This window comes from Bacillus sp. 17RED48 (assembly GCF_019837545.1).
Lineage (GTDB): Bacteria > Bacillota > Bacilli > Bacillales > Bacillaceae_G > Bacillus_A > Bacillus_A wiedmannii.
The window spans coordinates 57,672-113,008 of record NZ_JADAXG010000001.1; the positions used below are offsets into that span (position 1 = coordinate 57,672).

A 55,337-nucleotide genomic window follows, 5' to 3' on the forward strand; every position below is an offset into this window, starting at 1 on the left:
CAAAGGCTTGTTGAAAGTATAACCGAGGAAGGTAAGGAAATTAATATACAAGAATTGCTTGATCAATTGAATCACCAAAATCAACTGAAGATTTTAATAATAGATGAGAATGGGAAAGTCGTTTATAAAACAAAGGGAGCGCCGGAAGAACAAATCAATCTTCATGAGACGATGCGTAATGTGATGGATTTTAAAATGGATCAAGTACGATATGTAGAGGCGCAAAATTTAATTCAAGATGGAACTGAACAAAAGCGTAAGGAGTTTACAACTTTTTATCCGGTTACTGTTAATACGGAAAATATGTATATCATTGCAAGTGGTATACCACAAGGAAATGTGAAGTATATAGTGAATGATAGCAGCCCATTTCCATCTTTATTAGGTTTTATCACTTTTATACTATCTTTCTTTTATATAACGAAAAGGAAGATGAATCAGATTGAAGCGATGGCAGAAGGAGTAAGGGAGTTTTCGAAAGGTAATTTACAATATAAAATCAAACAGGCAGGTCAAGATGAAATAGGTTTATTAACTTCTAATATTAATCAAATGGCAGAAAAGCTTTTGGCTAATATAGAAAAGGAAAAACAAATAGAGAAGCAAAAAAGTGAATTGATTACAAATGTATCACATGATTTAAGAACCCCACTTACTTCTATTATGGGGTATTTACGTTTACTAGGTGATGCGAAATATGAAAATAAAGAACAGCATGATGAGTATATAAAAATTGCCTTTTCAAAATCAGAGCAGTTGAAGATGTTAATAGAAGATTTGTTTGAGTATACAAAACTAACAGATGAAAATATGGCGTTAGATTCGCAAGAAGTGTGTATAAATGAACTACTTGATCAATTAATAGAAGAGTTAGTACCACAAGCGGAGGAGCATAATATTTCTTTTGTAAAAGAATTTCAAGAAGATCGTATATATGCTGTTGTGGACTCAGAAAAAATGGTACGTGTGTTTGAAAATCTTTTAATAAATGCAATTAAATACAGTATAGATAAAGCAGAAATTCGGGTTTTACTTCAAAGAGAAGAACAGCATATCAAAATTTCTATAGCGAATCATAGTGAAGAATTTACAAAAATAGAATTAGAGAATTTGTTTGAGCGTTTTTATAAAAAAGATCAATCGAGAAGTAGAGCTGTAGAAGGTTCAGGTTTGGGGCTTGCAATTGCAAAAAGCATTGTTGAATTGCACAAAGGAGAAATTCGAGCAGAATATGAAAATGGGGTTATTCAATTTATTATCTTATTGCCAATTTAATTAGAAGAGCACTAGGAAGTTTGGTTACATTTTAATACGTAATAGCGCCGCGATGGATTTAGAGGAAGTCCTTTAAGTGGAAATATCTGAGAAGAGGAGAATAGAAAGTTTCATGAAAAAAATAAGTGCGTTTATCGTATTAATTATAGTTGGAGTTACATTACTTATAGGAAAGGGGGGACCGATTGTAGATCAACTCAATCCATTTATTAAAGAAGATATTTATTATGCTGTTGTTGATAATGATGGTAAATATGGAGCTGAAAACAAAGGTTTTGCTAGATGGGAATATAAATTCAAAGGATATAATGAATCTGGTCAAGAGCAAAAGATTGCGATGACTGCTTCAAAACATTTAAGAATAGGAGCATATTTAAAGATTAGATCTAAAGGAAGTTATGGTATGGAATGGGAAGAAGTACAAATAGATGAAATACCTAAGAAAGTAAAAGAGAAAGTACAAATACAACATAATTAGTTATAGAAATTATAAGTGGCATTCCATGGATAAGATAACGAGCAAGCTTCGAAGATTGTAGCAGTATATGATAAGTTCTAAATTTTTTATAAAGAAGATAAAGTTTATCTTAACTTTATTTAAACTGCATTTCTTCTGTGTACAATGACTAGTATTCTATAGTATGTAGATAAAAAATAGTAGGGAGTAGCAGGATAATTATGCAGGTTTCTAAGAAGAAAATATTATTATTTCTTTCAATTATTCTTTTGGCTTTATTGATGGTGTATGTATGTGCAAATAATAAGCATGTCCAAAATATTGTTCATAATATAGAAGACATCTATAAAGTATATAGAGAGAATCAGGTATTGAAAGGGAAAATTGAACATCAAGAATCGTTAAAGAGTAAAGTACAAATATTAAGTGAGGAGAAAGAAAACCTTACTAAACTTATCAACAAAACGAAAGAATTAAAGGAACAAGGAAAATACAATTTAATTCAAGCTACAGTAGTAACTCGTGTAGCAGAAGAGTGGTATGGAGAAGTCACTATTGATAGAGGTGCACAACATGGTGTAAAGGTTGATATGGCTGTTATTACAGTGGAAGGTTTTATCGGAAAGGTAGAGAGTGTAGATCAATATACATCTGTTGTGAAATTAATTACGAATGATGAACGAACGAATCGTTTAGCAATCACCCTTCAAAATAATTCATCCATTTTAGGATTTGTTACAGGGTATGATAAGAAAAAACAGGCTCTTCGAATTGATAATATTCCATCAGATAAAGCGAAAGAAATAAAAATAGGTGATAGTATTATTACCTCTGAACTGAGTCAGAAAATACCACCTGGCCTTGAAGTAGCAGAGGTGATAGAGCAAGAACCGGATCAATATGGTCTTGCTTATATTATTTATGCAAAACCAAAGGCGAATTTATATGATTTAGAAGATGTAATTTTAATAGAACCTAAATAATAGTTTTATGTAGTGCCTTTGAGAGGTGAATTAGAAACGAAGAGAATGAACGTAAAATAAAGAGTAAGAGGGATAAGGAAAAGTAAAACGGTACTAAATTTAATAATATATGGTTATATATTTATAATGTTTTTATTTTATCTTTATCTTATCTTTATCTCGGACAATTATAATGAAGAGGTAAACTGATGATAAGTGCAAAGTTATTAAGTATTACAGTGGGGCTTTTTTTTGTACATTTTTAATATTAATTATTTATATAACCTCTTAAATAGGCTAGAAAACCTATATAATATCCTTCGACTTTATATGTGTAAATATATTATTTGAGCGTGAGAATATTGATGTCAAAAGGTATATGAATCGGATTATAAAATGTTTGATTTGCATATTGTAATGTTTTTTTCGGGAGTGTACATTACAAAAATGTAAGAGGAATCAATATTGCTGTTTGTAGGGAAAAGATAAAATGATAGTTAGTGGCTATGAAAATAGCATGATCGCAGCACTAGCCAAATGACAGGAGGCAATATGAAAACTTTAATATTTGAAGAGAACGTTGTACAAAGAGGGTATAGTAAAAAGATGAATGTAGTACACCACACTGTAGAGAAGCGTGGGTGTAGAGTGTGTTATTAAAACTTTCTATTTCTAGTATGAAAAAAATGATAAAGGATTACATCGTTTTACTAATAGGCCTTGTCATCTCAATTTCTATTTTTTATATGTTTCAAACGCTTGCGCTAAATAAAGAGTTTACAATGAATAACAGTATTATTGGTTCAATTGTATTTGTATTTCAAATAGGCTCTGTTTTGGTAGCATTTATTACATTCTTTTATATTTTTTATGCAAACTCTTTTCTACTTTCACTCCGGCGGAAAGAACTTGGCATGTATCTTGTTTTAGGGGCCAAAAAGAGTAAAATCAGCCAACTTTTATTCTTTGAGACATTGTCTATGGGAATGATTTCACTAGCATTAGGTAGTGTATTCGGAGCTATTCTTTCTAATTTTGTTAGCAAATTTTTAACGAAACAATTGGAAATTTCAACGGAAGGTTATCAAGCATTTTATGTTCCTGCATTCAAAATAACATTTATATTCTTTAGTGCGTTATTTCTGCTTACATCCGTTGTAAATGCCATTCGTATAGCACTTAAAACAGAACTAGATTTAATTCGTACAGAGCAGCAAACGGAGCGCATAGGAATGAAAGGACCAGCCACGATATTGTTACTTTTATGTAGTTTGCTAGGACTAGGTGTAGGATATTATTTCGTAATCTTCGTAGGAATAAAAGGTGCTGGCGCCATTATGCTTCCATTATTCACGATTACAATTGGGACATATCTTATATTTATTTCGTTCTTACCTATGATTGTTAATAGGCTAAAGAAAACGCGCTATTTAAATGAGAAGAAATTAAATGCATTTACATTTGCACAATTGCAGTTCCGTGTAAGTAGTTTGGCGAAAATATTAGGAACGGTAACGATGTTAATTGGTCTTGGTGTGGGGGCAATGGCTGGTGGCATGTCTTTACAGAAAAACGTAATCCTTACAGCAGAAAGAATGTCAGGGTATGATATTACAATTCATGATCCAGAAGCAGCGGATTATAAAGCTATGGAAAAAATGAAAATTGTAGATAAAAAACAATATAAATATAAAGTTAATAATGAGGCTGTTTACTATTTAAAAGAAGAATTATTAGAGAATCCGCCACTGTTGTTTGGAAAGAAAGAGACAATACATATTACTGAACAACTTCCATCTTCGAGCTATAGGATGTTTAAGGGAGAGGAAGTTGATCCATCTAGTTCTACGTTACCACTGAATTGGGATAAGAGTATGGATAGTGATTTTAGATCGAATATTACTGTATATAATCGTAAACCTGTCTATATCGTCGACGAAAACCGGTATAAAGCAATTCAAGGTAATGAGCATACGTTTTTTATTGCTAAAATCGATAATATTTTACGGTATAAGACAGAGCTAAAAGAGATGGATAATCGTCAAATCGAAAAAATAGCCGCCGCTATTAATAAGCCTAAGGAAGACGTATATTTACCAACAAACTATAATGATTATGAATCTATGCTTGCCTTTTCAAAAGGAACTTCCTTTATGGGATTCTTTTTAGGTCTTGCTTTTTTAGCTATGATGGCAAGTTGTTTAATGTTTAAGATCCTTTCTGGAGCTACGAAAGATATAGGGCGGTATGAGATGCTTCGGAAAATTGGGGTACGTAAAGAATTACTTATACAATCTATGTATAAAGAATTAGGCATTGTATTTTTATTTCCAGCCATATTGGGTCTTATACACGTTTTAGTAGGAATGAATATATTTACATTTGTTAAGTTTTTTGTAAATCCATATGTGAATATTGGACTTCCGATTTGTATATTTTTAATCATTTACGGTGTCTACTATTTGATCACTGTTCAATTATATAAGAGGATTGTGCTTCCAAAGGAAAAATAGAATGGATGCCGGGGGAAGGGGTAAAAAACTAGAGTAATATTTTTAGTATAAGTAAGTAATGGACGTAGAAAGGAATTAATAAAATGGGGAAACTGTTAAAGGTAAAGAATATAGTTGTAATGATGGTAGCTATAGTTGTAGTGGGAGGGGCTTTTTTTGTATTTCAAGCGATAACTTCACCTGCAAAAGCGATAGCAAATCAAGAGAATCCAGTTCAAAATGCAAATGAACAAATAAAAGTGGAGATGAATAAGGTTGCACCAACGCAATTTAATGGTCAAACTAGGAAAATTGCCTATCTTACTTTTGATGACGGACCAGGAAAATATACGGCACAGTTACTAGACATATTAAAGGAAAATGATGCAAAAGCAACATTTTTTCTAATCGGTCAAAATGTAAAATCATACCCTGATTTAGTAAAACGAGAAGAAGCGGAAGGACACTATGTTGGTATGCATAGTATGACGCACAATAATAGAAAATTATATGCCCAAGGTGGCTACGTAGATGAAATGAAAGAGGATCAAGGCTTAATTGCTAGTATTCTCGGACATGCCCCAAAACTAACACGCCCACCATATGGTTCAAAGCCAGGATTACACGAAGAACTTCGTAATAAAGTTGTAGAAAATGGTCTTAGAGTATGGGATTGGACAATTGATTCATTAGATTGGGAATATAATAGTATACCAATTGATATTGCGAAAGCGAAAATTGTTCAAAATGTACTTGCTAGTGCGACAAATCCCAAAGAAGTTATTTTAATGCACGATATTCATCCGCAATCTATCGCTGCAGTACCGGCTATTATTAAAGGTTTAAAAGAAAAAGGGTATGAATTTGAAGCATATCATGAAGATGATCATTTCCCCTTGAACTTTATGCATGATAAACGAATGTAACATAGGAGGAATTGACATTGACTTATAAAGCGTTAACGATTACCGGAATTATATCTATAAGCTTATTGACAGGGTGTTTTGGCGCAAAGCCAGAAGCAGAATTGTACGTCGCATTTGAAAATGCAACGAAGCAAGAAAAGGCGGTTTCTGAAGATGTGAAAAAACTAGAGGGTTTAGAAAAACAAGGTCAAGAGTTATACAATCAAATTATAAATGATGGTAAAGATAGTAACCAAGCAATTATGCCGAAGATAGAGCAAGCTACAAAAAGCATGGACGAACGTGAAAAAGTATGGAACAAAGAAAAAGAAGCTTTTGAAAAAGCACAGGAAGAAATAAAATCAGTTCATAAAACTATAGATAAAATGGAAGATGCTGCTCTTCAAAAACAAGCAAAAAACATACAGGATATTTATAAAAAGCGTTATTCATCTTTTAATAAGATAAATGATTCGTATCAAAAATTAATGGGATTTGAAAGAGAAGTATATAAAAGCTTAGGCGAAAAAGAAACGAACTTAAAAAAGATTAGTGAAAAGATTAAAGGTGTAAATCAAATGAATGAGGACATTCAACGAGAAAAAGAGAAATTTAATGGATATACAAAAGAATATAACAAAGAGAAATTAGATTTTTATAAACAAGCGAAAATTAAAATTAAAGATGAGAAGTAAATACTTTATTCCTATATCATTTAATCTTATTTATTAAGTACAAAAGGAAAAAATCAAAAATAAAAGTTTGTTTCTTACTCAAAAATAGAATATAGAATTCAAGGGTCTCAAACTATTATAGTTTGGGGCTTTTTAATATTCTTAAGGGAAAAATCAAGAAATTCCTCTACTATTTTTCAAGGGAATACATCTATACATAGAGATTAATTACACTAATTGAATCTTTAAGTGAAATATATCGTATCTGCATCTTATATTTATATAGCTTGTTTATTCTATAAATACACCCAAGGTGGTGTTTAAAAAAGTATATAGGGAGAGAAAAAATGAAAAAGAAATTTTTACTAATTTGTGCAATAGCACTTTTATCAATAGGATACTCATCGGTAGCTAGTGCATCTACTGGAACAATGTCAAAGGAAGAAGTACAAGCGCAAGAACAGGCGTTAGAAAAAAAGGAAGCAGAATTTCAGGCTTGGCAAAAAGAGGCGTTAGAGAAGAAGAAAGCAGCAATGCAGGATCAAGAAAAAAAAGCATTAGAAAAAGCAGAAGTAGTGATTCAGGATCAACAAAAAGAAGCATTAGAAAAAAAGAAAGCAGCGATTCAAGCCCAACAAAAGAATGATGTAGAGAAAAAAGAAGTAGCGAAACAAGCTGTAAAAGGAGAAAAACTACCAAATACAGCATCAAATAGTGTAATAATGATGATACTAAGCGCGTGCCTTGTAGCATTAGGATCCGTATTTGGATTTACTCGTCGTAAGATTAAAGCATAAAATTTTGCATTAGCCTATAAAAAAATGGATGAATGAAAAGTGAGACTTGTAAATCGTATTGGATTTCCTTTTATATTGATTTGGTTATAGAGTATATATGTGAACAGCTATCATTAGATATAGAGAAAAAAATACATGTTTACAAACATGTATCTGCAATGCAAGTTGTTGCCAATCAAGATCTTATTGAAAAAGTAATTGTCAACTATATAACGAATGCAATCCGTTATACGCCAGCGAAAAAAGATGTTATTATTTCTACAATAAACAAACAAAAATTAAAGTGGAGAAATAAATACTTTATTTGTTACTCAAAAATAGAATATAGAATTCAAAAGCCCCAATCTACTATGATTTGGGGCTTTTAGATTCTTAAAGAAATGTTAAGAATATCCGCCGCTATTTATTAAGAAATTCTATCTATACTTAGAAATGGGTTAAGAAGTGTAGGAGGATATATATGAAAACATCAGTTGTAGAGGTAAAGAATGTACAAAAGGTATATGGTAAGAAAGAAGAGAGCCAATCACGTGTATTAAAGAATGTATCGTTCTCAATTCAAGAGGGTGAATTCGTTGGAATTATGGGACCATCAGGTTCAGGAAAAACAACATTATTGAATGTAATTTCTACATTAGATAAGGCAACAGGTGGAGTTGTTGAAATTGCTGGAATAGATATTACGAAAATGAAGCAAGAGGAATTATCTGATTTTCGCTCAGAGAAACTAGGATTTATCTTTCAAGATTTTAATTTACTTGAAAATTTATCAATATATGAAAACATTGCATTACCACTTTCTCTGCAAGGTGTTCACTCCAAAAGAATTGGATCAAAGGTGAAAAAGGTATCGGAAATGTTAGGGATATCAGAGATTCTTCAAAAATATCCGTCGGAAGTATCAGGTGGACAAAAACAACGTTCGGCAGCGGCTCGTGCACTTGTACATAAGCCAGCAATAATTTTAGGAGATGAGCCAACAGGAGCGCTTGATTCTAAAAATGCAAAAAGTTTATTAGAGGCGATGACCAAATTAAATGAAGAACAGGATGTTTCGATTATGATGGTTACACATGATCCATTTAGTGCGAGTTACTGCCGACGTATTTTATTCATTCAAGACGGAGAACTGTATAAAGAAATTTATCGCAGAGGTACGTGTGATGAATTCTATAAAGAAATTTTAGATGTGCTTGCCGATTTAGGCACACAAAAAGCATAGGAAAGCAGGTTCAACATGTTATTCAAACTTTCCATGTCAGGATTAAAAAGTAAACGAAAAGACTATATTGTCTTATTAGTGGGTCTTATTATGTCTATTTCAATTTTTTATATGTTTCAAACGTTAGCTTTAAATAAAACATTTATCGAAGGGAATTCCATGGATGGAATTTTTTCGGTTTTCCAAACAGGCTCATTTTTATTAGGATTTATTACATTATTTTATATTTTACACGCCAATTCATTTTTATTATCACTCCGGCAAAAAGAATTTGGTATGTATATGGTATTAGGGGCAAAAAAGCATAAAATTACATTGCTCATGTGTATTGAAACGATTGTATTAGGAATGGTGTCTCTTATAGTAGGTGTGGTATTCGGTATAATTTTGGCGCAAGGTGTTGGGTATTTACTGATGAAGGAGCTGGAGTTTACTGGAGTTGGTTATCATGCATTCTATGTACCATCAATCATTGTTACTTTCATCTTTTTCATTGCATTATTTATGTTGTCCGCAATTATGAATGGTATAAAACTAGTGCGTAATTCGCTATTACAGCTGGTTCACTCTAATGATAAAACAGCTGGTACTCCTACTAAAGGGAATTTAACGAATATAGTAGCACTTTTATCAATTGTTTTATTAGCAGTTGGTTATATTTCTATGATTTATATGAAAGAGTTAAAGGAATCAGGATTTATCATTGCTACAATTACAGTAACATTAGGAACTTACATGCTATTTACATCATTCCTTCCTATTATTATTAACAAACTAAAAGCGAATAAAAATTGTAGTGAAACAGGAATTAATGCGTTCACGCTTGCACAGTTAAGTTTTTCTATTAATAGTTTAACGAAAGTATTAGCGACAGTTGCTATGTTAGTGGCTCTCGGTGCGGGTGCTGTCTCTAGTGGTATGGCTTTAAAAAATAATGTTACAAACATTATTGAAACATTTGATTATTATGATGTGGAAATTAACAATCCGACAGTAGAAGAAAAGAAAATATTAAGTGGAATTACATTTAAAGAGAAAAACGAATATCGCTATAAAGTAGATGATCAGTTCATTTATTATTTGAAAGAAGATTTGGAAGCAAATCGTCTGTTAATACCGACTGGTGGAGAGGATGGAAAGCAATTTATATCTGTTTCTAAAGAGCTACCAGTTGGAGCTGTTTTAAGTCGTGGTCCAGAGAAAATCGAGAATGATATCCTCATTCCAGAAGAATGGAGATATGCGCTAAGAACTCTCCAAAAAACTTATGTATACCCTAATCAAAGTATAAAGATTGTAGATAAAAAGATGTACGATGAAATCCAAGGTGAAGAAAGAATTGTATTCTTTGGAAAAACAGAAGATTTCATGAAATATGAACAAAGATGGAAGCAAATTGACGAATTAGAAGTTATTAAATATAAAGAGGTAGAAAAAACAGAATTACGTAGTAAATATATGACATATAAATCATTGTACAGTACTTACAGTGGAACCGTATTTATGGGATTTTTCTTAGGGATAGCATTCTTAGCGATGTTGGCAAGCAGTTTAATGTTTAAGATTCTTTCTAGCACTTCAAAAGATATTATTCGCTATCAAATGCTTCGTAAAATTGGTGTACGTTATGAGTTATTAACTAAATCAATTTATAAAGAATTACTTTTCGTCTTCTTGTTCCCAGCGATAGTAGGTATAATGCACGTATTAGTTGGCATGAACATGTTTTCGTTCATAATCAATAATCCATATTTCCGTATTTGGCTTCCTATTATTATTTTCTTAGTCATTTACGTAGCTTATTATTTTATTACAGTTCAATTTTATAAAAAAATTGTTCTTCCGAAAGAAGTGTAGTATGTAAGCCTAGATATAAATCTAGTAAAAGGTTATATTAGATTGTTTTGAAAACAAAATGATTGTAGCAAATTGATTTAATGAATATAGGGGTATAAAATATGACATAAGATTTCCTAATATTTCACTTTTTTTGTAAGTGAGGATACACTATGTTATTGATTCTTAGCATCATTTTGATAGGAATTATGATCGGGATGAAAGTAGTAGTTTTTGGGATAGTAGAGAGACAAAGGTTTGTATATGTATTGTCCGAAGTGTAATGGGAGAATTGGAAAGGGGAATTCTGCTCCTTTTTATTCAAAATGTAATTTATTTTTTTAGTAAAGAATGATAGTTGGAATGAGTTTGAGATATTGCAAAAGCTTTGCGAGGATACGCAAAACTTTTGTATAGTTTATTTGCTTTCGATGCACATTGTAAATAAGGAGAAAGAGAATCCTCTATGTTTCAGTTTATAAAAGGTGAAGAAGAGAATTTATTATATCTTTTGTAATAAGCGTTCGCCGCTTTCCATATCGCTTTTGCATAACGGACATTTCGGTTCTGCGTCTAATGCAAAGTTTTTACGCATCCATCCACGGCAGTTTTCTTCTAGGCATTCCCATACAGCAATTGCTTCTGGTTCTACTACAGGTTTATCATTTTTTCTCCAATACATGTGATCGCTCCCTTAAATTGAAAAGTTTTTCAGAAAAACAAAAAAGGTTGTTAACGATTTTGTTAACAACCTTTTTTATATTAGTTCATTATACTTTATTTTTTGAAAAAATGCGAAGGTTAGTAATTGTTAAAGTATAGCAAAATAAGGATTATATAAGCTAAGGATTATAAATCATCGTTGAAAGCTTTAGTAATAATTCAATTTGATACAGTGTATACCGGCAACCTTCTCGGTGTTTTTCTACATCTTCTTCATGCCATTGTTTTGTTAACTTTGGAATTTCTATGTCATCACTTAGGCGTTTCTGCTGTTGTGTCTTCCATAGTATGCTCGTTGCATGGAAGCCTTTTTGTTTTGAAAACATTAGGAAGTTTAATAAATTTATCGGGCATAAACGGGTAATAGGGACCCCACTTCAAAATTTGGTTGAAGCGAAGTAGTTAGGTAGGAGTCGGACTATCTGTAAAAGCCCAATTAGTTGGACTTTATTGAGAGGTTTTTGCCATTTCCATAAAGCTTTGTTCAATTTCATCCAATTCGAATGAATGGCATATTCTACGATCCTCTTTATCTAAAATTCGATAATGTTGGGATAAAATATTTTGTTGAATGTGATAACCGTTTAATTCTTTTATTTGTCGCCACCACACTTTTCCACCTAAAGTCTTCGGAAAGTTCATATTGTAATGTGTAAAAGCGATTGTTTTTATAATTTCATTCACATCATCCCCGAATGTCATCTGGACTGTATTGCTCTGTTCGAAGAGTGTTACGACACAAACTGCACCTGACCATGTTAGCGTACGTCTCCCTTTTTCAATTTCTACTAATGTTTTCTTCGATAAACCAATAATTTCTGACATTTTATCTTGTGATAAATCATTTTCAACACGTATGAGTTTTAATTTCGAATTAACGAGTTCAATAAATTCTTGTTTATCCATAATGCATCTCCTTTTCTCTTATAGTGTAAAATTACACTGTGAGTGTAATTTTGTCAAAGGTAGTGCAAAAAAGTTATTTATTGCTGTTTTGATCTTTCTAATTACTATTTCAATTTTAGTTTAAGAAAATGTTAAGAAACCGTACTATTTTTTATTAAGAAATACGCTCTATACTTAGAAACATCTTAAAGAAAACATAATGAAAGGCCGAATATAGATGAAAAGATTTATTTTTGGATCATTACTTGTTATCGTCGCAGGAGCGGCATATTTATTAAATGGGAGTGCTGCGATTGATAGAATGAATCCATTTCTTGATATAGAGCACCATTATGCAATAATTGATAACGATGGTAAAGAATTAGATGGAAATAAAGGTCGTGAATATAAAGTGAAAGCTTATGATGAAAATGGTAAGGAAAAAGAAGTTACAATTGACGGAGTAGATGAATTACCGAAAGATTCATACTGGCATGTGCTTACGAGAGGTAAGTTCTTATATGATAAAGTGCAAGTAACGATAGATAAAATTCCTAATGGAGCGAAGATGAAGTTAGGATTATAAGTATAAAACCGATTCTCAATGTGGGAATCGGTTTTGTTGTTTTATGGTAAAGTTTAGTGAGGGGGGCGAGAGTGATGTTACTCATTGTTAGTCTTATTTTAATTGGATTTATGTGTAGTATGAGAATAGTATCTTTACATATGATAGAGCGAGAAAAGATAGAAGAGCGATATGTATATTGTCCAAAATGTGATGGGAAAATTAGGAGAGGCAATTCCGCTCCTTTTTGTTCGAAATGTAATTTAATATTTTAACTATAGGAAATCCGAAATCATTTTGTATGGTTTCGGATTTTTTATGTTGAAAATAGAAGAAATAAAGAGCGGAAAAAAGTTTGAACAAGGAATTGAGTATACGAATATTATTGAAGGATATCCCATTATTATGAAGTATTTCGTAGAGATAGATCGAGAAGTTTTGAGGGTGTTATTAGCTGATGAAAGAGGGATTCTTCCTACTATGCTAGAGTGTAATGAATGTTATAAGACTAAATTGGATGATATCGAGGAAAGTGGATAAAAAGAGCTTGAAACAACTCAAGCCCTTTTTTAAGCCCTCGTTTCATTCCTTGTTCCATTCCTCTTTTTATTCCTTCTGTCTCTGCGTGGGCGAATTTTGCTGCTTCATCCATTAAAACTTTCTCTCTTGCGTCATAGGATTGGCGGAAAGAGGAATCTTGACTCATACGTTCCCACTTGTTTATTGCTTTTTGTAAAATAGGGTCTTGGTTCATAGCAATATCCTCCAATGTTTTAGTTAAGTGTTCATCCTCATTTGCTGAAAGCAATAAAAGCCAACGAACAAATGGATCTTTCCACGGATTTACTTTTTCTTCATGCCATTGTTTTGTTAACTTTGGAATTTCTATAATGTGAATTTCTATGTCATCACTCAAGAGTTTCTGTTGTTGTGTATTCCATAATGTGCCCGTTGTATGAAATTCTTTGTGGTCTGAGAACATTATAAAGTTCAATAAATTAATGGTGATGGTTTTATGAAGCGAACTGTAAGGCATACCTTTTTGTAATTGAGATGTATATAATTTCCCCCACTGATTATTAGTTGAACCGATCGGACTTTTACGGGCAGTTGATTCCCTACCTAACTTCTTTGCTTCCGCTGAATTTTGAGGTGGGGGTCTTACTGCTCGTTAATGCGGGATAAACTACGTTTCATCATATCGTGATTATTATTGAGCTGTATTTCTACATTTACTTTTGTTCCTGTGTTTAATGTCGCTGAAATATCTAAAATAGATAACTTATCCTCTTCATATTCCCGATGTAAATGCGGATCTTCTAGTTGTAGAGAAGTAATGGGTGAATCTAAAGACTTTTGTAACATAGCGTTTAAAAATGCAATTAGAATATCTTCACTACCATTCGTACCAAACAATTGTTTAAATGCAAAATCAATGCGTAAATTAACTAATTGTTGGCTGAACACAGCTTTTCCTCTCCCTTGTGTCAGGTTCCTTCTTTCCTTCATTGTATCTAAAAAGAACTAGGGCATGCAAACAGGAAACTTTGCTATTTTTTTAGCAATATTATTAGAATGTCGCAAACAAATATGTCTATGTTATACTCTAGTGAAATTGAATTCTTCCAATCAGTAGCCGCTGCAATAGAGAAGAAAGATCCAAGTGTTATTGTGAATAAGGATTCTAATACGCACTGGAAAAATTGGGTGGAGTTTGATTACGAAAATTTATATTAAAAATTAAAGAGTAAATCAAAATGAATTGCTAATAAAAAGACGAGCCGAAGTGTTGGAACTTTAGCTCGTCTTTTTATATTATACAATCGCAGGATTATAAATCATCGTAAAGTGTCCTTGTAATAGTTCAATATGACAAGGTGTATGAAGCGAGCTTTCTCCATCTGTATCTACTTCTTTTTCTTCTTCGGTTTCAATATGAATGGATTTCGCTTTTACGTGGAAGATGTCATTTTCATTTGAGTCTTCAAATAGTTTCTTTCCGATATAATCTTTAAACGCTTGAATGCCTGTTGATTTTACAACGAAAATATCAAGTGTTCCGTCGTCGCACTTTACGTTCGGAATAAAGGACGGGATACCGCCAAGATATTCACCGTTTCCAACCATAACAAGGACGGCTTCGTCTTCATATACTTGTCCGTCGTACGTAATTTTTACGGGGAATGTTTCAGCATTTTTGACAGTTCGAATGGTGCTTAAATAGTAACCAATTTTCCCAAGCTTTGCTTTCTCTTCCGCATCGATATTGTTTGATACTTCAGAGACAAGTCCAATGCCCCAGAAGTTTAAGAAGTGTAGGTCATTTGCTTTTGCGACGTCAACTGGTTTTACATGTCCTTGTGTAATAAGTTTTGCTGCTTCTGCGATGTTTTGCGGAACGCCAAGTGTGCGAGAGAAGTCGTTGCAAGTTCCGCCTGGAATGATGGCAAGTGTAGGTCTAGTTTCAAGAGGTGCTAAGCCATTTGTGCATTCAAATACAGTGCCGTCACCACCAAAGACGATAATTAAATCTACTTTACTAGCAAACTCTTGGCAATATTTTGTTGCATCACCTTGCTTTTTCGTATGAAGGATATGTAAGTCAGGAAAAGCTGCCGCAAGAGGTGGTACAATTTTCGTTAAGTTCGTATGTAAATCGCCTTGCCCTGCTTTTGGATTTACGATGAGGAGTACTTTTTCAAATTTTGTCTTTGTCATTTTTATTCTCTCCCTTTGTCTTTTACGAATCGTGATAGAAAATAAACTTCCACCAGTAATTGATGGAAGTTTATTCTATTATATTATTCCGTTACAACTGAAGCGATAAATGGTAAGTTACGATATTTTTCTGCGCAGTCGATACCGTATCCAACGATAAATTCGTCTGGAATTTGGAAGCCAACATATTCAGCTTTTAAGTCCACTTTACGACGCTCAGGTTTATCAAGTAACGTACAGAATTTTAATGCTTTCGGTTTATGCATAAAGAAGTGATCTTTTAAGAAGTGAAGTGTTAAACCAGAATCGATAATGTCTTCTACGACAATTACGTTTTTTCCAGTAATGTTTACATCGATATCTTTTAATAGTTTTACTTTTCCAGTTGTTTCTGTTTGATTTCCGTAGCTAGATGCAGAAATAAAGTCAATTGTTACATCATTTTTAATGTGACGAATTAAATCGGCAGCGAATACGAAAGATCCTTTTAATACAGCGATTACTATGATTTCTTCTCCTTCAAAGTCACGTTCGATTTGAAGTGCTAGTTCTTTTACTTTTTCTTGTAATTTTTCTTCAGAAATTAAAGTGTCTTTTATTTCAATATTCATTGGAGTCCTCCTACAGTGTAAAACTTGTGAACATTTCGACTGTAAAGGAAAGAAAGGGAAAAGTCAAAGAAGATATAAGTTTTTTACAGAAATCTCCACAAAATAATCAGATGATATGATATACTAATCACATAAAGAAAACGCTTCCAAAAGGGTGATTATGATGAGAAAGAAAGAGTATACAAGTGCAACATTTATAAAAGCATTGTTTTTAACAATTGTTCTTGGCAGTTTGGCTTACATAATTGATGTACCAGCGATTCGGATTTCACTAATTGGAATGGCTTTAGTATTAGGCGCAATTTCCCACGGTATGATGTCACAGCTGCAAGAAGCTGGAGTCGATCATATGAAAGATCATATAGATGAGAAATGAGAAACCTTCACGTATAGAGAGTGAAGGTTTTTTGTTTCTTACAAAAATGTAAGGTAGTTGTAAGGCAAATCGATAGTTGCATAGTAGTGTTTTGGATAAACTATAGGTGTAAGGTAAAAGGCAAGCATATTTTAGGTAAATTAAGTTTTAGGCACTCTATATGTGAAAAAGGAGTAGGAGGGCATGGAGAAACGTTGGACGACCTTTTCTTTTTTAGCAACTAGCAACACCGTAATGCTAGCTGGCGAAATGGATTTTTTGCACTTGTTTGATCGAGAAGACGATCATTCTTCTTCTAAATTTACAATGAAATGGAATAAATGGAGCGAGAGTTGTAGGTTTGAAGAAGAGGCCCCTAATGAAGAGCAAAAGATTATTTTGACAAACCCTATTAAAGCGTGGGTTGTTCAACGTCGTAAGTGTAACGTCAAAAATCACTTAAAGAAAACTGAGCCGAGACAATTAGTTATCGCTCCGGCCCATTCTACTTCTAAATCACGCGAAAGTAACATGTAAATATTGAGACACACACCCGAAAAAACATCGTATATATTGCGATGTTTTTTTATTTTTCTACAATGAAATCTTTAAATGAAATATATTTCATCTGCATTTTATATTTATATCTCTTGCTTATGCTAGTGATACATCCGATGCGAAGTGATGTAAAACGTATAAAAGGAGAGAAATAAAATGAAAAAGAAACTATTACCAATTTGTGCAATGGCACTTTTAACAGTGGGATATTCTTCAGTAGCAAGCGCAGATACTGGAACAGTAACAAAGGAAGAAGCGGCGCAACTGCAGCAAGATAAAGCGAAAAAAGAAGCAGCGATTAAGGAACAGCAAAAGAGTGAAGAAGAGAAAAAGAGAATAGCGCAAGAACAGTTAAAAAATGATATGGCAAAAAAAGAAGCGGCACAAGTACAACAAAAAAATGGTGCGGTAAAAAAAGAAGTAGCGAAGCCAGCTGTACAAGGTGAAAAATTACCAAACACAGCATCCAATAATGTAGCAATGATGGCATTAAGCGCATGTCTTGTAGGGATAGGGACATTATTTGGTTTGAATCGTCGCAATAAAGTTAAGGCGTAAATAAAATATTGTCCTATAAAGAATGGAATAATTTCATATATTAAAAATGGTAGGTTATTCCTACCATTTTTGACATGGAGGGATGAACATGAAGTTACTCAATTATATCGGTATCATATTGATGGCCATAGGGCTATTCACGGGAGCATATTACGCTATGGAATGGTATAAAGGAAAAAGCTCTGCTCAACAATTGACGAAAGAAGAAATAAAGAGTCTTAACAATATACAACATAATAAACTTTCTCATGAAACAGCTGTGACTTCCCAAGTGCCTTCTTCTCAAACAGAACATAAAGAAGGAGAAAAGGTAGCACTGTTACATATACCGAAAATAAAGAAGAAGTTTTCTATATACTGGGGAGCGGATGATGCAACGTTGAAGAAAGGAGTTGGAATGTTCGTTAGTGATTTAACGACAACGCCATCTGGAGGGGGACATACTGTACTGAGTGGACACCGGGATACTGTATTTACAGATTTAGGAGAGTTAAAAGAAAAAGACACTCTTGTTTTAGAGTATGATAATAAAACTTACACATACGAAATTCAAAAGATATGGATTACCCATGCGGATGATCGTACTGTTATTATAAAAAAAGAAGAACCGATATTAACACTAACGACTTGCTATCCATTTGATTATATAGGTGATGCACCAGATAGATATATTATCGAGGCGAAGTTAACGGCTAGTTATTCAGAATGAAGTGATAGTTTCTGAAAACGGAAGGGGGATACATAAGTTATGTCAAAAAACATTTTAATTGTGGAAGATGAAGATATTTTGCGTGAAATATTAAAAGATTATTTTTTGAGCGAGCAATATGTAGTGTTTGAAGCAAGAGATGGGAAAGAAGCTTTAGTTGTATTTGAGGAAGAAGAGGTTGATTTAGTTATTTTAGATATTATGTTGCCAGAACTCGATGGATGGTCTGTTTGCCGAAGAATTAGGAAGACGTCTGAGGTGCCTATTATTATGCTGACGGCGCGCGTAGATGAAGACGATACGTTACTTGGTTTTGAACTTGGGGCAGATGACTATGTGACGAAGCCGTATAGTCCACCCATTCTATTAGCAAGAGCGAAACGATTATTAGAAAGTAGAAAAGCATCGAAGAAACCTTTAGAGAACGAAGATGATACTTTATCGATTCATGGCATCCACGTCCATTTTCCGTCACGTACTGTTACTGTTGATGAGGCAGATGTTAGTTTAACGCATACGGAGTTTGAAATATTAGTGTATTTCATGAAAAACCAAGGAATTGTACTAACAAGGGAACAATTAATTTCAAGAATTTGGGGATATGAATTTGCTGGTGATGATCGAACGGTTAATAGTCATATTCGTAATTTAAGAAATAAATTAGGAGAGAAAGCAAAGTGCATTACAACTGTAGTACGAACAGGTTATAAATTTGAGGGAAATGTATGAGAAAAGGGATTGTACTAAAATTATTTACCCTCACAACAGCATTATGCATGTTAATTTTAGTGACGATATTTATTGGACAAACGATATTTTTTAAACAATATTATGCGAATCGAAAAGTAGAAGATATTAAAGTGAATTTAAATACTTTTGAGAAGAATTATTTGAATTATGCAGGAAGTGCAGAAGGAATTCAGAAGCTGGAGCAAGATTTTTTAAGAGAAAATAATACGTGGATTACAACGTTAGATCAGAATGGGAATTTAAAACATGCGGATGATTTTTATTTTGAAGTAACAATAAATCGTATGCAACAAAAGAGCTTTGGACAACAAATATTCAAGATTCCCTTAGGTAATCTCGTCAATATAGAGGAGATTGATAATAAATCATCAGAGCAGTTTTTAGGACAAGAAATTTATTTTTCTGGAGTGAGAAAAGAAGATAGTTTTATTCCATTCTCTTTTTCTTTATCTAAGCAGAATTTAAGCGGATCTAATAAACCGTTAGAAAAAGCATTTAATGAGAAAATGAGTAAATTATATGAGGAGAAAAAGAAAGCAGTCGGGGAACAAGTTGTTAAGGAGAAGAGGCCGGCCGTTCAGGAGCAAGCTGCCCAAGAACCAGATTTTTACATAGGAGGACGTGTTACAAAAGTACAGTTACCAGATGTAAACGGTCCTGTGAATCCAATTTATAAAAATAGCATATTTTTAGATAATATTAAGGTTTTTCAAACTGATTTATTATTAAAAGAGAACAAACACATACAATATACAACACAAACAATGGACGATGAAAAGAATGATATAAAATATAAATTATTAATTAAGCCAATAAAAGAAAAAGACGGATCAGTAACATATATTTATGCAATGGCTTCTTTACAGCCTGTAGATGAAGCAGTACAAATGGTGCAAGATTACTACATTTACATCATTGCATTTGTAGTCGTTCTCATTTTTCTAGCTTCGTTTTATTATTCAAAACAAATTGCAAAGCCGTTATTAAAAATAAATGATACGACGAAGAAAATAGCACACTTAGATTTCACAGAACAAATACCGATTACTTCAAAAGATGAAATTGGTGATTTATCGAAAAATATTAATGTATTATCTAATAAGCTCCATTCGCATATTGGACAGCTAGAACAAGATATTGAAAAGGAAAGAAAGTTAGAAAATACGCGGAAAGAATTTATTTCTGGTGTGTCGCATGAATTGAAAACACCGCTGAGTATTATGAAAAGCTGTATTTCTATTTTAAAAGATGGAGTAGCTGAACATAAAAAAGAGTACTATTTTCAGGCGATGGAACGAGAAGTAGATAAAATGGATACTTTAATTTTGGATATGCTTGAGTTAGCTAAATTTGAGTCAGGTACATATAAAATGAAAAAGGGTTTATTTTATATTGATTCAGTAATTGAAGATATATGTGAATACCTTTCTGTGGACATAGAGAAAAAAAAACTTCGTGTGCATAAAAATATATGTTCAGTTGAAGTGATGGCAAATCAAAGTCGGATTGAACAAGTCATCGTAAACTTCATTACGAATGCCATACGTTATACACCAAATAAAGAGGATATTATGATTTCCACAATAGATGAGCAGGATCGTATAAAAGTGTGTATTGAAAATAAAGGTACTCACATTGAAGAAGAACAATTAGATAAAATTTGGGACCGTTTTTATCGCGTGGATGCAGCTCGTCAGCGTTCACAAGGTGGAACGGGTCTTGGGCTAGCTATTTCTAAAAATATTTTAGAACTACACGATGCTGAATATGGGGTAAAGAATACAGAAGACGGTGTATTATTTTACTTCTACTTACCAAAAAAAGCGTAGATGGTACATGCTACGCTTTTTTTAATTTATTTTCATATTATCTTTACCTAATCTTTATTTTTAAACAGTATACTTTGGATAGAAAATGAGGTTATGTAAGGAGTCGATGAACCGTGCATAGCAAGTGGCTAAGTATAATGGTATTTATTTTCTTTTGTGCATTTATTGTATTTTTAATTGATATTACGATATGAAAAAAGAGCGCTCATTAAGCGCTCTTTTTGTTTGAATTTATTTGATAAGCATTGATGCTCTTGAATAAGCGTGGTGAAGTAAGAAATAAAAAGATAAGTAAAACGGTACATAAAATATAGGAACCAATCATTGTGCTACCATTTACGATTAATGAATATAGAACAGCTGATTGACCTTTCGGTGCATATTGTCCCCAAAAAATAATACCGGCGATAAAGTGACAGAAGTAGCGAGCAAAGCTACCAACAAATGTAGCAAGAATAATGTAACCAATAACTTTCTTTCCTGCGTTTTGTTTTGAAGAAGGTTTTTCTTTACGGCTACCTAAACTGGATTGTTCTGCGTTATTTTCATTAGAAGTTAAAAGTGCCTTTTGAATTGGACGATAGAATAAACCAGCAAATCCAATGAATGCGAAAGCAACGAAGTATTCAATTAGTACTTGAATTGGTGTGACAATAATGGCATCGCCTACGACAATTTGTAATAATCCCCAAATTAAGCCTCCTAAGAAAGCCATTTTGAAGCCCCAGCGGTATGCGATAATAAAAATAGGAATCATAGCGAATGAAATGGAACCACCTGTTGAAAGTTTGATTGATAATAATGGAAAAATGTCGATGACCAAGGCGAAGGCTGCAAGAATAGCAGATTCGATCATCGCTTGTAAATTGGTGTTACGCATGTTGTCTCCCCCTAAATCCAAGTTGTACAAAAAAGAATAGATATCATAGGAGGATACGAAATACGTAAATAAAAAAGAGGTATGTATTTCGGACGTTTGCACAATCCCTGCGTTAGCATTAACTAACAGGTTCGAAGGGTCGGAACGAAGTGTTCCCTCTCAGCGGCATGGCTCCCCCAGTGATAACGAGATTCTTTATTTGCTATTGTTTATTGTAAGCGAAATGGATGAGAATGGCAAATGAATGTAGTATGACAATTATTGAAATAGAATTGTAGTGAAATGTTAATAAATATGAAGCAAAAGGGTATAGTACAAGAGAAATAGAGTGTGCTATAATTTTTCTGAAAATAATTATCATTCTCTTTTGAGGGGGAAGGTTATGAGCTTAGTAGATATTAAAATCGGTGAGAAAGTGCTAGTAAAAAGTGTTCAGTCTTTAAATCATTTACTAAAGAGAAGATTGGCTGCTTTCGGTCTTTCTGAAGGAAGTGAACTTCGCATGAAGCAAAAGACGATGTTCAAAGGTCCTTGTACATTGGAGTGTCGTGGACAGTTAATTAGTATTCGTCATTGTGACGCGAAAATGATAAAGGTGGAATTAGCGTGAATAAGGTAGCTTTGCTAGGGAATCCAAATACAGGGAAGACATCATTATTTAATGCACTTACTGGTTCTTATGAGTATGTAGGAAACTGGAGCGGTGTAACAGTAGAAAAGAAGGTTGGTAAATTAAAAGATAAGCAAGGAACATTAATTGATTTACCGGGTGTTTATGATTTGAATCCAGTTTCGCGTGATGAAGGTGTCGTTACGAATTTTCTACTAACAGACGAATTTCATCATATGTTAAATATAGTGGATTCTTCGCAATTCGAGAGAAATATGCATTTAACGTTGCAATTACTTGAATTTGGAAAGCCGGTTTCGATTGGATTAAATATGGTCGATGTGGCAAAGCAACGAGGCATTGTAATTGATGTAAAACGATTATCAGAACTATTAGGTGTAACAGTCGTTCCTGTCGTTGCAAGAAGTGGAAAAGGCTGTGAAGAACTACTTGCGACTCTTAAAGAAAATGACAAAAACGAGAAAAAACCATTCATTATTTCATATGGTGTACAAATGGATGAAGGTATTGGAGAGGTAATAGCTCTTTTAGAGACAGCGAATTATAAGCACCCAAGGTGGTTAGCTCTTCAATTTTTAAGCAATAACGAAGTAGTAGAAAAAGAAATGAAAGCATTACCAATTTATAAGGAACTTGTAGCCATTCGATCTCGCTTAGAAGGAAAACTTGATTGTACGTTGGAAGAGCACATTTACAAAACTCGTGAAGCGTATATTGAAAAGTTAAAAACAAATGTTATGAAGCATGAGAAAGAAGGAAAAATTCCTTTTTCGGAAAAAATTGATAGACTAATTACGCATAAAATTTTAGGACTTCCAATCTTTTTAGCAGTTATGTTTTTTATTTTTCAGGTTACGTTTACGTGGATTGGTACACCTTTATCCGATATGTTAGATGGCTTTTTTGGTGGACAGCTTACGGATTGGGTGACGGCTGGGCTCACAAGTGTTGGGGCTTCTGATTTTATTCAAGCACTCGTTACAGAAGGTATTATTGCTGGTGTTGGTGCGGTATTAGTATTCGTTCCACAAATCTTTGCACTATTCTTTTTCATTTCATTATTAGAAGACTCAGGATATATGGCGCGAATTGCAGTTGTTATGGATCGAATTATGGAGTTCTTCGGTTTAAACGGAAAAGCATTCATTCCGATGATTATCGGTTTTGGATGTAATGTTCCAGGTATTATGGCAGCGAGAACGATTGAACAAGAAAAAGAACGTTTACTTACAGTTCTTGTAACACCATTTATGTCTTGTTCAGCGCGTTTACCTGTATATGCATTATTTGCGGGAGTATTCTTCCCTCATAGTCAGGCAACTGTTGTGTTTTCTTTATATGTTGCAGGTATTGTTCTTGCATTACTCGTTACAAAAATCATGTCACTTACTATTTTAAAAGCAGAAAAATCTATTTTCGTCATCGAACTCCCTCCTTACCGCGTGCCACAAGCGAAAACGTTATGGTTAAGCACGTGGGAGAAAGGGAAAGGATTTGTTCGTAAAGCAGGTACATTCATCTTCGGTGGTTCTGTTGTCATTTGGTTATTAAACTATGCAGGTCCATCAGGATTTGGTGTTGATATGGGAGACAGTTACTTAGCGATGATTGGTGGGTTTATCGCACCACTATTTGCACCGCTCGGCTTTGGAACATGGCAAGCGGCAGCATCTCTTTTAACAGGATTTTTAGCGAAAGAAGTTGTCGTTTCTACAATGGCAATTATTTATGCGGTGAAAGAAGATGTGCTAGGAAATGTTATGGGAGCACATTATACTGCGTTATCAGCATATGCATTTATGTTCTTTATTTTATTATATGTTCCATGTTTAGCGACAGTAGCCGTTATTAAACGTGAAACAGGGTCAACGAAGTGGACGATTTTCTCTGTCGTGTATCCGCTCGTCGTTGCTTATGTATTAACGCTCATTATATACCAAGTTGGATCCTTACTCGGATTCTAGAAGGAGATGTATTAGAGTGATGGTCAATATTATAATTGGAGCTATCATTTTTGGTTATGCAGCATACACGTTAGTTAATTTTGTAAAGAGAAGTAAAAAGGGAAAATGCGCAGCATGTTCTTTAAATAAGTCATGTCAGTCGCAAACTTGTAGTCCGGATATGGAGCAAATTGCTCACAAATAACAAAAAAAGCTTTGCGAATTTCGCAAAGCTTTTTTTTGTTATTTTTTAATTTTTACAAGTTGAGAAGCTTCTACTCCATTTGCTCCAGGTAGCTCTTTGCTTGGGTCTTTATCAAATTTCAAAATACCTACAGATTTTTCTTCACCTTTTACATTTACATATGTTGCATCATCAACGATAGCAAACATATCTGCATAAGAACGGCCATCACCGATAATTGTGTTGCCTTCATATTTTAATTTTGCTCCATCAAGCGTAGCATTTTCTACTTTCTCTTTTGCAAACAGCACGCCTTCTTCTTCTGTTACAGCTGGTAATTTATCGATTGCCTTTGTATCATCATTTTTATCAACTTTTTTAAGTAGTTCTTTCTTAACAAGTTCATCACCAGTTTTCTTATCCATTACAAGTACTTTTTTACCCTCTAATGTTGCCATTTTCATTTTATAAAAGTCTTTTTCTTTTACTTCTTTCTTATTTTGATCTGTAATTTTTTGAACTTGCTCTTCTGATCCGTATAATACTAATCCGTTCGCTTTTTCTCCTAATAAAGAACAACCTGATAATGCTCCAAGTGAAATTGCTGCTGCTAATCCGATTCCTACTAATTTTTTCATGATGATTTCTCCTTTTATATGTTTTATAGTAAATACATTTTTGTATTAGTTCTGAAATGATGAGAAGCTTGTTCGTTGCTGCTGGTATTAGTGTATAAGAAATATTGCAACGTAACTATCGAGTTAGCTTACAGTAAAATTACAATAATGTAATTTAGTGAAAGTGTATAAAAATAAGTCAATTCTGAAGAGGGTTAATGAGAATATATTAGGAATACAATGTTTTATCTAGAATGTCATATTATATTGGCTGTATTTTGGAAATAACATGTAAGGACATATTAGTTTTGTTATAATAAACACATAGGCTGTAAAAATGAATATTCTTTACTGTTAAGGGAGATTTTTCAGTTTTCCAAGTAGTGAATTTGAAATATGAGGTAAGTCATAGGAGGAATTAGAATGTCTGTATTTAAACGATTACGAGATTTAACAATGTCGAATGTATATTCATTAATTGAAAAAGCGGAAGATCCAGTTAAGATGACGGATCAATATTTACGCGATATGCAAGCGGATGTACAAGAAGCTGAGAAAAGTGTAGCAGCTCAAATTGCACTTGAGAAGAAATTCAAAATATTATTTGAAGAGCAAGAAGCACTTGTGAAAAAACGTGAAGAGCAAGCTCATATGGCTGTTCAAGCAAGCAATCTTGACCTTGCGCGTCGTGCTCTTGAAGAAAAACAAAATGCAGAGCAAAAGATGAATGAATATAAAGCAAGCTATGAGCAAAATAAAGCTGCTGCTGATAATCTTCGCCTGAAGCTAGAAGAAATGCGTAAGCAATTAACAGAGCTGAAAAATAAACGTGAAACACTTGTAGCACGTGTAAATGCGGCGAAAGCACAAAAGAATATTAATCAGGCGATGTCTGGATTTGATTCAAACTCAGCAAAAGCTGGTTTAAGCCGTATGGAAGAGAAAGCTCTTCAATTAGAGGCTGAAGCAGAAGCAAGTGGCGAAGTTTATAAAAAAGAAAAGTCACTAGATGATGAATTCGCAAGCTTAAATAAAAATTCTGCTGTTGACGATGAATTAGCTCGTATTATGAAGCAGTATGAGAAATAATATAGAATAGACAAAGAAACCGACATGTCTGAAGAGAATTCATGTCGGTTTTCTATTACTTTTTAGAGGAGGTTTTGCAATGACATGGACAAATGTGTTAGCCATGCTTGTATGGACTGGAGCAAGTGCAGTACTTTTATTTGCAATTATGTGGGTTGATTCAATTTTTACTAAATACAATGATTTAAAAGAAATAAAGAATGGGAATACAGCTGTAACAACTCGTTTCGTTATGAAATTATTCGCGCAAGGGTACATTTTATCTCAATCCATAACGAAAGCAAACGACTTATGGCAAGCACTACTTGCATCAGCAGTTTCTTTCGTTATTTTATTAGTAGTAGAAATGTTTATTGAATTTGTGTTAAAGAAAATGTCTGGTTTAGATTTAGAAGAAGGTACGAAAGAAGGCAGTGTTGCACATGCGATGTTGGCCGGATCATTACATATCGTTGGTGCACTTATTTTAGGTGCTTGTTTATAAAGAGAGAAGGAGGGGTAAATCATGAGTTTATTTAAACGAATTAAAAATATAATGAAGAGCCCAGAGCCGCCGAAACCAGAGAAAAGTTTGTTAACGTTAGCTCCTGGCGATATGATTGAAGTTTCATTAGTCATGTACGAATTAACTGGGAAAACGAGTATGCATTCTCGTAAAGAAATTGTTTTAACACTGCAAGATGGGAAAGATATTCGTTATTTAAAAATTGAAGATCGTGAAAATACGTATTACAAATTATATACACCAATCGATGGTCGTTTAGATTCAATTGATGAAGTTCCGACGACAATTGAAATGGATGATACAGAGTACCATATGGAAGAGCAATATAACGGACGTGTTGTTGTGATGGGGAAAACACCATTCTCTGCTTCAGAGGAACAGTACGTATGGGAATTCCAATCAGATAACCGAAAATTATTACGTATTGAATGGCAAAATGGTCGCACAATGATGTATGAGGGAGAAGCAATTATTCCTGCTGATGTACAAATTATAAGAGCAACGTAAGGGGGCGTAATCATGTCAAACCGATTGTTTACCATGATTAAATCGTTCGCGATCCCTATACTTGCTATCGTTCTATTACTTGTTGTTGCTGGATATGCCTTATCAGGTTGTCAAGGCGGACAGACAAAGTCGATTCAAGATCGTTATCCGCTAGAATCTGTCGCAAAAGAAGGTAAACAAGAATCTTACGTGTATAGGGCCGCCAATCGGTCAGTTCCTGAAGTCGCAAAGGAACTCATTAATGAAAGAGAACCGAAGCAAGCATCTAAAGAAGACGAAAATCAAATGTTCCTCGTTTATTCTGATAAGATTTATAACCTGCAAAAGGATAAAGAGAAACCTTCTGATACGTTAATTGAAATAAGTAATAAAGAATTTGTCCGTCAAAATTACCAACCATCCTTCCTGCAAGGATATATTATGGGGAGTATTTTAAACGATATATTCGGTTCACGAAAATCATCATACGGTGATTATCGCGGATATAATGACAGACAAAATCATAAACCGGTTATTCCAGAGAGACCGCCTACGAAAGAAGAAAAGAAAACCCCGCCTCCAATTACGAAGGAAGGGAAAGGATCTATCATTAAGCGAGGCGATAATGTAGATTCGAAACCTTCCGTAGGAGATACAGGAAGTATTACGAAAAAAGGAAGTAGTACACCTCCGCCTTCTACTGGAAGCAAAGGGAAAATTACAAAAACACCAGGTGGCTCGAGCGGATCAGATGTGAAGCCGAAATCATCTATTAAAACGCCGCCAAGGAATACATCTCCCCCGAAAACGAGGGTCGGTGGTTCAGGAAAGATTACGAAGCGAAGATAGTTAAAAAGATCGAAAAGTAGAATTTGCTTTTCGGTCTTTTTATTATGGAAATTAATTCCTTGTAGCTGATACAATTAAGTTATAAGGAGGAGATTATTATGACTATATATAAGGTTTAGTTTGATTATGTTCCTCGTCTTATTCCTCAGTTTATTTATTAGCACAACGATGAAATTTCACTTTGTAGTAGGTATTCTATGGATACTATGTACATGTACTCTCTTTCTATATGTTCCGCTTCGTTTTCAACAAGAAGTGCCCGCCTTTCAAAAATACGTAGCATGGATTAAGAGAGGAAGAAGATGGGGAGAGTAAAAATATATGAGCGATTATTAGAATATATCGACCGCAACTTAATAATAAGAAGAGGGTGTGCCAAATTGTTGGCACACCCTCTTTATTCATAATGATTAATGAATATCACGTTTCTTAAAGTTACCGCCTTTTACTTCTGCTACGTCATAAACTGTAATAAAGGCATTTGGATCGATTTCATTAATCAAATCCTTCATTTTACTTTCTTCTAAACGGTTAATTACACAAGAAATTTCTTTAAATTTCTCTCTTGAATAACCACCGTATACTTCGTTATACGTTGCGCTTCGGCCTAAACGATCACGAATTGTTTCTACCATTAATTCAGGTTCTTTCGTGATGATTTTAAATGTTTTCGAACCACTTAAACCAACTTCAACGATATGAATGACTTTCGAAGCGATAAAGTAAGCAATTGCCGAAAGGATAGCTCCTTGAAGACCGAATACTGTTGATACGAAAATAAATACGAACATGTTTAAGAATAAAATAAGGTCACTTGTTCCAAAAGGTAACTTACGAGAAAGTAATACAGCTAGCATATCGATTCCATCTAATGCGCCGCCGTTACGTAATGCTAGTCCCATACCGAAACCGATAATAATACCACCAACAACTGTAACGAGTAGTGTATCGCCTTCAATAATAGTAGGTATTCCATGCATAACAACGGTACCTATTGCTAATGAAGCAATCCCGATAATAGAATAAATTGCAAAGCTTTTACCTATTTGTTTATATCCTAACCAAACGAAAGGAATGTTAATAACTGCGATTAGAGCTCCTAATGGCAATCCAAATAATCTTGAACTAACGATACTTAAACCAGTCACACCACCGTCTGATACGTTATTTGGAATTAATACCGCTTCTAATCCGTATGCTGTGATAAATGCCCCAATAATAATCATCAAAGCTTTTGAAGCGATTTTTAGCTTATTGGGCTTGTTTTTGATAATTTTCTCCATGTAATTTCCTCGTTTCAAACTAGTTTCTTATTTGTTACGTAATTCACACCTAAATTTCATTTTAACATTTAATGTGAAAAATTTCTCCTTTAATGGATGTATGCAGGGAATATTATCACCATATTATCTTTAAAATATTTTTGAAATAAGTATAAGAAATCCCATCCTTATGAAAGGATGGGAGAATGTTAAGAAACAATAAAACTAAGGACTGTTAGGAATAAAGCGAAACCTAAAATAGTCCCGCACACTTTCATATGGCGCTTACGTCCTATTACAACAATTGCGACATATTCACGAATCATTGCGTTAGGCCAGTAATAAAATGCTGTTTTTGATCCAATTCCCTGGCTATTAAGACCAGCTTGTCTTGCATATATACCAGCGCGGAAAAGATGGAAGTTGTTCGTTGTAAAGATACTTCTATACTTACCTTCTGGTTTTAAAGAATCCATAATTTCTTTAGAGAACGACATGTTTTGATATGTGTTGACAGAGCGATTTTCCTGTACTGTATGTTCAAACGGAATTCCTTTTTCAACAGCATATTTTTGCATTGCTTCTGCTTCAGGAAGACCTTCATCTGGACCCTGTCCACCAGAGAAAATGATTGTTGGTGGTGTATTTACAGAGGCTTGTTTCCAATAAAAGTCGATTGCTTTATTAATACGACTTGCAAGTAAAGGTGGTACTTTATCATTAATTAAGCCACTACCAAGAACGATGATGAAATCTTGATTACGTCTTGGTCTATTGAATTGATATAAAAAATATGCGCTTAAGAAGTTAGACAAATGTACAAAGAAATACATAGTTATAAGCGAAATCGCAGTAAAAATAAATTGAAAATGCTCTGAGAATAAATTTGCTGGATTTATGATAGCGAGCATAATAAAGAATAAAATCCCTAAAGCAGCAATTAAAGTTAAAGAGTTTGTGAAGCGTCTTCCTTCACGTTGCATTAAAATTTTTGCATTAAGAAATAGTCCAAACATTAAAGCGACTATAGCAAAAGGTATCATTACAATTAGCGCTAACATGGGAATAATAACGATAAAATGTAAAGAGTTACTACCAGACTCATATGAGGCTATAGCGCAAAATAATAGAAATGAACAGAAAAAGGCATTAAATAAAAAGCCATTTATTATTTTTCGTGGATCTTTTAAATATGAGATAAGAAAAATAATAAACAATATAAGAGGAATGATTCCAAAATACATAAATATAGTACACCTCAATTTGTAAAAGAATTTGACATACCTTTTATATTACATGATTTTATAATTAAAAATGAAAGGAAAAATGATTTTGAATTTTCTCAATAAAATGTATGGATACATATGTTAAAATGTATGTAAGGCGATATATTAAAAGTAAAATGGTTGAAAAGGCACTCTATGGAGTGTCTTTTCTTTTTTTCATGTAATTATGCATATTATATTTATTTTCAAATGAAGAGGATTAAAATATAAGTGGTAGGCAGACTATATAAAGCAGAATTTCTTACAAACATTTCCCTCTACTTTTTGTATCTAACAATCGTATAACAATAAATAATTCTGTTTTATAGTGTCTGTTTATGAAAGGTGTCTTCTTTGAAGACGCCTTTTTGTTGTTTAGTATAGATAGTTTCTACTGTTTACATAGTGGAAACTATCTATACTAAACATTAGCAATCTTCCGTATAAACATTATCAATTTACTATATATTCCAGTGGTGTTAACCTACATATGAAAGGCTTTCTTTTTCAAAATATTACCCCTAATAAATTTTTGAAGAAGTCAACTGTCTCCAAAATTGCCATTCATGCTTAGCAAAAAAGAATCCTGCTGGATTCTTTTTTGTGTTCGACATAATGTGACAAAATATATTAGAATAATTTGTTATATTGTTAAATGATTATTATAGGAAAGAGAAGGAGACTCAAATATGGGATTTAAAAAATTAATTTTAACAGGTGCAATTGTTGCAACTACAGCATTTACTTCAATTGGAACAGCACAGGCAAGTGCAGATTTTAAAGATGTTCCAAACAATCATTGGTCTTATAAAGCAATTATGGATTTAGCAAATAAAAACGTTGTTGCTGGATACGGAAATGGGATTTTTGGATTTGGTGATGATGTAACACGTGAGCAAGTTGCAGCTCTTATGTTCCGTCATTTAAAACCGACAGTAAAAGAACAGTATAACAATCCGTATAAAGATGTTACGGATCGTTCAACTATGTTTAAAAAAGAGATTCTTGCTTTAACAGAGATGGGTGTATTCGTTGGAGATAACACAGGAAAATTTAGACCGAAAGATTCGTTAACTCGTGAAGAAATGGCACAAATTTTGACAAGGGGATTCCAATTGCAAATAAGAGGGGATCATAATTTCCCGGATGTAGATAGAAATGGATGGGCGAATCCTGCGATTACTGCAATAAAATCAAATTATATTACGGCTGGAACTGGTGATGGTAAATTCGCACCTAAAATGCATGTAAGTCGTGAGCAATACGTTCAGTTCTTATATAATGCAACGTTACCATTTGAAGAAAGACCAGGAGCAAAACAACCACAACCAGAAGTGAAGCCTGAAGTAAAACCGGATCCGAAACGCTTTGCTAATTGTAAAGAAGCAAACGATGCTGGATATTATGATATTACAAGAGAGAGTCCGTATTATGGTAAGCATTTAGATCGTGATGGCGATGGAATTGCTTGTGAAAGAAATAAAAAAGGGAAATAAGAAAAAGCACTCAGTCTGAGTGCTTTTTCTTATTTGTACATGCTATTTTTTTAGGCGATTCTCATAAAATAAAAGTAACGAAATGAAAGTAGGTGACAAAATGCCATCAGTTGTGGAAGGCGTTATTATTGAAAACTGTAACGGAACGATTAATTTAGGAGATAAATATAACGTGCAGCCGATTGAAAAAACGAAAGCTTATAATGGATCAGGATCATCGAATACAGGAAAAAAAGTACAAACATTTAGTGGTATTAGTACAGCAGATGTAAGGGATAGCGATGCGAACGATCAAGGAATACAGTTTACTTTATAGATAAATATGTAAAATTGCATAAAATGATGAACTTGCCCTGTGCTACAATCTAGCTGTGAGCTGTTCATGATTCTTCTGTATTATAGTTGTTAGATTGGAAATATAACATCTTATCAAAAATCATACGTACAAAAAAGGCACTTCAAACGAAGTGTCTTTTTTATTTTAGTGATACCCTTTAGCAGAGTCCTTATGAATTTTATTTTTAAAGATACTGTAGCTCCAAAGTTGATATCCAATAACAATTGGTACCATAACCATTGCAACGAAGAACATAATTTTTAAGTTTAATTGACTACCAGCTGCGTTATATAACGTTGTACTATAAGCGTCGTTAATACGAGATGGCAACATTCTTGGGAACATACCTGCAAATCCAGTTGTCATAAACATTGCGATTGTTAAGCAAACGAATGTGAATGCAAGACCGATTTTATGTTTGTACACCATAATAAGTGCGAGTACACTCATTAACATTGCAAGTACTGGCAGAATGAATAGTACAGGATATTCTGTGAAGTTTTGGAATAAATTTGTACGATTTGCAGTTGCTACATAGAAAATAGCTAAAATAATAGCAGCTGCCATTGAAAATGGTCTTGCGATTTTATAAGCACGATCAGATACTTCACCAGTCGTTTTAATTATAACCCAAAGGGCACCAGATACGACGAATATAGCTGTGAAGAACAGACCTCCTAAAATACCGTAATGATTTAATAAGCTAAGTAAATTTCCTTCATAGCCATTTTTTCCGATTTGTAGTCCGTAATAAAGGTTAGCGAACGTAACTCCGAATAAGAAGGCGATTAGGAAACTACCAATTGTAAATGCCCATTTACAAGTTTTTTGCCAAATTGGTGAATCGTCTTTATGCATAAATTCAAGTCCAGCAGCACGAGCAAACAGTGCGAGTAATACTAAAAATAGTGGTGTATATAAATAACTAAACATATTTGCATACGTGACTGGGAAGGCAGCAAATGTTGCGCCACCAGCTGTAATTAACCATACTTCATTACCACCCCAGAATGGGCCAATTGCTTCTTGTAATTGATTTCGTTCTTGTCGGTCTTTCGCAACGAAAGGAAAAATCATTCCGTTACCAAGTGCATACCCATCAAGAATGAAGTAAACTGTCCAAATCACGCCCCATAAACCAAACCAGATGATTGCAAGCATATCATGAGACATGAGCTGCACCTCCTTCAGTAGCAGGTTCTTCTAATGCTGCTGGTCCTTTTTTCGCGAACTTTAGCATTAAGTATACGTCTGCGATTAAAAGTAAAGTATAGAACAAGATTAAACTAATTAATGAGAACCAAATTTGTGGAACAGATATAGGTGATACAGATTCTGCTGTACGCATTAGTTTATAAACTGTCCATGGTTGACGACCTACTTCGGCAACAATCCAACCAGCGTTAATTGCGATATATGGTAGTAAGACCGACCATATTGTGATTTTTAAATAACGTTTTGAGTTTTCTAGTTTTCCTTTTCGGTTTAAGTAGAAACCGTACCAAGTTAATGCCATAAAGAACATACCAAGTGCAACCATTAAGCGGAAGCTATAGTACACGAGGTTAACATTTGGACGTTCATCTTTCGGGATATCCTTTAAACCAACAATTTCGCCATCAAATGAGTTTGTATAGAAGAAACTCCCTAGTTTCGGAATCGTAAGGAATTCAAAGTTCTTTTCGTTTTTCACATCAGGAATTTGAACAATCGAGAAGCCTTGTCCTTTTCCAGTTTCCCAAACCGCTTCCATCGCAGCTCCTTTTGCTGGTTGATATTTAGCTGCTGATACACCAGACTGATGACCCATAAACGGTGTAACAGTTGCAGCGAATAAACCTAACATTAAACCAAACTTAAATGATTTTTTGAAGAATTCAACTTCATTTTTGCGTAATAAATGATAGGCACTAATTGCCATAACGAAGAAAGCACCAACGATATAACAACCAATTACAGTATGGAAGAACATGTTCCAAGCATATGGATTTGTCACAAGTGCCCAGAAATCATTTAATTCAGCGCGGCCGTTACGTACGACGTAGCCAACAGGGTTTTGCATAAAGCCGTTTGCTGTAATAATCCAAAGGGCGGAAATATTTGTTCCAAGTGCAACCATCCACATACAGAAGGCACGGAACTTTGGTGAAATTTTGTCTTTACCGAATAACCATATTCCCATGAAAGTAGATTCTAAGAAGAAGGCAACGAGTGCTTCGATTGCGAGAGGTGATCCGAAAATATCTCCCATATATTTGGAGTACTCAGACCAGTTTGTTCCAAATTGGAATTCCATCGTAATCCCAGTTATAATCCCCATTACGAAGTTAATTGTAAATAATTTACCCCAGAAATTTGCCATTTTGCGGTATGTTGGATTCAATGTGCGGGCGTATTGAGTTTCCATACATGCTACTAAAATAACAAGTCCGATTGTCAAAGGTACAAATAAAAAGTGATAAAAAATAGTAATTGCAAATTGAAAACGACTCAGTAACAGAACGTCGGACATAATAAATATTCACTCCTTTTTTACATTATCTACAATCAGTTTATAGTGAAAAAACGTTTTAAATAGGGGGGACTTGTTACAAAGGTGTGTGTATATTTTGAAAGAATTATGTCGGTTATCTGAAAATATCTTATTTTTACTATAAAGCAATATCCTTTTTGAGTTTTTTAAATTTTGGTACACTATATAAGTAATGTAAATGAGAGAAAAGAGGGTTCTTTACTATGAAGTCATTAGAAGAGATTTTACAATACAATGAAAAATTTGTTGAAGAAAAAAAATATGAAGAGTACGAAACAGGTAAATTTCCAAACAAAAAGATGGTAATTATCTCTTGTATGGATACTCGTCTTGTTGAATTATTACCGAAAGCGATGAATATGCGTAACGGTGATGTGAAAATTATTAAAGTAGCAGGCGCTGTTATTTCCCATCCGTTCGGAAGTATTATGCGTAGTATTTTAGTTGCTGTATACGAACTTGGTGCTGATGAAGTTTGTGTAGTTGGCCACCATGATTGCGGTATGGCTAAAATTCAAGCGAGCAGTACAATCGAGAAGATGAAAGAGCGCGGTATCACAGAAGAGAAATTAGATACACTTCGTTATTCTGGAATCGATTTAGAAAGATTCCTACAAGGATTCTCTAGTGTAGAAGAAAGTGTAGAACATAGCGTATCAATACTTCGCAACCATCCATTACTTCCTGAAGAAGTACCTGTTCACGGTCTTGTTATAGATCCTGACACAGGAAAATTAGATTTAGTTGTGAATGGTTACGATAATTAAGAATTTACTTTGTCATCCTTTTTATCTGGGACAGGATCAAATCCTCCCGGGTGGAAAGGGTGACATTTTAATATCCGCTTACAAGTTAGCAAAAAACCTTTTAGGGCACCATGTTTTTGAAATGCTTCTAATCCATAATGCGAGCAAGTTGGATAAAAGCGGCACGTTGGTGGTGTCATTGGAGAAATGAATTTTTGATAGAAGCGTATAATCCCAATAAAAATCTGTTTCATAATGGTCTCCTTTTCCGCATAGTCTTAAAGTATTATAGCACGACTGTACATAATACTTTACTAATGTTGATTTCCGTTATATCATATTGGATATAACGGAATTAAATTAAAAGCGGGAGAGATGTTGTATGCCATCAGTAGAAAGCTTTGAATTAGATCATACGATTGTAAAGGCGCCTTATGTAAGACATTGCGGAGTTCACAACGTAGGAAGTGACGGTATTGTAAATAAATTTGATATTCGTTTTTGCCAACCGAATAAACAAGCAATGAAACCAGATGTTATTCATACGTTAGAACATTTATTAGCATTTAATTTACGTAAATATATTGATCGTTATCCGCATTTTGATATTATCGATATTTCACCAATGGGCTGCCAAACAGGATATTATCTTGTAGTAAGCGGAACACCAACGGTTCGAGAAATTATTGATTTATTAGAACTAACATTAAAAGATGCGGTTCAAATTACAGAAATTCCAGCTGCAAATGAAACACAATGTGGTCAAGCGAAGCTTCACGACTTAGAAGGAGCTCAACGCTTAATGAACTTCTGGTTAAGCCAAGATAAAGATGAACTTGAGAAAGTGTTTGGATAGAAAGAAAAACTGCCTGTGAAAGGGCAGTTTTTTTATTTGTAGAAATGTATGTTATGAAGAGTATTGACTTTAACGTATACGTCAAAGTTTATAGTAGGGATAAATAAAGTAAGTAAAGGGAGGAAATGATGGATAAGTATAGCATTGGCGAAATTTCAAAAGAAACGAATGTAACGACGAGAACACTTAGATATTATGAGGAAATTGGATTGTTAAGACCGTCTTATGTTGCTGACTCAGGATATCGTTACTATTCAAAAGATGATGTAATTACATTGCAGCAAATCACAACTTTTAAAAAGCTTGGTTTTAAGCTTTCAGAAATAAAAGGAGTATTAAAAGAAGCAAAGGGGATTTCAGAAGAAGAAAGATGGAAGAATGCGATTCAAAATGAAATTCAAACAATACAAGGGGAAGTAAAAAGATTACAGGATTTAGAAAAGCTACTATATACAACATTTCATTCCATTGAATTAACAGGAGAGCTTAGAACAGAAGATTTAATGTTATTTATAAAATCAGTACAGGGAATTGATCAGAGGGAGAAATTTTGGAAAAGATATTTTAATGAGGAAGAGCAGCAGATTATTCAGGGCTTACCAACATTTGAAGAAAACGATAAAAGAACGAAAGAGTGGCTGCAAGTATTAAGAGAAATTCGCGAGCGTATAAATGAACCAGTAGATTCACCAGAAGTTCAACAATTGGCGGAGAAAGTAGTGGCTTTTTCCATGCATATATTTCAAGAAGATGAACAATTAATAAATAAGTATTGGGAATTAATTAGACCTGAAGAGGGGGAGATTGCAAAAGTATATGGACTTGATTCGGAAACAATGAAGTATATAGATGAAATGGTAGATTATTATTTGAAAAAGGAGGAAGATAAATGACAGCTATGCAAAAAGAGAAGCTATATGGAAAGGAGCACGCACGATTAGAGCGGCAATACTTTTGTAAACATGTGGGCATTTTCATTCTTGCGCAGCTTTTATTTATTTTTCTAATAGGGCTTGTACCAGCTCAAGAGTTACCAAGTGGATCTTATATTCTTCATATGAAAGAATGGATTTTGAATAAACAAATAGGCTTTTATAAAAATGAAACTATTAATACCATTATCAGTGTTTGGACATCGGTACTTATGATTCATTTTATATGGGCGATGTCCTACATTCTTTTTCCAAAAAAGAAACGTAGCTCTTCAAAACAAGAAATACGACAAGAGGTAAAAGAAGAAGTGAAAAAGAAAAAGGAGATTAGTACAAATAGGGCGTGGCTGTATTTAGTATTTGGAGGCTTAATCGAAATATATTGGGCAACGGGATTAAAAACAAATTCGATGAGTATTTTGACACTTATTGCAATTTTAGTTAGTTTTCATCTATTAATTGAAGCAACTAAAAGAATCCCAATTGGAACGGCATATGCAGTATTTACTGGAATTGGGACAGTGGGAACGATAGTAGTAGATATTTTATATTTTAAAGAGCCGTTCTCATTTATTAAAATTTTCCTTGTTTGTTTATTAGCACTATTTATTATCGGATTGAAATTTAGTGGTGACAAGGAAGAGGTGAAATAAAATGGCGTGGATGTATTTAATTATAGCTGGGCTTTTTGAAATTGTCGGTGTAATTGGGATAAAGAAAGTAGCAAAAGATAATAATTGGACGAATAATATTATTTTAATAGGTGGATTTATTATTAGTTTTCAATTTTTAACGATGGCACTCCAAGAAATTCAGTTATCAATTGCATATGCAGTTTGGACTGGGATTGGGACGCTCGGGGCAGCAGTTGTCGGTATTTTATTCTTTCAAGAGCCGAAAAATGCTTTTCGGATTATTTGTATCGTTGGAATTATGGGGACGATTATTGGGTTGAAAATGGTGAGTTAAAGAAGAGCAAAACATGCTCTTCTTTTTTATGAAAGTATACTAGACACCCCAACATATAAAATAAAGGCAGAACCGAGAAAATAAACAAATGCTTTTGCTTTTTGCCGCTCTTTTATTTCATCGATTCCAAAAAGGATAAACATAATACTCAAAAGGATAAAAACGTAGGGTAAAAGCATAGGGATATTTGCGAAGAAGCTAAATAGGGCGAGAATAAGAGCGATAGTAGCTATTATAATTCGAATGTTTTTAAACATATAATCCTCCTTTAAAAGAACATTATAAATGGAATAACAAAAACAATCGTAAAAAGACTTAAACCGATGCTAATAGCTCCAATTTGTTTTTGTTGTTTTTGAATCGTCTCAATTCCTACTAAAATGCCATATAAACTAAAGAGGAACAAAATGATAGGTGAAAAGGTTTGAAAGTTCATTGTAAATGTGCTGTATAAACATAAGATCAAAGTAATAAAAACGATGGTTAGCTGTAATTTTCTTATATGCACTTTAACCTCCTAGTAGAAAGATAGTTATTGAGAGACAAAAATTATAATAGCAACGCTTAAAGTGAATACGCCAGAAAAGAAGGAGAGTGTACTATGTACTTTCTTTTGTTTCTGTTTTTCTTCTGCGCTCAGGATGAAGGTCATAATAGATAAGGCGATGAGCATATAAGGCATTGTAACAAGTGCGTTTGTAAATATTACGGATAGGGCGAGAACGATGACGACAAGACGGATATAATGCGAAAGGTTTTTAGCATACAAATCTCCACCTTTTTAAATAAATTATTTACCGAAATAGTTCTGAGAAGCTAAGAAATAAAGCACCGGCTCCAGCTATGAAAGCAAGTATGCTGCTAGATTGTCTATGTTTTTTTATTTCTCCTAGCGCTACAGTGAAAGCCATTAATCCTAAGAAAAAGAACATATAAGGCATCATTTCTCTATTGCCAGTAAAAAATCCATAGATTGCTATACATAAAGCGATAAGTGAAAAAGTAATCTGTATCCCTTTTAGCATATATACCTCCAGTTATTTTATATAGTTGATAATGAGAACAATCAAAATGAAGCCTTTTTCCTTATTTGTTCAATGGTAATAAGAAACAGTAAAGTCCCTAATAGAAATTGTGAAAGTAGTAGAAAGTTATGTTGACCTGCCAGTAAACGAATACTGAATATGATGTGGGCTAAAATAAGTAGTATATGAAGCGTATTATGAATTCTTCTTGCTGTTTTTTGTATAAGGGTTATCTTCTGGCTTATCAACAGAATGTTTATAAGCGTAGCCTTTATTAATTGTCATGACGGAGAGTACTAGTATGACTAGGACGATTATAATACCGATAATTAATATTTTGAACATGGAATCCCTCCTTTTCTTTATTTTACATAATTTTGTAATTGATGAAAACAATAGAAATTAAAAGGATGAAAGAAGGGTGTTACATGGAGACGAAAAAAACATATTATATATCAATAGGAAACGGTCAAATTTCGCAAGTGAAGACGGCGGATACGTATAATTTTGAGGTTTCCGCAAGTGATGAGGAAATTACGGAGTTAAGAGAGTACTTTGATCAAGCATATGTAGAGGATTTAGGTTCATTTGTACGTTCTCACGTTCCATTTGTTGAGTATCATCACGATTCGAATAATGACCGATATGATGAACAACTACAAAAAGCATATAAAATGATTTACGATTTAGGAAATCATGAGACGAAAGAATTAGTCGCGCAAATGGGAATAATCAATGGATTGTAATTGGATAATATTATGCAGAAAAGCGAGAATATGCTACAATTTGTGGTAGGAAAAACTTGTAACCATCAATAGGGGAGTAATGGCATGTACAAATTTAAAGATTATTACCACAACACTGTACAATTATCGTTTGAACGTTATCCATTTTCTCCTGAGCCAAAGCATGTTTGGGTTGTATGCCGGTACGGGGATCAATGGTTATTAACGCATCATTTACGTCGCGGTCTTGAATTTCCAGGTGGTAAAGTAGAACTAGGGGAAACACCGGAAGAAGCGGCAGTTCGAGAGGTTCATGAAGAAACTGGCGGCATAGTTTCTGATTTAACTTACTTAGGACAATATAAAGTATCTGGAAAAGACAAAATAATCATTAAAAACATTTATTTTGCAACAATTAGTGCGGTAGAAGAACATACGCATTACGAAGAAACGAAAGGATCTGTTTTATTAACAGACATTCCTGACAATATTAAAACGGATAGAAAATTTAGCTTTATAATGCGTGACGATGTACTGGCGCGCACGATGAAACATATAGAAGAAATCGGCTGTTTTACGAAGTAAAGTGGCCGGTTTCTTTTTTTGTGTGCAAGAATAAATGTAAATATATATTTACATCATTTTGGGTATATTATACAATTTTGTAAAGATATATTTGCGTTTTAGGAGGGGAAAGATGCATAAAAGTAAAGAAACGACTATTACTGTTTCGATGGTTAAATTAAATTTCTATTCATGTTGTATAGCATTCGCTCTGGCGATTGGAGTTAGTTTTTTACATTCACTTCTTTCAGGTGGGTTTCAAATTGAAATTACGTTACCAACCCTGTTTCTTTTTATTATCACAATGATTGTTCTCGTTTGTATTCATGAAGCGATACATTTAATAGGGTTTCGCTATATCGGAGGCGTTCCATGGAGTGAACTGAAATGGGGCGTTAATTGGAAATTAGGTGTTGCATATGCTCATTCTAAACAGGCGATTACAGTAAAGCAAATGAAGAAAGTGTTAATGCTGCCGTTTTTACCAACTGGAATTTTGCCAATTGTAATTGGGTTAGCTACGAACGTGCAATCCATCTCATTTTTAGGGATTTTACTAACAGCAGGTTGTATCGGTGACATTGCTCTATATCAAAAAGTATCAAAGTTTCCAGAGGATGCGCAAGTTAAAGATCATCCGAGTAAACCGCAGTTTACAGTATATGAATAATAAAGGAAGAGGAGGCGTTTTTGAAAAACGGCCTCTTTTTTGTTTGTCAGCTTTTGTCGGTAAGTCGATATATTGTAAAAATCGCTAATATAATTTTCTAGAGATTGGCGCCGATCTACTAATGTTCCATCTAAGTCGAAGAAGACTGCTCGAATCATGGCCCCCCTTACAGTTTATTTAATTAAGTATCGCATATTCGTTAGAAATTGATTATGATATTTTTGTAGAATGGAACGACGGAGGTTTATATGAAGAGACTGTATGGCAAGTTAGTAGGGGTTATCGTCGCAATTGGTTTAATAGCAGGATGCGATAGTTCTATGAAGAGTGTGAAGGAAAAAGAAGTTTGTAAAACAGAAGAAGAATGCGTGGAAATAGGAGATAATAAACTTCAAAAAGTATATGAAAAAATAGATGGATTATCTGAGCTTGAAGCAGTAGAAGATTATGATATAGAAGAGCATGAAAATGCGGATATGAAAGGGGCAGAGCAGAAAAAAGAGGATGACGAAAATTATTTCTTTTTAGCTTCTTATTATATTGATGGTGATGAAATTGTAGATCCTTATTTTGAAAAAATAGAACGAAAACGTTTAAATAAAGTATTCGCTGAAGATAAAGAAGCGAAAGAAGAGGTGCTACAACAGCGTCAAGATAGAGGGTATCATGAAGACTTATGGGATATGTATCGTACTCTCATTCCAGCTCAATATCGCGGGAATATAACAGAATTTGATTTAATAACGGACGGTTATGACGGTGTTGTTGCTCACGTTATGCCTAGTATGGAGAATCCGAAAGATTGGATTCTTAGCTTAGATACGCTTGATTCGGCGGTAAATATCGATGAAGTGATGAAAACATTAATTCATGAGACGGCTCACGTGTTGACGCTCGGGTATAAGCAAATACCAGTAGATGAAAAGTATGTAAAGGATTTTGAAGAAGATAAAGATATTTCAACATACCGAAATAACTGTGAAACTCTTTTCTTACAAGAGGGATGTGCGAAGGAAAAATCTTATATTAATCAATTTTATAACTCTTTCTGGAAGGACATTGAGCAGGAGTGGACAGAAAAGAAAGTGGAAGAAAGTGAAGAAACTCAAATTGAATTTTTTAAAGAAAAGCATGATGAGTTTGTATCACAGTATGGAACGACAAATGTAGCGGAAGATATTGCAGATACGTTTACAGCATTTATTTTGCAAGATTCAAAAAAGGTGAAAGAAGGATCGGAGTTAAAGTATAAAAAAATTGCGTTCTTCTATCAGTTCCCTGAGCTTGTAAAAATGAGAGCGGAAGTGTTGTCGGGGTTATATGATGTTTCGAAAACGATAGAGTAACAAAGCGGACAATGACAATAATGAGAGGTATATATTTTTGCCAATAAAACGTAAAGAATTTTAGTTCTTTGCGTTTTTTTATGTTGATAAAATTGAAAATTCTGTCTTTTTGTAAAAAAGAAGAAGGAACTGAAGCTTTAAAAGAGAATTAGTATAAAAATGTCACAAATTAGACACAATTATAATGCGCATATTGTAGGGACTATAAGTTTACTCTCAAGGAGGTAATGAAACGTATGAAAACGATTCTTGCGGTTGCTGGTCTCATTTGGGTAATGTCTCACGGTTTTCCGATTTTTGAAGGAGAGCAAATTCGTAGTGCATTAAATAAAAAGTATGATGATTATCATGTAATAGATCGAAAAGAAAATGTCGTTACAGTACGTGTGAAAGATTGTTTCCATACAGTTACGGTTGCGGATGGAAACGTTACAAATGAAACAAAGATGTGTGATAAAAGGTAAAGAAAGAAGCTGACTATAGTCTATCGTCCTAAGTCAGCTTCTTTTTCGTTTTCCAATTAGAAGTTTTTCAAATGCCTCAACAAACACATACATAAGTGTTGCGAGGACACAGGTGAGTAGTACGCTCAGTAAGACGAGCGTGAAATTAAATACTTGGAATCCGTAGCTAATTAAGTAGCCAAGACCTTGTTTAGAGACGAGAAGTTCGCCGAATATAACACCGACCCATGATAAACCAACGTTCACTTTTAACGTTGAAATAATTGCTGGGAAGGATGCAGGGAGAACGACTTGCTTATAACATTGCCATTTATTCGCGCCAAATGTGTCCATCACTTTTATATAGTTAGAATCGACTTCTTGAAATGCGCTGTAAATAACGAGAATGGTAATGATAATGGAAATGATTACCCCCATTGCAATCGACGAAGAAATATTTGGACCGAAGATTACAATGATAATAGGTCCAAGTGCCACTTTTGGCATGGCGTTTAGGACGACGAGATAGGGGTCGAGCACGCGAGCGAGAAGTGGCATCCACCAAAGAAAAGTAGCGATAATAGCACCGAGCACTGTTCCAAGAATGAAGCCTACTCCTGTTTCAAGTAATGTCGTCCATATGTGAACCCAAAGCGAACCGTCAATCCATTTACTAAGGAAGAGATCCCAAATGCTTGAAGGAGAGCTAAAGAGTAAAGGATCAATCCACTCTTTTTTGCTAGCTATTTCCCATAGTGAAAAGAAAAGAATGAGCAGTAAAAGCTGCAGTGAGCGTGCTAACCATGCGCGCCTACGTTCTTTCTTCCGAAACTGTTCATGTAGTTGCTTTATATTATCCAAGTCGCTCCAGCTCCTTCCATATATCTTGGAAGAGGGATGGGAAGTCATGGTGGTGGCGTGATTCTAACGGTGATAAGGAACGGATGCTTTCTGGGACGATAAATGTTTTTGCAATTTTTCCAGGATTCGCTTGTAGTAAATAAATACGATCACTCATCGCAATGGCTTCTTCAATATCGTGTGTGACAAGTAGTGATGTTTTTTTATAGTTACGTAATAATGTGAAGACGAGATTTTCTAGTTTCAACTTCGTTTGATAATCGAGAGCTGAAAAAGGTTCATCTAGCAATAAAATTTTCGGATCGGTCGCTAACGTTCGAACGAGAGCGGCACGTTGACGCATACCGCCGGACAGTTCACGAGGGTATTGCTCTTCTACATCATGTAGACCGACTTGCTTTAAAAGTTGTAAAGTATGTTTTTTCGTCTGTTCATTGTAAAGTTTTCGAGTGTGAAGTCCAAGCATAATATTTTCTTCAATTGTTTTCCAAGGGAACAAGTAATCTTGCTGCAGCATATACCCCATAGATGAAGTTTTTGTTGTAATGGGCTCACCATCTAAAAAGACGATGCCTTCAATTGGATCAAGTAACCCGGCAATAATGGAGAGGAGTGTTGTTTTGCCGCAACCACTTGGACCGAGTATAGAAATAAATTCGCCTTCTTCCACTTGTAAACTCATGTCTTCGAGAATCAATTTAGCATTCTCTTTTGCGAAAAAGCAGTGAGAAACGTTACGTATTTGTAAAAAACTCATACACTTCGCCTCTATTTCTTAATAACGCTTTCGGCAATTTTTGTATTGACGAGCGCTTCATGTGGAACTTCTTTTTGTAATTCGCCAGCTTCTTTCATAATCGTTTGGAGCTGTTTCCATTCTTCAGCATCTAATAGCGGATTTGTCGCATAAGAATGTTGCTTTTTATAACGTTCAATTACTTTTACTGTAATGTCCTTTGAAGTGTCTTTAAATAACGGAGAAACGACATCAGCAATCTCCTCTGGACTATGTGTATCAACCCATTGTTGTGCTTTATAGAGCGCACGTGTGAATTTTTCAGCAGCATCTTTATCTTTCTTTAAGAAGCTTTCTTTTGCCATGAACGTTGTATACGGAACAGTTCCAGATTCATTTCCGAACGAAGCGACGATAAACCCTTTTCCTTCTTTTTCGAATATACTTGCAGTCGGTTCAAAGAGCTGTACAAATTCCCCAGTACCAGATGCAAAGGCACTTGCAATGTTAGCAAATTCGATGTTTTGAATTAAGTTTGTATCTTTGTGAGGATCAATGCCATTTTTCTTTAAAACGTATTCTCCAACCATTTGCGGCATGCCGCCTTTACGCTGTCCTAAAAACGTAACACCTTTTACGTCATTCCAATTAAAAGAGTCTAATTTTTTACGCGAAACTAAAAATGTTCCGTCTGTTTGTGTAAGTTGTGCGAAGTTAATGATAGGGTCTTTTGCACCTTGTTGATGAACGTAAATAGACGTTTCAGAACCGACGAGAGCAATATCAATTCCGCCAGATAATAGGGCGGTCATCGTTTTATCTCCGCCAGCTGTTGTTTGGAGGTCAATATTTAATCCTTCATCTTTAAAAAATCCTTTTTCAATCCCGACATATAACGGGGCGTAGAAGAGAGAATGGGTAACTTCGCCGATGCGAATGTTTTGCGTTTGTTCTTTCGTACCTTCCTTTTTACTACTGCAAGCAGCAAATGTGAAAACAGCTAGTAACATGATGCAAAAAACAGCTATTAATTTTTTCACTATATGACACCTCCTAGAAGTCACTCTACAAGCATGATATGTAGGTAAGTGCCCATATGTGAGTGTGGATAGCAGGAATTTTTTGGGTGATAAAGAAGTACAAATATAAGGGGTGATAAAATGGATTACGAATATGATGATAGCGTACATTTACATCTTGATTATTTCGGAACAGAATGTGATATGGAATCGATTGCTTATAAGCGGAAGAATGAAGACGTGTGGGATGTGTATTTTAATTTTGGGACATATGGTCTTCAGAAAGATGAGATCGAGACAGGTAGATTTATGGACGAATATGCTGGTCATTACGTTTTTTCTGTACATGCTCGTGATCTTAGCTGGGAATTCGGAAGTGCTCAATTTGAAGAGTGGGTTTTGAGAAATCAAATAGTAGAAAAATCGCTGCAAAAATAGGGAGGAATTTTGTGGTCGATTTTCTCATTTTCTTGTTCATTTTCGTAATCGGATTTTTTATTATGCAAGTACTCGTTTATCGATTTGCAAAGAAAAACATTCAAAAATATACAAAAATAAAATGGATTCATATGTGGCTAGAGATGAATATGAAGAAGGGCCCGAGATTAGATCTTTTTGATTTTGTAGTTATCGTACTTGTATGTATTATATGGAAAGTATGGATGTCTTCTCTTATATAATACATATGCTCATGTCTGTTAGAATGAAGGAGAACCTGTCAGTGTTGGTAGGTTCTTTTTTTATGGTAATAATTTTGTGAAGCATAGTTCATTTATGCTGTTAGAATATAGAGCGAAGAAGTTTTATCCCGTTCAATCCTGAATGGTTCGGGCTTATTAAAATTTCACTGTATTTTTAAGGGGAAATTAAGGATACATGTGTATATTACAAGCACATAGGGAGACTAGCTGCATACAAATATGGTATTTTGTATAGGACAATATGTTTGTGGATGCGAGACGAAGGGGCAAAGGAAAGAGGGAATAAATTGCGTTTTGATTTTTTAACACGACAACGAAGAAGAGATGAATTTTATCTTAGTTTTTCTCCTCAGCAGTCGAGGAAGAACCTATTAATTTCTATCATTCTTAGTGGAATGTGGGCAATCTGTTTAGAAACGCTGTTTTTTGTTATGTTAAGATCTTTCGAATTCGAGAGAACTAAAGAATTTTTTAATGGGAAAATACAGCTAAGTATACTCATTATTGTTTTATGGAGTGTACTACTATACATCATTCATTTAAATAAAGGCATCAGTCATAAGCTGAGGCCGGCTATTCGAGTTTATGTTGTATTATTTTTAATTGCTCATACAATGAATTGGATGTATATCATAGTGCAGGAGGATATGAACCTTATAGTAGTAAATACATGGGCGTATTTACAATATGGACAGTATATATTAAGCCTATTATTTATTTATATGGTATACGTTTTTGCATATAATTTGCTTGGAAGAGTTTTCTTAAGTACAACGATAACTAGCTTAGTCTTACTTATTTTTGTGATGGTGAACCATTTTAAACTCATTTTTAGAGGAGAGCCATTTTACCCGTCGGATTTTACACAGATTGGTCATATGAATTCCGTTATACCGATGGTCATGGAGTATTTTAGTTTTTGGAATATGTTTCTGGCAATAGTGGGCATTGTTTTGATTATATTTGTAGTTATGTATATACGAAAGTACATTCCGGTTATAAAATCACATATTATTATGAGGATTATTTTAATATGCGGCTCTGCGTTTATGTTGTATGGATATAGTAACTACCCTACTACCTTTATGAATAATATATTTATAAAAAGTGGAGTAGACATCCGCGCGTGGAATCAAGCCGCAAATTATAAGGTGAATGGTTTTGTTATAGGATTTTTAAGCAACTTAGATACGACAGTCATTAAAGAGCCGAAAGAATATTCAAAAGAAAATATGCAGCAAATTGCAAAGGATATAGAAAAACAATATGGCGATAAAATAAAAGGACAAAAAAAAGCAGAGAAGCCGAATATTATATTTATTATGAGTGAAGCTTTTTGGGATCCGACAAAATTAACGAATCTTTCATTTAGCGAAGATCCAGTGCCGAATTTACATCATTATATAGAGAATTTCCCAGGGGGACAAACGATAGCTCCTACATTTGGAGGAAATACAGCGAATACAGAATTTGAAGCGTTAACGAGTTACTCGATGAGTCTTTTAATGCCAGGTTCTATACCATATCAACAAGCTGTTCCAAGCCAAAAAGAGATTCCATCGATTGCAAGTGAGTTGAAAAAACAAGGGTATTATGCAAGTGCAATTCATGCGTTTAATCGATCGTTTTATAAACGTGAAGATGTATATAAAACATTGGGATTCGATAATTTTAATGCAGAAGATACGATGAAAAATAAAGAAGTAGTGGGAGACAATATTGGTGATTTATCTATGAGTAAAGAAATCATAGATGAATTAAATAAGAGAAAACAACCTACATTTATTCATGCGGTGACGATGCAAAATCATTTTCCGTATACGCCAAATATGTTTGGAGAAAATAAAATAGAAATTAGTGGATTAACAGAAGAGGAATCGAAGGCGGAATTAGAAGCATATACAGAAGGGATAAGATTATCGGATGAGGCTCTGCAATATTTAATCGAGCAGCTTGACGATCTAGATAGACCTACTTTAATAGTCTTCTTTGGAGACCATTTACCTATGTTAGGAACTAATAAGTCTATTTATAAAGAATCAGGATATATAGAAAATGAAGAGACAGTAAGAGAAAGATTAATTATGTCAGAAACGCCATTGTTAATGTACGCAAATTTCGATTTGCCAAATGACAATTTAGGTTTAGTAAGTCCGATTTATTTTTCTAGTCTTGTTTTTGATTATGCAGGATTAAATCAATCACCATTTTATCAATTTTTATCGAAAATGCATAAAGAAATACCAGTTCTTAGAGATGAGTTAAAGGTTAATAAAGATGGAGAAGAGATAACAGATTTAACAAAGGAACAAAAAGAAATGTTAGAGCAATATAAAATGATCCAATATGATTTACTTGCTGGAAAGCAGTATAGTAAAGATATACTTTTTAAATAGAACAAACAAAAAGAACTTGTATAACGATACAAGTTCTTTTTTTATAGTATTTAACGGGGTAACCAGACAAGCTGGGTTTAGGGAGTATTACCTGTACATTTAGTATAAATGAAAATGTAATCGTTTTATTGATTGATTTGTGAGAAATATGTGAATTTTGATCTTTTCAAAAACCGCGTTCCTATCGAAACGATTTGGTATAGATTTTTATGAATGCAAAAACTTTATAAGTTCTTCATTTAATTCATCCGCTTGATCGATTGGAGAGCCGTGACCGCTATTTGTAAGAGGATGTAACTGAGAATTTTTAATCCGTTTTTGCGTGAGTTCAGCGCTTTTGTAAGGGATAAGTTGATCGTGAACACCATGGAATATTTTTGTTGGGACGTTAATTTTACTTAAATCTTTCGTTACATCTTCATTTGCAGCTGCTTGCAATATTTTGATGAGAGCGTAGGAAGCAGACTGCATACCGAGATAAGAAAACCATTCTAACGTAGCAGATCCTAAGTTTCTATTAAAAAATGATAAAGATACATCATTTAAAAATTTTGGCATATTGGCATACATTTGATTAATGAGGGTATCTGCTTGTTCTTTTGGGACACCATAGGGAGATTCTTGATTTTTAACGAAAGAAGGGGAAACAGCATCGACTAATACAAGTTTAGAAATGCGATGACCATTGTAGCGAGACATGTACCGAATAGAAAGAGCGCCACCTACTGAAAAACCGACTAATGTAGCATTTTCTACTTGAAGTGCTTCTAGAACAATGGCGATATCGTCTGCTAAACGATCGTATGTGTAACCAGTCCACGGTTTATCAGATTGTCCGTTTCCGCGTATATCCATAGCGATACAGCGGAAACCGTGCTGTGGTAACACATTGAGTTGATATTGGTACATTTGATGATTTAAAGGCCAGCCGTGGACGAAGAACACGGTTTTACTACCGGGTCCAGGATTAACGTCTTGCACAAAAATATACACATCTTTCTCGACGGTAACAAACATAAATTATCCCCCTAACCTATTCATATGCTCTATCCCAAAAGCGTTGTTTCGTCATAGCTTTAATAAATTCATTCGCCAGGAGCGTAGGGTTCTGTTCTAGTAAGACACCAGGCTTTCCTTTAATATTTAAAGATTGAATAACAGTAGATCCATTTTGGAAGGCACCAATTGGCTTAAAGTGATTATATGATTCTACGACAAATGAACTCGCTTTATTAAGAAACTGTTCATCAAGGTTTCCTCCAATAAGAAGTAGCCCATCATAAAGAAGTGAAGATCCTGTTAAAAAAGTATCATTCACGTCCCAACGTACATTTTGCGTTCCTTGTACAATACCTAATCGTTCGGAAACAATTACTGGTTGCAACCCAACTTGTTTGAATTGATTTAGTATATATTGCGCGTTTTGTCCGTCATATCCATTTGCAACAATGACACCTACTCGTAATGTATTAGGACTAAATGTCGTATTTGCCATACTGAGTGCTGGCGATGATTTCGTAACGCTCGATTCTTGAATATTTGGGACTTTTGCTCCGACCGCTTCAGCGACTAATGTAGCTAGTTCACTACTAATATGTCCAATCATATTTACGACTTGTTGACGGACGGATTTACTTTTTACTTTTCCTAATTCAAAGGAGAAGGCTTGCATAATATGAACTTTTTCGACGTTACTCATACTATTCCAAAATAAACGTGCTTGAGAGAAATGATCTTTGAAACTGGCGGCTGTTTCTCTCGTTTTATGCCCTGATACAGTAGAAGGGTATGTAACGAACCCACCCTTTGTACCGGGGACAGTGTAAGGAGTGTTATTTGCTAAGGAATTATTATGGTAAGCGATTTTTCCTTTATCAATTATATATTTAGATGCACCATCTCTTTGATTGTTATGAAATGGGCATACAGGACGGTTAATCGGTAATTCTTGATAATTTGTACCGACGCGTGCCAATTGAGTGTCTGTATAAGAAAAGAGTCTACCTTGTAAGAGCGGATCATTGGTGAAATCAATACCACGGATGATACTTCCAGGATGAAGTGCGACTTGCTCTGTTTCAGCGAATACATTCTCGACGTTGCGATTTAATGTCATTTTTCCGATGATTTTAACGGGGAAATCTTCTTCAGGCCAAATTTTCGTTGCATCTAATATATCGAAATCGTATTTAAATTCATCCTCTTCTTCTAGAATTTGAATACCAAGTTCGTATTCAGGATAGTTTCCAGCATTAATATTTTCCCATAAATCACGGCGATGGTAATCTGGATCAGCACCACCTAATTTTTGCGCTTCATCCCAAATTAATGAGTGAATGCCGAGCTTCGGCTTCCAGTGAAATTTTACGAATCGTGACTTTCCATTTTTATTCACTAAGCGAAATGTATGAACGCCAAACCCTTGCATCATTCGAAAACTTCTTGGAATGGCACGATCAGACATAATCCACATCATCATCGCAGCCGATTCTTGGTTATTGGCGATGAAGTCCCAAAATGTATCATGTGCTGTTTGTCCCTGTGGAATCTCATTATGCGGCTCAGGTTTAAGGGCGTGAATAAGATCAGGGAATTTAATGCCATCTTGAATGAAAAAAATAGGAATATTGTTTCCGACTAAATCAAAATTTCCTTCTTCTGTATAAAATTTAACAGCGAACCCTCGTACATCTCGATTTGTTTCATTCGCACCTTTTGATCCAGCCACTTCAGAGAAGCGAACAAAAAGTGGTGTTTTTTTTGAAGGGTCCTGTAAAAAGTGGGCCATTGTTAGTTCCTCTAAAGATTCATATAGCTCGAAAATACCATGTGCGCCGTATCCTCTTGCATGAACGACTCTTTCAGGAATTCGTTCACGATCAAAATGAGCAAGTTTTTCCCGCATAAGAAAATCTTCTAGAAGGGTAGGACCACGATCGCCGACGGTTAAAGAGTTTTCATCATTTGAAATTGTAACACCTGTATTTGTTGTCATTTCCTTTCCTTCATTCTCACGCGTGAAGGATTCCAGTTGTTCTGTCTTTTTATTTTTTTTGCCGTTCATATAAAACACCTCCCATAATATACGTATTATTGTTTATAGCTTTTATGCTTATATATAGTCTGAAGATACTTCGCTCTATTGGGATGATTTTCCTCAATTGTTCGATTTATCTTTGTTTGTCTATGAAAATCATTTATTATAATAAATGGTATTCTTCGAGATATTATTTTGAAGGGGTGTTGAAGTGAAAGGAAAATTTCTATCATATAAAGAAGAAGAAAGGAATGCCAAAATCTTTTTGTGGGTGCTATATGTCATTGTTGTTTTATACCAAATTTTCTACGGAATCTTATTAGAAAATAAATCACTAATGGATAAAGGACATAGCATAATATGGCAAGTTATTTGCGGAACAGCAATATTGGGCGTGAATATATATTTAATAAAAAAAGAGAAAGCAACCCTTGTTAAATATGCATGTATTTTTGCATACATAGGGATAGAAATGGCTAATATACTTTCGTATATGCTTTATAATAAGGCGGTATTTGATGCGGTAAATATAATAGAAATTATTCTTATTTTCTTTGTACCTATATTTATAAATAAAAGATTTTTTGTGTGCGTACTTGTCACTATTATAGGGAAATATTTAATTTATTTATTTGTATTAGAGGAAGTAAAAGCGTTTATGTTCCTCATTATGTATACACTCGTATTAATAGCAGCATACATCATTTTAAATCGATTTATACAATACCTTTCAGCGGTAAAGAAAAGTATTAAGATTGCTAGTGAATCACAAAAATTAGCGGTAGTCGGAAAAATGGCAGCGACAGTAGGACATGAAATTAAAAATCCACTTGCTTCATTAAAAGGATTTACGCAATTACAACGAGAGAAGCATGGAGAGGATCCTGTTTATAAACAGATGATTTTTGAAATAGAAAATATGAATAGTATGATAAGTGAGTTAATGGAAGTTGCTACATGTAAACCTTCTATTTATAAGAAACATAATATAGGAGAAATTGCATTACAAGTAGTAACAATTGTCCGCGAAAAAATGAATGAATCCAACATTCAGCTTATTTCTAGTGTAGAAGAAAAGACGATAGAAGTTGAATGCGATGAGCGGAAAATAAGAGGAGTCGTGCTATATGTTATAAAAAATGCTCTGGAGGCAATGGAGCAAGGTGGCACATTAGATTTACGATTAGAAAATAAAGGACAAGATTATGTAATGCTAAGTGTAATCGATAATGGTTACGGTATTAAGAAGGAAAACTTAGCACGTGTTAAAGAGGCCTTTTATACAACGAAGCAAGATAAAATTGGCCTGGGACTTACGGTAGCGGATCGCATTGTCAACGAACATCTTGGTAAGTTACGTATTTCAAGTGAAAGAGATAAGGGAACGAGAATAGATATTATTCTCCCAAAAAAATATGGAAATAATGAAATACAAGTGGGAGAAAAGCTAGGAGTTACCATATGAATAAAGACGATATATTTAAAAATGAAGAAATAAAGGCGCTGAAAGTATTTTTAAGTTTATTTTTTGTTATATTTTTTGTATACGATCTTGCCTATGAATTTATTGTACCTTTAATAGGAGGAGAGCAAGAAGGAGTAGGAGAATTTGAAGATGGTTTAGGTTTATGGCTTTATTTCCTGATGGTGGTCTTATTTTGTACTGGAATATATTTTATGAAATGGAAAAATCCATTTGCAGTAAAGTATATTATTTTAATTGGATATAATTTATTAGATTTTATCCATAATTTTATGATTTACTACGGTAGTGATGCTGAGTTTGATGGTGGGAATATAGTAGAAGGATTTTTTATTTTATTTGCACCAATCTTTGTGAACAAAAGGTATTTTTGGTTAGTTACAGGGATACTTGTTGGAAAGTACGCTCTTACAGGAATCATTATTCAATCGTCACTCGTTTTAATCCCAATGGCATTATATAGCGTATTTACTATCATATGTTGGATTATGTTTTTGAGATTTCATTCTTACGTTCGTACGCTTGAGATGATGGATAAAGAAATAGAACAAACAGAAAAACTAGCAACTGTTGGGAAAATGGCAACAGTTATTGGCTACAAAATTAGAGGACCTCTAGCGAATTTAGATAAGTTTGTGAATAAGCAAGCGAATAAATATCCTGAGGATAAAATATATAGTGATATCATGAAACAAGAAGTAGAACGAATTCATACAATCGCTACAGAACTTAGTGGATTTGAGAAATCTAAATCACCAGAATCAGAAATTCATAATATAGAAGAAATTATCGCTTATGTTATTCGAGTTATGGGTAAGCCTGCTCTAAAGCAAGGAGTGCACATACAAGGTATTTATAGTAAAGACATACCATCGATTACATGTGAGGAAAAACGATTAAAGCAAGTATTCTTTAATTTAATTAAAAATGCAATTGAAGCAATGTCAGTTGGCGGAACGATTACGATTAAAGTGACTGTAGAAGATGCAATCATTGTTCAAGTTAAGGATGAGGGATGCGGCATCCCAAAAGACAAAATTCCGAAGCTAAATGAAGCTTTTTACACAACGAAAGAAACGGGAACAGGTTTAGGTTTAGTAGTTACAGAAAAAATTATTAAAGACCACAACGGTAAAATGAGTTTTGAAAGTGAAGTTGGAGTTGGAACGACTGTGAAGGTTATATTGCCGATATCATGAAAAACTATTTTTAAAAGGGAGATCACTTATTTGAGAGGGGGTCTCCCTTTTTTATTGTGAATGAGAGTAAGGCAATCTGATAAAGGTAGGTAAGTTAATTCTATTAAAATAGTATATACTGAACTTGTCTGTTATTTGTTTTAATTTATTTGTATTTCTATTTGTTGACCCGAATCTCGGGTCTTTTTTTGTTAAATAAATTATTTTTTAGTAAGGGCTATATATCAGTGATTAAAAAAATAGAGTATACAGCACTTGCAGTAATGCCAGGGGTAATATGAAGGGAGACAGCATCTCCTCTCGAAACTGAGTTTCCAGTTGTAATGCTAGTCCAAGTTGCAGTAGCGGGACCTACTGCTGGATTAGGATTAAACACTTGAATTTGTCTTGATCCAGTATCCGTTGGTTTAATTGAAAATACGATAGTTCCTGTAATTTTGTCAGTTGTAGTTAAAGTAAGAGTAGATAGGATGTAACTAGAGGTAGGGGCAGTGAGGTTTGTTGGGACATTCCTGCAAATATTAATCGTATAAACAGCAGCAGGTAAGTTATTTACATTTATAGATGCAGCAAAGCCAACTATACTACCGGCTCCAGCAGTGACATATGGAATAACATTGGAGTCAATTCCAGGAGAACCCGCTATACGTTGGAAACCAGCATTTGTTCCT

At 34.1% G+C, this 55,337-nt stretch carries 66 protein-coding genes, 5 pseudogenes and 1 riboswitch (2 of these 72 cut by a window edge); of the genes and pseudogenes, 45 read left to right on the forward strand and 26 right to left on the reverse strand.

Annotated features, from left to right (window positions below):
* The 10 genes from ILT06_RS00280 to ILT06_RS00325 form a co-directional block, all read left to right on the forward strand.
* Positions 1-1,275, forward strand: the 3' portion of a protein-coding gene (locus ILT06_RS00280) for a sensor histidine kinase (RefSeq protein ID WP_001225801.1). It extends 234 nt beyond the left edge of the window; 1,275 of the gene's 1,509 nt are visible here — the last part of the coding sequence; the start codon falls outside the window, past its left edge; its stop codon occupies positions 1,273-1,275.
* 112 nt (positions 1,276-1,387) lie between these two features.
* Positions 1,388-1,753 carry a YxeA family protein gene (locus tag ILT06_RS00285; protein WP_064474459.1) on the forward strand — a complete coding sequence of 122 codons (366 nt, stop codon included), beginning with the start codon at positions 1,388-1,390 and terminating at the stop codon, positions 1,751-1,753.
* A gap of 200 nt (positions 1,754-1,953) precedes the next feature.
* Positions 1,954-2,715: a rod shape-determining protein MreC gene (mreC, locus tag ILT06_RS00290; RefSeq protein ID WP_154131507.1), complete on the forward strand. Its 762-nt coding sequence runs from the start codon at positions 1,954-1,956 to the stop codon at positions 2,713-2,715.
* 629 nt (positions 2,716-3,344) lie between these two features.
* Positions 3,345-5,207, forward strand: a complete 1,863-nt coding sequence (locus ILT06_RS00295; protein ID WP_222654759.1) for an FtsX-like permease family protein — start codon at positions 3,345-3,347, stop codon at positions 5,205-5,207.
* An 83-nt stretch (positions 5,208-5,290) separates the two neighbouring features.
* Positions 5,291-6,112 carry a peptidoglycan-N-acetylglucosamine deacetylase gene (locus ILT06_RS00300; protein ID WP_088047684.1) on the forward strand — a complete coding sequence of 274 codons (822 nt, stop codon included), beginning with the start codon at positions 5,291-5,293 and terminating at the stop codon, positions 6,110-6,112.
* A gap of 17 nt (positions 6,113-6,129) precedes the next feature.
* A complete protein-coding gene (locus ILT06_RS00305; protein WP_064474463.1) occupies positions 6,130-6,786 on the forward strand; it encodes a YkyA family protein in 657 nt (218 codons plus the stop codon).
* 326 nt (positions 6,787-7,112) lie between these two features.
* Positions 7,113-7,562 (forward strand): LPXTG cell wall anchor domain-containing protein, encoded by a 450-nt coding sequence (locus tag ILT06_RS00310; RefSeq protein ID WP_222654760.1) that lies wholly within the window; start codon positions 7,113-7,115, stop codon positions 7,560-7,562.
* 32 nt (positions 7,563-7,594) lie between these two features.
* The gene (locus tag ILT06_RS33010; RefSeq protein WP_002099385.1) at positions 7,595-7,930 is read left to right on the forward strand and encodes an ATP-binding protein; all 336 of its coding nucleotides are present in this window, start codon (positions 7,595-7,597) and stop codon (positions 7,928-7,930) included.
* A gap of 92 nt (positions 7,931-8,022) precedes the next feature.
* Complete coding sequence (locus ILT06_RS00320; RefSeq protein ID WP_088047683.1) at positions 8,023-8,784, forward strand: ABC transporter ATP-binding protein; 762 nt, start codon at positions 8,023-8,025, stop codon at positions 8,782-8,784.
* Positions 8,785-8,799: 15 nt separating this feature from the next.
* Entirely contained in the window at positions 8,800-10,641 is a 1,842-nt protein-coding gene (locus ILT06_RS00325; RefSeq protein WP_064474466.1) for an FtsX-like permease family protein, read from the forward strand.
* A 481-nt stretch (positions 10,642-11,122) separates the two neighbouring features.
* On the opposite strand, the gene ILT06_RS00330 is transcribed toward ILT06_RS00325, so the two are convergent.
* From ILT06_RS00330 to ILT06_RS00340, 3 genes and pseudogenes are all read right to left on the reverse strand, one after another.
* Positions 11,123-11,302: a cold-inducible protein YdjO-related protein gene (locus ILT06_RS00330; RefSeq protein WP_064474467.1), complete on the reverse strand. Its 180-nt coding sequence runs from the start codon at positions 11,300-11,302 to the stop codon at positions 11,123-11,125.
* 229 nt (positions 11,303-11,531) lie between these two features.
* Positions 11,532-11,717: pseudogene (locus ILT06_RS00335) on the reverse strand (Rpn family recombination-promoting nuclease/putative transposase); the annotation flags it as partial.
* Positions 11,718-11,790: 73 nt separating this feature from the next.
* Positions 11,791-12,249, reverse strand: coding sequence for a helix-turn-helix transcriptional regulator (locus ILT06_RS00340; protein ID WP_064474468.1), 459 nt, complete (start codon positions 12,247-12,249; stop codon positions 11,791-11,793).
* Positions 12,250-12,466: 217 nt separating this feature from the next.
* Between ILT06_RS00340 and ILT06_RS00345 the strand changes: the two genes are divergently transcribed.
* The 3 genes from ILT06_RS00345 to ILT06_RS00355 all read left to right on the forward strand — a co-directional run bounded on the left by ILT06_RS00345 (position 12,467) and on the right by ILT06_RS00355 (position 13,333).
* The gene (locus tag ILT06_RS00345; RefSeq protein ID WP_064474469.1) at positions 12,467-12,814 is read left to right on the forward strand and encodes a YxeA family protein; all 348 of its coding nucleotides are present in this window, start codon (positions 12,467-12,469) and stop codon (positions 12,812-12,814) included.
* A 74-nt stretch (positions 12,815-12,888) separates the two neighbouring features.
* Entirely contained in the window at positions 12,889-13,068 is a 180-nt protein-coding gene (locus ILT06_RS00350; protein ID WP_000924667.1) for a hypothetical protein, read from the forward strand.
* A 43-nt stretch (positions 13,069-13,111) separates the two neighbouring features.
* A complete protein-coding gene (locus ILT06_RS00355; protein ID WP_098101804.1) occupies positions 13,112-13,333 on the forward strand; it encodes a hypothetical protein in 222 nt (73 codons plus the stop codon).
* Between the two features lie 16 nt (positions 13,334-13,349).
* Here ILT06_RS00355 and ILT06_RS00360 read toward each other — a convergent pair.
* Positions 13,350-13,868: pseudogene (locus tag ILT06_RS00360) on the reverse strand (Rpn family recombination-promoting nuclease/putative transposase); the annotation flags it as partial.
* A 107-nt stretch (positions 13,869-13,975) separates the two neighbouring features.
* Positions 13,976-14,260: pseudogene (locus ILT06_RS00365) on the reverse strand (Rpn family recombination-promoting nuclease/putative transposase); the annotation flags it as partial.
* A 123-nt stretch (positions 14,261-14,383) separates the two neighbouring features.
* Between ILT06_RS00365 and ILT06_RS00370 the strand changes: the two are divergent.
* Complete coding sequence (locus ILT06_RS00370; protein ID WP_218923805.1) at positions 14,384-14,530, forward strand: DUF7003 family protein; 147 nt, start codon at positions 14,384-14,386, stop codon at positions 14,528-14,530.
* Between the two features lie 78 nt (positions 14,531-14,608).
* On the opposite strand, the gene ILT06_RS00375 is transcribed toward ILT06_RS00370, so the two are convergent.
* Together ILT06_RS00375 and hpt are read right to left on the reverse strand one after the other, a co-directional pair.
* Entirely contained in the window at positions 14,609-15,511 is a 903-nt protein-coding gene (locus ILT06_RS00375; protein WP_064474471.1) for a diacylglycerol/lipid kinase family protein, read from the reverse strand.
* Positions 15,512-15,594: 83 nt separating this feature from the next.
* Positions 15,595-16,122: a hypoxanthine phosphoribosyltransferase gene (gene hpt / locus ILT06_RS00380; RefSeq protein ID WP_064469199.1), complete on the reverse strand. Its 528-nt coding sequence runs from the start codon at positions 16,120-16,122 to the stop codon at positions 15,595-15,597.
* 160 nt (positions 16,123-16,282) lie between these two features.
* Here hpt and ILT06_RS00385 point away from each other — a divergent pair, with 160 nt between their 5' ends.
* From ILT06_RS00385 to ILT06_RS00410, 6 genes are all read left to right on the forward strand, one after another.
* The gene (locus ILT06_RS00385) at positions 16,283-16,498 is read left to right on the forward strand and encodes a hypothetical protein (protein WP_098101765.1); all 216 of its coding nucleotides are present in this window, start codon (positions 16,283-16,285) and stop codon (positions 16,496-16,498) included.
* 183 nt (positions 16,499-16,681) lie between these two features.
* On the forward strand, positions 16,682-17,014 hold the full coding sequence (locus ILT06_RS00390) for a hypothetical protein (protein WP_000415592.1): 333 nt from the start codon (positions 16,682-16,684) through the stop codon (positions 17,012-17,014).
* Between the two features lie 177 nt (positions 17,015-17,191).
* Entirely contained in the window at positions 17,192-17,593 is a 402-nt protein-coding gene (locus tag ILT06_RS00395) for an LPXTG cell wall anchor domain-containing protein (RefSeq protein ID WP_064474472.1), read from the forward strand.
* A gap of 88 nt (positions 17,594-17,681) precedes the next feature.
* Positions 17,682-18,302, forward strand: coding sequence for a class D sortase (locus ILT06_RS00400; RefSeq protein ID WP_064474473.1), 621 nt, complete (start codon positions 17,682-17,684; stop codon positions 18,300-18,302).
* 39 nt (positions 18,303-18,341) lie between these two features.
* On the forward strand, positions 18,342-19,031 hold the full coding sequence (locus tag ILT06_RS00405; RefSeq protein ID WP_064474474.1) for a response regulator transcription factor: 690 nt from the start codon (positions 18,342-18,344) through the stop codon (positions 19,029-19,031).
* Complete coding sequence (locus tag ILT06_RS00410; protein WP_222654761.1) at positions 19,028-20,881, forward strand: sensor histidine kinase; 1,854 nt, start codon at positions 19,028-19,030, stop codon at positions 20,879-20,881. Before ILT06_RS00405 ends, ILT06_RS00410 begins: the two co-directional genes overlap by 4 nt.
* Positions 20,882-21,089: 208 nt before the next feature.
* Here ILT06_RS00410 and ILT06_RS00415 read toward each other — a convergent pair whose 3' ends face one another.
* Positions 21,090-21,761, reverse strand: a complete 672-nt coding sequence (locus tag ILT06_RS00415) for an energy-coupled thiamine transporter ThiT (protein WP_088047679.1) — start codon at positions 21,759-21,761, stop codon at positions 21,090-21,092.
* 86 nt (positions 21,762-21,847) lie between these two features.
* A riboswitch (TPP riboswitch) is annotated at positions 21,848-21,949 on the reverse strand.
* Positions 21,950-22,143: 194 nt separating this feature from the next.
* On the opposite strand from ILT06_RS00415, the gene ILT06_RS00420 reads away from it, so the two are divergent.
* Genes ILT06_RS00420 through ILT06_RS00430 form a run of 3 tightly spaced genes read left to right on the forward strand, consistent with a single transcriptional unit; the run spans position 22,144 to position 24,540 of the window.
* Positions 22,144-22,371 carry a FeoA family protein gene (locus ILT06_RS00420; protein ID WP_064474476.1) on the forward strand — a complete coding sequence of 76 codons (228 nt, stop codon included), beginning with the start codon at positions 22,144-22,146 and terminating at the stop codon, positions 22,369-22,371.
* The gene (gene feoB, locus ILT06_RS00425) at positions 22,368-24,356 is read left to right on the forward strand and encodes a ferrous iron transport protein B (protein WP_064474477.1); all 1,989 of its coding nucleotides are present in this window, start codon (positions 22,368-22,370) and stop codon (positions 24,354-24,356) included. The genes ILT06_RS00420 and feoB overlap by 4 nt, the downstream gene beginning before the upstream one ends.
* Positions 24,357-24,372: 16 nt before the next feature.
* Positions 24,373-24,540: a FeoB-associated Cys-rich membrane protein gene (locus tag ILT06_RS00430; RefSeq protein WP_000989597.1), complete on the forward strand. Its 168-nt coding sequence runs from the start codon at positions 24,373-24,375 to the stop codon at positions 24,538-24,540.
* 38 nt (positions 24,541-24,578) lie between these two features.
* Here ILT06_RS00430 and ILT06_RS00435 read toward each other — a convergent pair whose 3' ends face one another.
* Positions 24,579-25,157, reverse strand: a complete 579-nt coding sequence (locus ILT06_RS00435; RefSeq protein ID WP_064474478.1) for a lipoprotein BA_5634 family protein — start codon at positions 25,155-25,157, stop codon at positions 24,579-24,581.
* Positions 25,158-25,559: 402 nt separating this feature from the next.
* Between ILT06_RS00435 and ILT06_RS00440 the strand changes: the two genes are divergently transcribed.
* The 5 genes from ILT06_RS00440 to ILT06_RS00460 all read left to right on the forward strand — a co-directional run bounded on the left by ILT06_RS00440 (position 25,560) and on the right by ILT06_RS00460 (position 28,380).
* On the forward strand, positions 25,560-26,225 hold the full coding sequence (locus tag ILT06_RS00440) for a PspA/IM30 family protein (protein WP_000110287.1): 666 nt from the start codon (positions 25,560-25,562) through the stop codon (positions 26,223-26,225).
* 79 nt (positions 26,226-26,304) lie between these two features.
* Positions 26,305-26,709 (forward strand): DUF350 domain-containing protein, encoded by a 405-nt coding sequence (locus tag ILT06_RS00445; RefSeq protein WP_000220323.1) that lies wholly within the window; start codon positions 26,305-26,307, stop codon positions 26,707-26,709.
* 21 nt (positions 26,710-26,730) lie between these two features.
* Positions 26,731-27,237 carry a DUF4178 domain-containing protein gene (locus ILT06_RS00450; RefSeq protein WP_000051753.1) on the forward strand — a complete coding sequence of 169 codons (507 nt, stop codon included), beginning with the start codon at positions 26,731-26,733 and terminating at the stop codon, positions 27,235-27,237.
* Positions 27,238-27,249: 12 nt separating this feature from the next.
* A complete protein-coding gene (locus tag ILT06_RS00455; protein WP_000071177.1) occupies positions 27,250-28,065 on the forward strand; it encodes a DUF4247 domain-containing protein in 816 nt (271 codons plus the stop codon).
* Between the two features lie 126 nt (positions 28,066-28,191).
* Entirely contained in the window at positions 28,192-28,380 is a 189-nt protein-coding gene (locus ILT06_RS00460) for a hypothetical protein (RefSeq protein WP_064475077.1), read from the forward strand.
* Between the two features lie 95 nt (positions 28,381-28,475).
* Here the strand turns inward: ILT06_RS00460 and ILT06_RS00465 are convergent, their stop codons facing one another.
* Together ILT06_RS00465 and ILT06_RS00470 are read right to left on the reverse strand one after the other, a co-directional pair.
* Complete coding sequence (locus ILT06_RS00465) at positions 28,476-29,348, reverse strand: YitT family protein (RefSeq protein ID WP_000411242.1); 873 nt, start codon at positions 29,346-29,348, stop codon at positions 28,476-28,478.
* A 188-nt stretch (positions 29,349-29,536) separates the two neighbouring features.
* Complete coding sequence (locus tag ILT06_RS00470) at positions 29,537-30,571, reverse strand: YdcF family protein (RefSeq protein WP_000273522.1); 1,035 nt, start codon at positions 30,569-30,571, stop codon at positions 29,537-29,539.
* 710 nt (positions 30,572-31,281) lie between these two features.
* On the opposite strand from ILT06_RS00470, the gene ILT06_RS00475 reads away from it, so the two are divergent.
* Positions 31,282-32,088 carry an S-layer homology domain-containing protein gene (locus ILT06_RS00475; protein WP_064474479.1) on the forward strand — a complete coding sequence of 269 codons (807 nt, stop codon included), beginning with the start codon at positions 31,282-31,284 and terminating at the stop codon, positions 32,086-32,088.
* An 82-nt stretch (positions 32,089-32,170) separates the two neighbouring features.
* Positions 32,171-32,404 carry a spore germination protein gene (locus ILT06_RS00480; protein WP_033657613.1) on the forward strand — a complete coding sequence of 78 codons (234 nt, stop codon included), beginning with the start codon at positions 32,171-32,173 and terminating at the stop codon, positions 32,402-32,404.
* Positions 32,405-32,569: 165 nt separating this feature from the next.
* Here ILT06_RS00480 and cydB read toward each other — a convergent pair whose 3' ends face one another.
* Positions 32,570-33,598, reverse strand: a complete 1,029-nt coding sequence (gene cydB, locus ILT06_RS00485) for a cytochrome d ubiquinol oxidase subunit II (protein ID WP_098110794.1) — start codon at positions 33,596-33,598, stop codon at positions 32,570-32,572.
* Positions 33,588-34,937 (reverse strand): cytochrome ubiquinol oxidase subunit I, encoded by a 1,350-nt coding sequence (cydA, locus tag ILT06_RS00490; protein ID WP_046956116.1) that lies wholly within the window; start codon positions 34,935-34,937, stop codon positions 33,588-33,590. Before cydA ends, cydB begins: the two co-directional genes overlap by 11 nt.
* A gap of 224 nt (positions 34,938-35,161) precedes the next feature.
* Here cydA and ILT06_RS00495 point away from each other — a divergent pair, with 224 nt between their 5' ends.
* Positions 35,162-35,725, forward strand: a complete 564-nt coding sequence (locus ILT06_RS00495) for a beta-class carbonic anhydrase (protein ID WP_000838167.1) — start codon at positions 35,162-35,164, stop codon at positions 35,723-35,725.
* Here the strand turns inward: ILT06_RS00495 and yidD are convergent.
* Positions 35,722-35,958: a membrane protein insertion efficiency factor YidD gene (gene yidD, locus ILT06_RS00500; protein WP_016085830.1), complete on the reverse strand. Its 237-nt coding sequence runs from the start codon at positions 35,956-35,958 to the stop codon at positions 35,722-35,724. The genes ILT06_RS00495 and yidD overlap by 4 nt on opposite strands.
* 128 nt (positions 35,959-36,086) lie before the next feature.
* Between yidD and luxS the strand changes: the two genes are divergently transcribed.
* From luxS to ILT06_RS00520, 4 genes are all read left to right on the forward strand, one after another.
* Entirely contained in the window at positions 36,087-36,560 is a 474-nt protein-coding gene (luxS, locus tag ILT06_RS00505) for an S-ribosylhomocysteine lyase LuxS (protein WP_001141371.1), read from the forward strand.
* 128 nt (positions 36,561-36,688) lie between these two features.
* The gene (locus ILT06_RS00510; protein WP_064474482.1) at positions 36,689-37,453 is read left to right on the forward strand and encodes a MerR family transcriptional regulator; all 765 of its coding nucleotides are present in this window, start codon (positions 36,689-36,691) and stop codon (positions 37,451-37,453) included.
* Positions 37,450-38,145 (forward strand): DMT family transporter, encoded by a 696-nt coding sequence (locus tag ILT06_RS32835; protein WP_081257152.1) that lies wholly within the window; start codon positions 37,450-37,452, stop codon positions 38,143-38,145. Before ILT06_RS00510 ends, ILT06_RS32835 begins: the two co-directional genes overlap by 4 nt.
* Before the next feature lies 1 nt (position 38,146).
* Positions 38,147-38,461, forward strand: a complete 315-nt coding sequence (locus ILT06_RS00520; RefSeq protein WP_000312450.1) for a DMT family transporter — start codon at positions 38,147-38,149, stop codon at positions 38,459-38,461.
* Positions 38,462-38,487: 26 nt separating this feature from the next.
* On the opposite strand, the gene ILT06_RS00525 is transcribed toward ILT06_RS00520, so the two are convergent.
* From ILT06_RS00525 to ytzI, 5 genes and pseudogenes are all read right to left on the reverse strand, one after another.
* Positions 38,488-38,718: a YczI family protein gene (locus ILT06_RS00525; protein WP_064474484.1), complete on the reverse strand. Its 231-nt coding sequence runs from the start codon at positions 38,716-38,718 to the stop codon at positions 38,488-38,490.
* A gap of 11 nt (positions 38,719-38,729) precedes the next feature.
* Positions 38,730-38,969, reverse strand: a complete 240-nt coding sequence (locus tag ILT06_RS00530; protein ID WP_064474485.1) for a hypothetical protein — start codon at positions 38,967-38,969, stop codon at positions 38,730-38,732.
* Positions 38,970-38,993: 24 nt separating this feature from the next.
* Positions 38,994-39,226, reverse strand: a pseudogene (locus tag ILT06_RS00535) (DUF3953 domain-containing protein).
* Between the two features lie 29 nt (positions 39,227-39,255).
* Complete coding sequence (locus ILT06_RS00540) at positions 39,256-39,486, reverse strand: YczI family protein (RefSeq protein WP_064474486.1); 231 nt, start codon at positions 39,484-39,486, stop codon at positions 39,256-39,258.
* Positions 39,487-39,681: 195 nt separating this feature from the next.
* Positions 39,682-39,831, reverse strand: a complete 150-nt coding sequence (ytzI, locus tag ILT06_RS00545) for a YtzI protein (RefSeq protein ID WP_000472802.1) — start codon at positions 39,829-39,831, stop codon at positions 39,682-39,684.
* 83 nt (positions 39,832-39,914) lie between these two features.
* Between ytzI and ILT06_RS00550 the strand changes: the two genes are divergently transcribed.
* The 3 genes from ILT06_RS00550 (at position 39,915) to ILT06_RS00560 (ending at position 41,445) form a co-directional block, all read left to right on the forward strand.
* A complete protein-coding gene (locus ILT06_RS00550) occupies positions 39,915-40,232 on the forward strand; it encodes a hypothetical protein (protein WP_064474487.1) in 318 nt (105 codons plus the stop codon).
* A gap of 84 nt (positions 40,233-40,316) precedes the next feature.
* A complete protein-coding gene (gene mutTA / locus ILT06_RS00555) occupies positions 40,317-40,796 on the forward strand; it encodes an antimutator 8-oxo-(dGTP/GTP)ase (protein WP_000276386.1) in 480 nt (159 codons plus the stop codon).
* Positions 40,797-40,908: 112 nt separating this feature from the next.
* Entirely contained in the window at positions 40,909-41,445 is a 537-nt protein-coding gene (locus tag ILT06_RS00560; RefSeq protein ID WP_149173688.1) for a DUF3267 domain-containing protein, read from the forward strand.
* Between the two features lie 71 nt (positions 41,446-41,516).
* Here the strand turns inward: ILT06_RS00560 and ILT06_RS00565 are convergent.
* Positions 41,517-41,603 (reverse strand): annotated as a pseudogene (locus tag ILT06_RS00565) (HAD family hydrolase); the annotation flags it as partial.
* A gap of 90 nt (positions 41,604-41,693) precedes the next feature.
* Here ILT06_RS00565 and ILT06_RS00570 point away from each other — a divergent pair.
* Both ILT06_RS00570 and ILT06_RS00575 read left to right on the forward strand, forming a co-directional pair.
* Positions 41,694-42,791 (forward strand): recombinase family protein, encoded by a 1,098-nt coding sequence (locus ILT06_RS00570; protein ID WP_222654762.1) that lies wholly within the window; start codon positions 41,694-41,696, stop codon positions 42,789-42,791.
* A 236-nt stretch (positions 42,792-43,027) separates the two neighbouring features.
* Complete coding sequence (locus tag ILT06_RS00575; protein ID WP_000849118.1) at positions 43,028-43,255, forward strand: hypothetical protein; 228 nt, start codon at positions 43,028-43,030, stop codon at positions 43,253-43,255.
* Between the two features lie 33 nt (positions 43,256-43,288).
* Here the strand turns inward: ILT06_RS00575 and ILT06_RS00580 are convergent, their stop codons facing one another.
* From ILT06_RS00580 to ILT06_RS00590, 3 genes are read right to left on the reverse strand one after another with little or no spacing between them, the layout of a single operon-like run.
* Positions 43,289-44,095 (reverse strand): ABC transporter permease, encoded by an 807-nt coding sequence (locus tag ILT06_RS00580; protein WP_064474490.1) that lies wholly within the window; start codon positions 44,093-44,095, stop codon positions 43,289-43,291.
* Positions 44,088-44,852, reverse strand: coding sequence for an ABC transporter ATP-binding protein (locus ILT06_RS00585; protein WP_098110787.1), 765 nt, complete (start codon positions 44,850-44,852; stop codon positions 44,088-44,090). Before ILT06_RS00585 ends, ILT06_RS00580 begins: the two co-directional genes overlap by 8 nt.
* Before the next feature lie 11 nt (positions 44,853-44,863).
* A complete protein-coding gene (locus tag ILT06_RS00590; protein WP_064474492.1) occupies positions 44,864-45,871 on the reverse strand; it encodes an ABC transporter substrate-binding protein in 1,008 nt (335 codons plus the stop codon).
* 120 nt (positions 45,872-45,991) lie between these two features.
* Here ILT06_RS00590 and ILT06_RS00595 point away from each other — a divergent pair, with 120 nt between their 5' ends.
* From ILT06_RS00595 to ILT06_RS00605, 3 genes are all read left to right on the forward strand, one after another.
* Complete coding sequence (locus ILT06_RS00595) at positions 45,992-46,288, forward strand: DUF3986 family protein (protein WP_064474493.1); 297 nt, start codon at positions 45,992-45,994, stop codon at positions 46,286-46,288.
* Between the two features lie 11 nt (positions 46,289-46,299).
* Positions 46,300-46,530 carry a hypothetical protein gene (locus tag ILT06_RS00600; RefSeq protein WP_064474494.1) on the forward strand — a complete coding sequence of 77 codons (231 nt, stop codon included), beginning with the start codon at positions 46,300-46,302 and terminating at the stop codon, positions 46,528-46,530.
* 272 nt (positions 46,531-46,802) lie between these two features.
* The gene (locus ILT06_RS00605) at positions 46,803-48,947 is read left to right on the forward strand and encodes an LTA synthase family protein (RefSeq protein ID WP_222654936.1); all 2,145 of its coding nucleotides are present in this window, start codon (positions 46,803-46,805) and stop codon (positions 48,945-48,947) included.
* A gap of 207 nt (positions 48,948-49,154) precedes the next feature.
* On the opposite strand, the gene ILT06_RS00610 is transcribed toward ILT06_RS00605, so the two are convergent.
* Positions 49,155-49,964, reverse strand: a complete 810-nt coding sequence (locus ILT06_RS00610) for an alpha/beta fold hydrolase (protein ID WP_222654763.1) — start codon at positions 49,962-49,964, stop codon at positions 49,155-49,157.
* A gap of 16 nt (positions 49,965-49,980) precedes the next feature.
* Positions 49,981-52,011 carry a catalase gene (locus tag ILT06_RS00615; protein ID WP_064474496.1) on the reverse strand — a complete coding sequence of 677 codons (2,031 nt, stop codon included), beginning with the start codon at positions 52,009-52,011 and terminating at the stop codon, positions 49,981-49,983.
* Positions 52,012-52,195: 184 nt separating this feature from the next.
* Here ILT06_RS00615 and ILT06_RS00620 point away from each other — a divergent pair, with 184 nt between their 5' ends.
* Positions 52,196-53,449: an ATP-binding protein gene (locus ILT06_RS00620; RefSeq protein ID WP_088047670.1), complete on the forward strand. Its 1,254-nt coding sequence runs from the start codon at positions 52,196-52,198 to the stop codon at positions 53,447-53,449.
* A complete protein-coding gene (locus ILT06_RS00625) occupies positions 53,446-54,666 on the forward strand; it encodes an ATP-binding protein (RefSeq protein ID WP_064474498.1) in 1,221 nt (406 codons plus the stop codon). The genes ILT06_RS00620 and ILT06_RS00625 overlap by 4 nt, the downstream gene beginning before the upstream one ends.
* A 217-nt stretch (positions 54,667-54,883) precedes the next feature.
* Here ILT06_RS00625 and ILT06_RS00630 read toward each other — a convergent pair whose 3' ends face one another.
* On the reverse strand, positions 54,884-55,337 hold the 3' portion of the coding sequence (locus tag ILT06_RS00630; RefSeq protein WP_098101753.1) for a collagen-like domain-containing protein. 428 nt of this gene lie beyond the right edge of the window; 454 of the gene's 882 nt are visible here — the last part of the coding sequence; the start codon falls outside the window, past its right edge; its stop codon occupies positions 54,884-54,886.

Bases quoted from the DNA above. Each gene is read 5' to 3' on its own strand.
- ILT06_RS00400 (WP_064474473.1), top strand. From the start codon at position 17,682: ATGAAGTTACTCAATTATATCGGTATCATATTGATGGCCATAGGGCTA.
- ILT06_RS00395 (WP_064474472.1), top strand. From the start codon at position 17,192: ATGAAAAAGAAACTATTACCAATTTGTGCAATGGCACTTTTAACAGTG.
- ILT06_RS00480 (WP_033657613.1), top strand. From the start codon at position 32,171: ATGAAAGTAGGTGACAAAATGCCATCAGTTGTGGAAGGCGTTATTATT.
- ILT06_RS00345 (WP_064474469.1), top strand. From the start codon at position 12,467: ATGAAAAGATTTATTTTTGGATCATTACTTGTTATCGTCGCAGGAGCG.
- ILT06_RS00605 (WP_222654936.1), top strand. From the start codon at position 46,803: ATGCGAGACGAAGGGGCAAAGGAAAGAGGGAATAAATTGCGTTTTGAT.
- ILT06_RS00440 (WP_000110287.1), top strand. From the start codon at position 25,560: ATGTCTGTATTTAAACGATTACGAGATTTAACAATGTCGAATGTATAT.
- ILT06_RS00435 (WP_064474478.1), bottom strand. From the start codon at position 25,157: ATGAAAAAATTAGTAGGAATCGGATTAGCAGCAGCAATTTCACTTGGA.
- ILT06_RS00330 (WP_064474467.1), bottom strand. From the start codon at position 11,302: ATGTATTGGAGAAAAAATGATAAACCTGTAGTAGAACCAGAAGCAATT.
- ILT06_RS00350 (WP_000924667.1), top strand. From the start codon at position 12,889: ATGTTACTCATTGTTAGTCTTATTTTAATTGGATTTATGTGTAGTATG.
- ILT06_RS00520 (WP_000312450.1), top strand. From the start codon at position 38,147: ATGGCGTGGATGTATTTAATTATAGCTGGGCTTTTTGAAATTGTCGGT.
- ILT06_RS00625 (WP_064474498.1), top strand. From the start codon at position 53,446: ATGAATAAAGACGATATATTTAAAAATGAAGAAATAAAGGCGCTGAAA.
- ILT06_RS00585 (WP_098110787.1), bottom strand. From the start codon at position 44,852: ATGAGTTTTTTACAAATACGTAACGTTTCTCACTGCTTTTTCGCAAAA.
- cydA (WP_046956116.1), bottom strand. From the start codon at position 34,937: ATGTCCGACGTTCTGTTACTGAGTCGTTTTCAATTTGCAATTACTATT.
- ILT06_RS00405 (WP_064474474.1), top strand. From the start codon at position 18,342: ATGTCAAAAAACATTTTAATTGTGGAAGATGAAGATATTTTGCGTGAA.
- ILT06_RS00455 (WP_000071177.1), top strand. From the start codon at position 27,250: ATGTCAAACCGATTGTTTACCATGATTAAATCGTTCGCGATCCCTATA.
- ILT06_RS00340 (WP_064474468.1), bottom strand. From the start codon at position 12,249: ATGGATAAACAAGAATTTATTGAACTCGTTAATTCGAAATTAAAACTC.
- ILT06_RS00445 (WP_000220323.1), top strand. From the start codon at position 26,305: ATGACATGGACAAATGTGTTAGCCATGCTTGTATGGACTGGAGCAAGT.
- ILT06_RS00525 (WP_064474484.1), bottom strand. From the start codon at position 38,718: ATGTTTAAAAACATTCGAATTATAATAGCTACTATCGCTCTTATTCTC.
- ILT06_RS00570 (WP_222654762.1), top strand. From the start codon at position 41,694: ATGAAGAGACTGTATGGCAAGTTAGTAGGGGTTATCGTCGCAATTGGT.
- hpt (WP_064469199.1), bottom strand. From the start codon at position 16,122: ATGAATATTGAAATAAAAGACACTTTAATTTCTGAAGAAAAATTACAA.
- ILT06_RS32835 (WP_081257152.1), top strand. From the start codon at position 37,450: ATGACAGCTATGCAAAAAGAGAAGCTATATGGAAAGGAGCACGCACGA.
- ILT06_RS00310 (WP_222654760.1), top strand. From the start codon at position 7,113: ATGAAAAAGAAATTTTTACTAATTTGTGCAATAGCACTTTTATCAATA.
- ILT06_RS00465 (WP_000411242.1), bottom strand. From the start codon at position 29,348: ATGGAGAAAATTATCAAAAACAAGCCCAATAAGCTAAAAATCGCTTCA.
- ytzI (WP_000472802.1), bottom strand. From the start codon at position 39,831: ATGTTCAAAATATTAATTATCGGTATTATAATCGTCCTAGTCATACTA.
- ILT06_RS00475 (WP_064474479.1), top strand. From the start codon at position 31,282: ATGGGATTTAAAAAATTAATTTTAACAGGTGCAATTGTTGCAACTACA.
- ILT06_RS00300 (WP_088047684.1), top strand. From the start codon at position 5,291: ATGGGGAAACTGTTAAAGGTAAAGAATATAGTTGTAATGATGGTAGCT.
- ILT06_RS00325 (WP_064474466.1), top strand. From the start codon at position 8,800: ATGTTATTCAAACTTTCCATGTCAGGATTAAAAAGTAAACGAAAAGAC.
- ILT06_RS00470 (WP_000273522.1), bottom strand. From the start codon at position 30,571: ATGTATTTTGGAATCATTCCTCTTATATTGTTTATTATTTTTCTTATC.
- ILT06_RS00375 (WP_064474471.1), bottom strand. From the start codon at position 15,511: ATGACAAAGACAAAATTTGAAAAAGTACTCCTCATCGTAAATCCAAAA.
- ILT06_RS00550 (WP_064474487.1), top strand. From the start codon at position 39,915: ATGGAGACGAAAAAAACATATTATATATCAATAGGAAACGGTCAAATT.
- ILT06_RS00355 (WP_098101804.1), top strand. From the start codon at position 13,112: ATGTTGAAAATAGAAGAAATAAAGAGCGGAAAAAAGTTTGAACAAGGA.
- mreC (WP_154131507.1), top strand. From the start codon at position 1,954: ATGCAGGTTTCTAAGAAGAAAATATTATTATTTCTTTCAATTATTCTT.
- ILT06_RS00595 (WP_064474493.1), top strand. From the start codon at position 45,992: ATGGATTACGAATATGATGATAGCGTACATTTACATCTTGATTATTTC.
- ILT06_RS00285 (WP_064474459.1), top strand. From the start codon at position 1,388: ATGAAAAAAATAAGTGCGTTTATCGTATTAATTATAGTTGGAGTTACA.
- ILT06_RS00510 (WP_064474482.1), top strand. From the start codon at position 36,689: ATGGATAAGTATAGCATTGGCGAAATTTCAAAAGAAACGAATGTAACG.
- ILT06_RS00450 (WP_000051753.1), top strand. From the start codon at position 26,731: ATGAGTTTATTTAAACGAATTAAAAATATAATGAAGAGCCCAGAGCCG.
- ILT06_RS00495 (WP_000838167.1), top strand. From the start codon at position 35,162: ATGAAGTCATTAGAAGAGATTTTACAATACAATGAAAAATTTGTTGAA.
- ILT06_RS00420 (WP_064474476.1), top strand. From the start codon at position 22,144: ATGAGCTTAGTAGATATTAAAATCGGTGAGAAAGTGCTAGTAAAAAGT.
- ILT06_RS00415 (WP_088047679.1), bottom strand. From the start codon at position 21,761: ATGCGTAACACCAATTTACAAGCGATGATCGAATCTGCTATTCTTGCA.
- ILT06_RS33010 (WP_002099385.1), top strand. From the start codon at position 7,595: ATGAAAAGTGAGACTTGTAAATCGTATTGGATTTCCTTTTATATTGAT.
- ILT06_RS00460 (WP_064475077.1), top strand. From the start codon at position 28,192: ATGTTCCTCGTCTTATTCCTCAGTTTATTTATTAGCACAACGATGAAA.
- ILT06_RS00410 (WP_222654761.1), top strand. From the start codon at position 19,028: ATGAGAAAAGGGATTGTACTAAAATTATTTACCCTCACAACAGCATTA.
- ILT06_RS00390 (WP_000415592.1), top strand. From the start codon at position 16,682: ATGGAGAAACGTTGGACGACCTTTTCTTTTTTAGCAACTAGCAACACC.
- cydB (WP_098110794.1), bottom strand. From the start codon at position 33,598: ATGTCTCATGATATGCTTGCAATCATCTGGTTTGGTTTATGGGGCGTG.
- ILT06_RS00615 (WP_064474496.1), bottom strand. From the start codon at position 52,011: ATGAACGGCAAAAAAAATAAAAAGACAGAACAACTGGAATCCTTCACG.
- ILT06_RS00560 (WP_149173688.1), top strand. From the start codon at position 40,909: ATGCATAAAAGTAAAGAAACGACTATTACTGTTTCGATGGTTAAATTA.
- ILT06_RS00370 (WP_218923805.1), top strand. From the start codon at position 14,384: ATGTCTATGTTATACTCTAGTGAAATTGAATTCTTCCAATCAGTAGCC.
- ILT06_RS00385 (WP_098101765.1), top strand. From the start codon at position 16,283: ATGATGAGAAAGAAAGAGTATACAAGTGCAACATTTATAAAAGCATTG.
- mutTA (WP_000276386.1), top strand. From the start codon at position 40,317: ATGTACAAATTTAAAGATTATTACCACAACACTGTACAATTATCGTTT.
- ILT06_RS00575 (WP_000849118.1), top strand. From the start codon at position 43,028: ATGAAAACGATTCTTGCGGTTGCTGGTCTCATTTGGGTAATGTCTCAC.
- yidD (WP_016085830.1), bottom strand. From the start codon at position 35,958: ATGAAACAGATTTTTATTGGGATTATACGCTTCTATCAAAAATTCATT.
- ILT06_RS00610 (WP_222654763.1), bottom strand. From the start codon at position 49,964: ATGTTTGTTACCGTCGAGAAAGATGTGTATATTTTTGTGCAAGACGTT.
- luxS (WP_001141371.1), top strand. From the start codon at position 36,087: ATGCCATCAGTAGAAAGCTTTGAATTAGATCATACGATTGTAAAGGCG.
- ILT06_RS00320 (WP_088047683.1), top strand. From the start codon at position 8,023: ATGAAAACATCAGTTGTAGAGGTAAAGAATGTACAAAAGGTATATGGT.
- ILT06_RS00540 (WP_064474486.1), bottom strand. From the start codon at position 39,486: ATGCTAAAAGGGATACAGATTACTTTTTCACTTATCGCTTTATGTATA.